Source organism: Empedobacter sp. UBA5528 (assembly GCF_002426075.1).
Taxonomy (GTDB): domain Bacteria; phylum Bacteroidota; class Bacteroidia; order Flavobacteriales; family Weeksellaceae; genus Empedobacter; species Empedobacter falsenii_B.
Map to the genome: position 1 here is coordinate 173,015 of NZ_DINY01000005.1, position 54,875 is coordinate 227,889.

Annotated in this window: 71 protein-coding genes, 1 other RNA gene, 1 pseudogene and 1 riboswitch (2 of these 74 running past the window's edge); of the genes and pseudogenes, 48 read left to right on the plus strand and 25 right to left on the minus strand. The window is 33.0% G+C overall.

The features are described from left to right. On the plus strand, window positions 1–264 hold the final stretch of the coding sequence (locus B4L98_RS01500) for a hypothetical protein (protein ID WP_221853960.1). 453 nt of this gene lie to the left of the window's left edge; 264 of the gene's 717 nt are visible here — the last part of the coding sequence; its start codon lies beyond the left edge, outside the window; it ends in the stop codon at window positions 262–264. Between the two features lie 193 nt (window positions 265–457). Next, on the plus strand, window positions 458–637 hold the full coding sequence (locus tag B4L98_RS01505; RefSeq protein WP_221853959.1) for a glycosyltransferase family 2 protein: 180 nt from the start codon (window positions 458–460) through the stop codon (window positions 635–637). Window positions 638–639: 2 nt separating this feature from the next. Here B4L98_RS01505 and B4L98_RS01510 read toward each other — a convergent pair whose 3' ends face one another. The 6 genes from B4L98_RS01510 to nusB form a co-directional block, all read right to left on the minus strand. Continuing rightward, the gene (locus tag B4L98_RS01510) at window positions 640–1,335 is read right to left on the minus strand and encodes a response regulator transcription factor (protein ID WP_019974263.1); all 696 of its coding nucleotides are present in this window, start codon (window positions 1,333–1,335) and stop codon (window positions 640–642) included. 4 nt (window positions 1,336–1,339) lie between these two features. Next, window positions 1,340–2,893 (minus strand): sensor histidine kinase, encoded by a 1,554-nt coding sequence (locus tag B4L98_RS01515; RefSeq protein WP_114998924.1) that lies wholly within the window; start codon window positions 2,891–2,893, stop codon window positions 1,340–1,342. A 73-nt stretch (window positions 2,894–2,966) separates the two neighbouring features. Continuing rightward, complete coding sequence (coaE, locus tag B4L98_RS01520; RefSeq protein WP_038331123.1) at window positions 2,967–3,569, minus strand: dephospho-CoA kinase; 603 nt, start codon at window positions 3,567–3,569, stop codon at window positions 2,967–2,969. Window positions 3,570–3,639: 70 nt separating this feature from the next. Beyond that, window positions 3,640–3,987 (minus strand): preprotein translocase subunit YajC, encoded by a 348-nt coding sequence (gene yajC / locus B4L98_RS01525; RefSeq protein ID WP_038331124.1) that lies wholly within the window; start codon window positions 3,985–3,987, stop codon window positions 3,640–3,642. A gap of 24 nt (window positions 3,988–4,011) precedes the next feature. After that, complete coding sequence (locus tag B4L98_RS01530) at window positions 4,012–4,503, minus strand: DUF1573 domain-containing protein (RefSeq protein WP_038331125.1); 492 nt, start codon at window positions 4,501–4,503, stop codon at window positions 4,012–4,014. Between the two features lie 44 nt (window positions 4,504–4,547). Next, a complete protein-coding gene (gene nusB, locus B4L98_RS01535; RefSeq protein WP_257468218.1) occupies window positions 4,548–5,570 on the minus strand; it encodes a transcription antitermination factor NusB in 1,023 nt (340 codons plus the stop codon). Between nusB and B4L98_RS01540 the strand changes: the two genes are divergently transcribed. Together B4L98_RS01540 and B4L98_RS01545 are read left to right on the plus strand one after the other, a co-directional pair. Beyond that, window positions 5,561–7,318 carry an ABC transporter ATP-binding protein gene (locus tag B4L98_RS01540; RefSeq protein WP_291077369.1) on the plus strand — a complete coding sequence of 586 codons (1,758 nt, stop codon included), beginning with the start codon at window positions 5,561–5,563 and terminating at the stop codon, window positions 7,316–7,318. The two genes, nusB and B4L98_RS01540, sit on opposite strands and share 10 nt — an antisense overlap. A 117-nt stretch (window positions 7,319–7,435) precedes the next feature. Then, window positions 7,436–7,816, plus strand: a complete 381-nt coding sequence (locus tag B4L98_RS01545; protein WP_280052022.1) for a PUR family DNA/RNA-binding protein — start codon at window positions 7,436–7,438, stop codon at window positions 7,814–7,816. A 56-nt stretch (window positions 7,817–7,872) separates the two neighbouring features. Here the strand turns inward: B4L98_RS01545 and B4L98_RS01550 are convergent, their stop codons facing one another. Together B4L98_RS01550 and sucC are read right to left on the minus strand one after the other, a co-directional pair. Then, window positions 7,873–8,583: a hypothetical protein gene (locus B4L98_RS01550; protein ID WP_286495049.1), complete on the minus strand. Its 711-nt coding sequence runs from the start codon at window positions 8,581–8,583 to the stop codon at window positions 7,873–7,875. A 203-nt stretch (window positions 8,584–8,786) separates the two neighbouring features. Then, the gene (gene sucC, locus B4L98_RS01555; RefSeq protein WP_291077371.1) at window positions 8,787–9,980 is read right to left on the minus strand and encodes an ADP-forming succinate--CoA ligase subunit beta; all 1,194 of its coding nucleotides are present in this window, start codon (window positions 9,978–9,980) and stop codon (window positions 8,787–8,789) included. A 286-nt stretch (window positions 9,981–10,266) separates the two neighbouring features. Here sucC and B4L98_RS01560 point away from each other — a divergent pair, with 286 nt between their 5' ends. The 3 genes from B4L98_RS01560 (at window position 10,267) to B4L98_RS01570 (ending at window position 12,518) form a co-directional block, all read left to right on the plus strand. Then, on the plus strand, window positions 10,267–10,941 hold the full coding sequence (locus B4L98_RS01560; protein ID WP_114998944.1) for an ABC transporter ATP-binding protein: 675 nt from the start codon (window positions 10,267–10,269) through the stop codon (window positions 10,939–10,941). Between the two features lie 106 nt (window positions 10,942–11,047). Next, entirely contained in the window at window positions 11,048–11,806 is a 759-nt protein-coding gene (locus B4L98_RS01565) for a TIGR02757 family protein (protein ID WP_291077373.1), read from the plus strand. A gap of 61 nt (window positions 11,807–11,867) precedes the next feature. Beyond that, on the plus strand, window positions 11,868–12,518 hold the full coding sequence (locus tag B4L98_RS01570; RefSeq protein WP_221853948.1) for an alpha/beta hydrolase: 651 nt from the start codon (window positions 11,868–11,870) through the stop codon (window positions 12,516–12,518). A 139-nt stretch (window positions 12,519–12,657) separates the two neighbouring features. On the opposite strand, the gene B4L98_RS01575 is transcribed toward B4L98_RS01570, so the two are convergent. Further along, window positions 12,658–13,173 (minus strand): hypothetical protein, encoded by a 516-nt coding sequence (locus tag B4L98_RS01575; RefSeq protein ID WP_221853947.1) that lies wholly within the window; start codon window positions 13,171–13,173, stop codon window positions 12,658–12,660. Window positions 13,174–13,278: 105 nt separating this feature from the next. Here B4L98_RS01575 and B4L98_RS01580 point away from each other — a divergent pair. From B4L98_RS01580 to B4L98_RS01590, 3 genes and pseudogenes are all read left to right on the plus strand, one after another. Next, window positions 13,279–13,446 (plus strand): annotated as a pseudogene (locus B4L98_RS01580) (glycosyltransferase); the annotation flags it as partial. A gap of 37 nt (window positions 13,447–13,483) precedes the next feature. Next, window positions 13,484–14,230, plus strand: coding sequence for a CpsD/CapB family tyrosine-protein kinase (locus B4L98_RS01585; protein ID WP_409558217.1), 747 nt, complete (start codon window positions 13,484–13,486; stop codon window positions 14,228–14,230). Between the two features lie 5 nt (window positions 14,231–14,235). Continuing rightward, window positions 14,236–14,811, plus strand: a complete 576-nt coding sequence (locus B4L98_RS01590; RefSeq protein ID WP_221853946.1) for a sugar transferase — start codon at window positions 14,236–14,238, stop codon at window positions 14,809–14,811. A gap of 53 nt (window positions 14,812–14,864) precedes the next feature. Here the strand turns inward: B4L98_RS01590 and B4L98_RS01595 are convergent, their stop codons facing one another. The 4 genes from B4L98_RS01595 to glmM all read right to left on the minus strand — a co-directional run bounded on the left by B4L98_RS01595 (window position 14,865) and on the right by glmM (window position 20,109). Continuing rightward, complete coding sequence (locus B4L98_RS01595) at window positions 14,865–16,493, minus strand: acyl-CoA carboxylase subunit beta (protein WP_221853945.1); 1,629 nt, start codon at window positions 16,491–16,493, stop codon at window positions 14,865–14,867. Between the two features lie 63 nt (window positions 16,494–16,556). Further along, the gene (locus B4L98_RS01600) at window positions 16,557–17,150 is read right to left on the minus strand and encodes an ACP phosphodiesterase (RefSeq protein WP_280045538.1); all 594 of its coding nucleotides are present in this window, start codon (window positions 17,148–17,150) and stop codon (window positions 16,557–16,559) included. A gap of 104 nt (window positions 17,151–17,254) precedes the next feature. Further along, a complete protein-coding gene (locus B4L98_RS01605) occupies window positions 17,255–18,634 on the minus strand; it encodes a tetratricopeptide repeat protein (protein WP_038335374.1) in 1,380 nt (459 codons plus the stop codon). A gap of 92 nt (window positions 18,635–18,726) precedes the next feature. Further along, the gene (glmM, locus tag B4L98_RS01610) at window positions 18,727–20,109 is read right to left on the minus strand and encodes a phosphoglucosamine mutase (RefSeq protein WP_286495351.1); all 1,383 of its coding nucleotides are present in this window, start codon (window positions 20,107–20,109) and stop codon (window positions 18,727–18,729) included. 122 nt (window positions 20,110–20,231) lie between these two features. Here glmM and B4L98_RS01615 point away from each other — a divergent pair, with 122 nt between their 5' ends. Then, window positions 20,232–20,543, plus strand: a complete 312-nt coding sequence (locus B4L98_RS01615; RefSeq protein WP_291049401.1) for a GlsB/YeaQ/YmgE family stress response membrane protein — start codon at window positions 20,232–20,234, stop codon at window positions 20,541–20,543. A gap of 66 nt (window positions 20,544–20,609) precedes the next feature. On the opposite strand, the gene B4L98_RS01620 is transcribed toward B4L98_RS01615, so the two are convergent. The 4 genes from B4L98_RS01620 to ffs form a co-directional block, all read right to left on the minus strand. Then, window positions 20,610–21,176, minus strand: coding sequence for an acetate uptake transporter (locus tag B4L98_RS01620; protein ID WP_286495352.1), 567 nt, complete (start codon window positions 21,174–21,176; stop codon window positions 20,610–20,612). Between the two features lie 213 nt (window positions 21,177–21,389). Continuing rightward, entirely contained in the window at window positions 21,390–23,234 is a 1,845-nt protein-coding gene (gene yidC / locus B4L98_RS01625) for a membrane protein insertase YidC (RefSeq protein ID WP_125349701.1), read from the minus strand. Beyond that, complete coding sequence (locus tag B4L98_RS01630) at window positions 23,212–24,864, minus strand: CTP synthase (RefSeq protein ID WP_291077377.1); 1,653 nt, start codon at window positions 24,862–24,864, stop codon at window positions 23,212–23,214. Before B4L98_RS01630 ends, yidC begins: the two co-directional genes overlap by 23 nt. 81 nt (window positions 24,865–24,945) lie before the next feature. Beyond that, window positions 24,946–25,044: signal recognition particle sRNA small type (ffs, locus tag B4L98_RS01635), an RNA gene on the minus strand. 229 nt (window positions 25,045–25,273) lie between these two features. On the opposite strand from ffs, the gene B4L98_RS01640 reads away from it, so the two are divergent. Genes B4L98_RS01640 through B4L98_RS01655 form a run of 4 tightly spaced genes read left to right on the plus strand, consistent with a single transcriptional unit; the run spans window position 25,274 to window position 29,253 of the window. Further along, window positions 25,274–25,843: a DUF4199 family protein gene (locus B4L98_RS01640; protein ID WP_291077379.1), complete on the plus strand. Its 570-nt coding sequence runs from the start codon at window positions 25,274–25,276 to the stop codon at window positions 25,841–25,843. 3 nt (window positions 25,844–25,846) lie between these two features. Then, entirely contained in the window at window positions 25,847–26,809 is a 963-nt protein-coding gene (locus tag B4L98_RS01645; protein WP_114998995.1) for a glycosyltransferase family 2 protein, read from the plus strand. A 17-nt stretch (window positions 26,810–26,826) separates the two neighbouring features. Next, the gene (locus B4L98_RS01650; RefSeq protein ID WP_125349699.1) at window positions 26,827–27,531 is read left to right on the plus strand and encodes a GIN domain-containing protein; all 705 of its coding nucleotides are present in this window, start codon (window positions 26,827–26,829) and stop codon (window positions 27,529–27,531) included. A gap of 9 nt (window positions 27,532–27,540) precedes the next feature. Next, window positions 27,541–29,253 (plus strand): phospho-sugar mutase, encoded by a 1,713-nt coding sequence (locus B4L98_RS01655; RefSeq protein WP_291077381.1) that lies wholly within the window; start codon window positions 27,541–27,543, stop codon window positions 29,251–29,253. Between the two features lie 72 nt (window positions 29,254–29,325). Here the strand turns inward: B4L98_RS01655 and B4L98_RS01660 are convergent, their stop codons facing one another. The 3 genes from B4L98_RS01660 to B4L98_RS01670 form a co-directional block, all read right to left on the minus strand. After that, a complete protein-coding gene (locus tag B4L98_RS01660) occupies window positions 29,326–30,426 on the minus strand; it encodes an inorganic phosphate transporter (protein ID WP_291077383.1) in 1,101 nt (366 codons plus the stop codon). Window positions 30,427–30,528: 102 nt separating this feature from the next. Then, window positions 30,529–31,635: an inorganic phosphate transporter gene (locus B4L98_RS01665; RefSeq protein ID WP_052217794.1), complete on the minus strand. Its 1,107-nt coding sequence runs from the start codon at window positions 31,633–31,635 to the stop codon at window positions 30,529–30,531. A gap of 22 nt (window positions 31,636–31,657) precedes the next feature. Continuing rightward, entirely contained in the window at window positions 31,658–32,302 is a 645-nt protein-coding gene (locus B4L98_RS01670; RefSeq protein WP_038335434.1) for a DUF47 domain-containing protein, read from the minus strand. A gap of 414 nt (window positions 32,303–32,716) precedes the next feature. On the opposite strand from B4L98_RS01670, the gene rpsL reads away from it, so the two are divergent. The 18 genes from rpsL to rpsN all read left to right on the plus strand — a co-directional run bounded on the left by rpsL (window position 32,717) and on the right by rpsN (window position 42,583). Further along, entirely contained in the window at window positions 32,717–33,100 is a 384-nt protein-coding gene (rpsL, locus tag B4L98_RS01675) for a 30S ribosomal protein S12 (RefSeq protein ID WP_019974211.1), read from the plus strand. A gap of 12 nt (window positions 33,101–33,112) precedes the next feature. Then, the gene (rpsG, locus tag B4L98_RS01680) at window positions 33,113–33,589 is read left to right on the plus strand and encodes a 30S ribosomal protein S7 (RefSeq protein ID WP_019974210.1); all 477 of its coding nucleotides are present in this window, start codon (window positions 33,113–33,115) and stop codon (window positions 33,587–33,589) included. 6 nt (window positions 33,590–33,595) lie between these two features. Continuing rightward, on the plus strand, window positions 33,596–35,719 hold the full coding sequence (gene fusA, locus B4L98_RS01685) for an elongation factor G (RefSeq protein WP_280051339.1): 2,124 nt from the start codon (window positions 33,596–33,598) through the stop codon (window positions 35,717–35,719). 10 nt (window positions 35,720–35,729) lie between these two features. Beyond that, complete coding sequence (gene rpsJ, locus B4L98_RS01690) at window positions 35,730–36,035, plus strand: 30S ribosomal protein S10 (RefSeq protein ID WP_019974208.1); 306 nt, start codon at window positions 35,730–35,732, stop codon at window positions 36,033–36,035. Window positions 36,036–36,283: 248 nt separating this feature from the next. Next, window positions 36,284–36,913, plus strand: a complete 630-nt coding sequence (gene rplC, locus B4L98_RS01695) for a 50S ribosomal protein L3 (protein WP_038335606.1) — start codon at window positions 36,284–36,286, stop codon at window positions 36,911–36,913. After that, a complete protein-coding gene (gene rplD / locus B4L98_RS01700; protein WP_038335460.1) occupies window positions 36,904–37,533 on the plus strand; it encodes a 50S ribosomal protein L4 in 630 nt (209 codons plus the stop codon). Before rplC ends, rplD begins: the two co-directional genes overlap by 10 nt. Window positions 37,534–37,543: 10 nt before the next feature. Next, a complete protein-coding gene (gene rplW, locus B4L98_RS01705) occupies window positions 37,544–37,828 on the plus strand; it encodes a 50S ribosomal protein L23 (RefSeq protein ID WP_038335466.1) in 285 nt (94 codons plus the stop codon). 15 nt (window positions 37,829–37,843) lie between these two features. Then, complete coding sequence (rplB, locus tag B4L98_RS01710; RefSeq protein WP_038335472.1) at window positions 37,844–38,668, plus strand: 50S ribosomal protein L2; 825 nt, start codon at window positions 37,844–37,846, stop codon at window positions 38,666–38,668. A gap of 3 nt (window positions 38,669–38,671) precedes the next feature. Then, entirely contained in the window at window positions 38,672–38,950 is a 279-nt protein-coding gene (gene rpsS / locus B4L98_RS01715; RefSeq protein ID WP_019974202.1) for a 30S ribosomal protein S19, read from the plus strand. A gap of 9 nt (window positions 38,951–38,959) precedes the next feature. Beyond that, the gene (rplV, locus tag B4L98_RS01720) at window positions 38,960–39,376 is read left to right on the plus strand and encodes a 50S ribosomal protein L22 (RefSeq protein ID WP_019974201.1); all 417 of its coding nucleotides are present in this window, start codon (window positions 38,960–38,962) and stop codon (window positions 39,374–39,376) included. 4 nt (window positions 39,377–39,380) lie between these two features. After that, window positions 39,381–40,103: a 30S ribosomal protein S3 gene (gene rpsC / locus B4L98_RS01725; protein ID WP_019974200.1), complete on the plus strand. Its 723-nt coding sequence runs from the start codon at window positions 39,381–39,383 to the stop codon at window positions 40,101–40,103. Window positions 40,104–40,139: 36 nt separating this feature from the next. Further along, the gene (gene rplP / locus B4L98_RS01730) at window positions 40,140–40,559 is read left to right on the plus strand and encodes a 50S ribosomal protein L16 (protein WP_038335490.1); all 420 of its coding nucleotides are present in this window, start codon (window positions 40,140–40,142) and stop codon (window positions 40,557–40,559) included. Between the two features lie 22 nt (window positions 40,560–40,581). Then, the gene (gene rpmC, locus B4L98_RS01735) at window positions 40,582–40,770 is read left to right on the plus strand and encodes a 50S ribosomal protein L29 (protein ID WP_291077385.1); all 189 of its coding nucleotides are present in this window, start codon (window positions 40,582–40,584) and stop codon (window positions 40,768–40,770) included. A gap of 16 nt (window positions 40,771–40,786) precedes the next feature. Further along, window positions 40,787–41,041: a 30S ribosomal protein S17 gene (gene rpsQ / locus B4L98_RS01740; protein WP_019974197.1), complete on the plus strand. Its 255-nt coding sequence runs from the start codon at window positions 40,787–40,789 to the stop codon at window positions 41,039–41,041. A gap of 8 nt (window positions 41,042–41,049) precedes the next feature. Further along, the gene (gene rplN / locus B4L98_RS01745; RefSeq protein WP_019974196.1) at window positions 41,050–41,418 is read left to right on the plus strand and encodes a 50S ribosomal protein L14; all 369 of its coding nucleotides are present in this window, start codon (window positions 41,050–41,052) and stop codon (window positions 41,416–41,418) included. Window positions 41,419–41,427: 9 nt separating this feature from the next. Further along, window positions 41,428–41,742 carry a 50S ribosomal protein L24 gene (gene rplX, locus B4L98_RS01750; RefSeq protein ID WP_038335509.1) on the plus strand — a complete coding sequence of 105 codons (315 nt, stop codon included), beginning with the start codon at window positions 41,428–41,430 and terminating at the stop codon, window positions 41,740–41,742. Between the two features lies 1 nt (window position 41,743). After that, on the plus strand, window positions 41,744–42,307 hold the full coding sequence (gene rplE, locus B4L98_RS01755) for a 50S ribosomal protein L5 (RefSeq protein WP_038335516.1): 564 nt from the start codon (window positions 41,744–41,746) through the stop codon (window positions 42,305–42,307). A gap of 6 nt (window positions 42,308–42,313) precedes the next feature. Further along, window positions 42,314–42,583 (plus strand): 30S ribosomal protein S14, encoded by a 270-nt coding sequence (gene rpsN / locus B4L98_RS01760; protein WP_019974193.1) that lies wholly within the window; start codon window positions 42,314–42,316, stop codon window positions 42,581–42,583. Window positions 42,584–42,654: 71 nt separating this feature from the next. Here rpsN and B4L98_RS01765 read toward each other — a convergent pair whose 3' ends face one another. From B4L98_RS01765 to thiM, 5 genes are read right to left on the minus strand one after another with little or no spacing between them, the layout of a single operon-like run. Continuing rightward, window positions 42,655–43,290 carry an HAD family hydrolase gene (locus B4L98_RS01765; protein ID WP_291077387.1) on the minus strand — a complete coding sequence of 212 codons (636 nt, stop codon included), beginning with the start codon at window positions 43,288–43,290 and terminating at the stop codon, window positions 42,655–42,657. Further along, window positions 43,275–43,937 carry a thiaminase II gene (tenA, locus tag B4L98_RS01770; RefSeq protein WP_038335522.1) on the minus strand — a complete coding sequence of 221 codons (663 nt, stop codon included), beginning with the start codon at window positions 43,935–43,937 and terminating at the stop codon, window positions 43,275–43,277. Before tenA ends, B4L98_RS01765 begins: the two co-directional genes overlap by 16 nt. After that, window positions 43,921–44,757 carry a bifunctional hydroxymethylpyrimidine kinase/phosphomethylpyrimidine kinase gene (gene thiD, locus B4L98_RS01775; protein WP_038335524.1) on the minus strand — a complete coding sequence of 279 codons (837 nt, stop codon included), beginning with the start codon at window positions 44,755–44,757 and terminating at the stop codon, window positions 43,921–43,923. The genes tenA and thiD overlap by 17 nt, the downstream gene beginning before the upstream one ends. Continuing rightward, window positions 44,732–45,391 carry a thiamine phosphate synthase gene (thiE, locus tag B4L98_RS01780; protein ID WP_038335526.1) on the minus strand — a complete coding sequence of 220 codons (660 nt, stop codon included), beginning with the start codon at window positions 45,389–45,391 and terminating at the stop codon, window positions 44,732–44,734. The genes thiD and thiE overlap by 26 nt, the downstream gene beginning before the upstream one ends. Then, complete coding sequence (thiM, locus tag B4L98_RS01785; RefSeq protein WP_038335529.1) at window positions 45,381–46,184, minus strand: hydroxyethylthiazole kinase; 804 nt, start codon at window positions 46,182–46,184, stop codon at window positions 45,381–45,383. The genes thiE and thiM overlap by 11 nt, the downstream gene beginning before the upstream one ends. An 82-nt stretch (window positions 46,185–46,266) precedes the next feature. Then, window positions 46,267–46,359, minus strand: a riboswitch (TPP riboswitch). 289 nt (window positions 46,360–46,648) lie between these two features. On the opposite strand from thiM, the gene rpsH reads away from it, so the two are divergent. From rpsH to B4L98_RS01860, 15 genes are all read left to right on the plus strand, one after another. After that, window positions 46,649–47,050 (plus strand): 30S ribosomal protein S8, encoded by a 402-nt coding sequence (rpsH, locus tag B4L98_RS01790; RefSeq protein WP_019974187.1) that lies wholly within the window; start codon window positions 46,649–46,651, stop codon window positions 47,048–47,050. 22 nt (window positions 47,051–47,072) lie between these two features. Next, complete coding sequence (gene rplF / locus B4L98_RS01795) at window positions 47,073–47,618, plus strand: 50S ribosomal protein L6 (protein ID WP_291069186.1); 546 nt, start codon at window positions 47,073–47,075, stop codon at window positions 47,616–47,618. 13 nt (window positions 47,619–47,631) lie between these two features. Continuing rightward, window positions 47,632–47,985, plus strand: a complete 354-nt coding sequence (rplR, locus tag B4L98_RS01800; protein ID WP_286474895.1) for a 50S ribosomal protein L18 — start codon at window positions 47,632–47,634, stop codon at window positions 47,983–47,985. Between the two features lie 16 nt (window positions 47,986–48,001). After that, window positions 48,002–48,523 carry a 30S ribosomal protein S5 gene (rpsE, locus tag B4L98_RS01805; protein ID WP_114999014.1) on the plus strand — a complete coding sequence of 174 codons (522 nt, stop codon included), beginning with the start codon at window positions 48,002–48,004 and terminating at the stop codon, window positions 48,521–48,523. Window positions 48,524–48,534: 11 nt separating this feature from the next. Beyond that, window positions 48,535–48,714 carry a 50S ribosomal protein L30 gene (rpmD, locus tag B4L98_RS01810; protein WP_038335538.1) on the plus strand — a complete coding sequence of 60 codons (180 nt, stop codon included), beginning with the start codon at window positions 48,535–48,537 and terminating at the stop codon, window positions 48,712–48,714. 30 nt (window positions 48,715–48,744) lie between these two features. Continuing rightward, window positions 48,745–49,200: a 50S ribosomal protein L15 gene (gene rplO, locus B4L98_RS01815; RefSeq protein WP_291069188.1), complete on the plus strand. Its 456-nt coding sequence runs from the start codon at window positions 48,745–48,747 to the stop codon at window positions 49,198–49,200. 15 nt (window positions 49,201–49,215) lie between these two features. Beyond that, complete coding sequence (gene secY, locus B4L98_RS01820; RefSeq protein ID WP_038335544.1) at window positions 49,216–50,586, plus strand: preprotein translocase subunit SecY; 1,371 nt, start codon at window positions 49,216–49,218, stop codon at window positions 50,584–50,586. Between the two features lie 22 nt (window positions 50,587–50,608). Next, on the plus strand, window positions 50,609–50,824 hold the full coding sequence (infA, locus tag B4L98_RS01825; protein ID WP_019974180.1) for a translation initiation factor IF-1: 216 nt from the start codon (window positions 50,609–50,611) through the stop codon (window positions 50,822–50,824). A 75-nt stretch (window positions 50,825–50,899) separates the two neighbouring features. Continuing rightward, on the plus strand, window positions 50,900–51,016 hold the full coding sequence (gene ykgO, locus B4L98_RS01830) for a type B 50S ribosomal protein L36 (RefSeq protein ID WP_013598490.1): 117 nt from the start codon (window positions 50,900–50,902) through the stop codon (window positions 51,014–51,016). A 12-nt stretch (window positions 51,017–51,028) separates the two neighbouring features. Next, window positions 51,029–51,406: a 30S ribosomal protein S13 gene (gene rpsM / locus B4L98_RS01835; protein ID WP_125349692.1), complete on the plus strand. Its 378-nt coding sequence runs from the start codon at window positions 51,029–51,031 to the stop codon at window positions 51,404–51,406. An 11-nt stretch (window positions 51,407–51,417) separates the two neighbouring features. Further along, entirely contained in the window at window positions 51,418–51,807 is a 390-nt protein-coding gene (gene rpsK / locus B4L98_RS01840; RefSeq protein ID WP_019974178.1) for a 30S ribosomal protein S11, read from the plus strand. 47 nt (window positions 51,808–51,854) lie between these two features. Next, the gene (gene rpsD, locus B4L98_RS01845) at window positions 51,855–52,457 is read left to right on the plus strand and encodes a 30S ribosomal protein S4 (RefSeq protein WP_114999018.1); all 603 of its coding nucleotides are present in this window, start codon (window positions 51,855–51,857) and stop codon (window positions 52,455–52,457) included. A 22-nt stretch (window positions 52,458–52,479) separates the two neighbouring features. Then, the gene (locus B4L98_RS01850) at window positions 52,480–53,472 is read left to right on the plus strand and encodes a DNA-directed RNA polymerase subunit alpha (RefSeq protein WP_038335552.1); all 993 of its coding nucleotides are present in this window, start codon (window positions 52,480–52,482) and stop codon (window positions 53,470–53,472) included. A 12-nt stretch (window positions 53,473–53,484) separates the two neighbouring features. Continuing rightward, complete coding sequence (gene rplQ / locus B4L98_RS01855; protein WP_038335555.1) at window positions 53,485–53,958, plus strand: 50S ribosomal protein L17; 474 nt, start codon at window positions 53,485–53,487, stop codon at window positions 53,956–53,958. Window positions 53,959–54,187: 229 nt separating this feature from the next. Further along, a protein-coding gene (locus B4L98_RS01860; protein ID WP_260509516.1) for a DUF6263 family protein crosses the window boundary here: on the plus strand, window positions 54,188–54,875 show its 5' portion. 383 nt of this gene lie beyond the right edge of the window; 688 of the gene's 1,071 nt are visible here — the first part of the coding sequence; it begins with the start codon at window positions 54,188–54,190; the stop codon falls past the right edge of the window.

The following is a 54,875-nucleotide window of genomic DNA, read 5'->3' on the forward strand; positions in this document are numbered from 1 at the left end:
CCAAACGCTTTTTTAGAAATCAGTATAGGATGGTTGGTTTGCACCGAAGAATTAGAGTTAAATCTTATCAATTTTCAAAATTTCTATGTTCCAATAGATAACCTTGCTACACCACTTGCAGAAATTAAATTATCACCACAAATACAAGAACAACAAAACTCATCAACAATTTTTCCTTTTGTCGGCATATCCATTGTGACACAAGACAACGAACAAGCTAAACTCTTTCATCCTTTTCACTATACACTCACCACATTCCTATAAATAAGAAAGCATAAGCTATAATTAGTAAATCTACTTTTCATTAAGAATATCTTAATTATCGTATAAAATAAATAATGATAAATAAATACGCTTAAAAAATAGAAGAGCAATGCCATCAAATAATAACTTGTATATTCTTACAAATGAAGTAACATTGTAAACAGCTAAATTAGAAACACTTAATATACACATCATGCAACAACCTCTTATTTCGGTTATTGTTCCTTGCTACAATCAGTCTATTTATATGGACGAATGTCTACAATCAGTCTTAGATCAAACCTATCAAAATTGGAAATGTATTATTGTAAATGACGGTACAATACCACAAAAAAACCTCAACTATGTTGAGGTTTTTTTCTATAAAGATTAATCTTATTCCTGAATTAAAAGTCGGAATCCTTCACCGTGAATATTCACGATTTCTACTGCTGGATCTTTCTTCAAATACTTACGTAATTTCGCAATATATACGTCCATAGAACGTGATGTAAAGTAATTATCATCGTGCCAAATACGTGTTAAGGCAATCTCACGAGGCATTAAATCATTTTTGTAAACTGCCAATAAACGTAATAATTCGTTTTCTTTTGGCGAAAGTTTCTGTGATTTACCATCGTAAATTAATTGTCTCAATTTTGCATTGAACGTAAACTTACCAATTTTGAAATCTTCTTGTTCAAATTTTTCTTCTTCGCCAGAATTACGTTGTAAAACAGCTTTTATTTTGTACAATAAAACTTCTGAATCAAATGGTTTTAAGACATAGTCGTCTGCTCCAATTTTGTAACCATTCAAAACATCCTCGCGCATGTTTTTCGCTGTTAAAAATATAATTGGTTGTTCACTTTTTAGTTCTTTGATCTCTTTTCCTAATGTAAAACCATCTTTTTTAGGCATCATTACATCAAGGATGCATAGATCATAATCACTTTCTTTAAATTTGGCAAGACCGTCTTCACCATCGATTGCGTGCGTTACGTCAAAATCGTTTATAACCAAATAATCCTTTAATACACTTCCGAAGCTTGGATCATCTTCTACTAAAAGTAATCGTTGTTTATCACTCATTGATCTATGATTTTAGAGGAATTTTAATGAAAAAAGTACTTCCTTTTCCTGCTGAACTTTCTGCCCAAACTTGTCCACCGTGAAGCTGAACGATTTTTTTGACATAAGCCAACCCAAGTCCATGACCTTTTACATTGTGTATATTTCCCGTTTCTTCTCTATAAAATTGTTCAAATATTTTTTTCAGAACGTTTTGCGGCATTCCCATTCCTTTATCAGAAATTTCAATTAAAAAATTGTTGTCTTTGTTGTATGTTTTTACTCTAATCTCCGGTGTGTTTGGAGAGTATTTTCGAGCATTATCCAATACATTAATAACGATATTCTCTAAATGGAACGGATCTCCTTTTACAAATGATTGTTCTGCGTTGTATTCTTCAAATATTGTACCATTTCTTTCTTCTACAATAAATCTTATCGGCTCAACACTTTTTTGTACAATCCCATTCAAATTTACTTCCTGAAAATTCATATCCATTTGATTGCGATCAAGCTTTGACATTCGTAAGACCATCTCAACGTGAGCATTCATACGTTTGTTCTCTTGTTTGATCAAATCTGCATAATATTTCACCTTTTCAGGATCAGTAAATATTTTTTCGTTACGCAATGCATCAGACGCAATATTAATGGTTGCAATAGGCGTTTTGAATTCGTGCGTCATATTATTGATAAAATCAGTCTTAATTTCCGAACTCTTGCGTTGCAATTGCATGTAATAAATTGACAATGAGAAAACCGTAATAATAATCATGGTTAAGATAAACGTCAATGAAATAACTGGAACTGTTGGCGCAACAATGGCTAAATTTCGGTTAACAAAATTTGCTGCCAAATAATATTCGATATGATCCTTTCTGTCCAAAAATAGCGGAACCATAAATTCGATTTTATTGCGATCAAAATCTTTTGATTTGACATTTGTTTCTGTCGAATCTTTTTTTAAAACTGCCAAAATTGGCATTGCTTGATGAATTCCTCTGTTGCGTAATTCGTTTTTTAAAATCGAATCTAACATGGCATAATTCACACGTTTGTCGATTGGCGTAGAGCCTGCATCCCAACGCGCAGCGCTTTCCAGCGTAAATGTTCCGTCTTGTAAAGCGTGCTCAAAATTCAGATTCAGATTCGGAATTCCTCTAGCAGAAGAATCTTTGTCTATCTTGAAAACGCGTTCTTGCGAATAAATATTCGCTTTCGTCAAACTATCATTGTATTTTCCAGATGACGGCAACATCGATTTTTCGACCACATAGCGCGTAACATAAGCATACGTTACACCAAGCGAATCTTTGATGACTTGATTGGTTACAACTTGCGGTTTATCTTTATTTGACTTTAAATCTGATTGTATATTATTGAATTTCTTATAATATCGCTCTAATTCGTTTTTATTTATTTTTTCAGTTGTATAATTCATCGCTTGGTACACGTTGTTGTTAAAACTGTCTGTACCGTTCTGAATTGTTAAGTTTAGCCAATAGAATTGAATGATTATCAATCCTATAAGCGCAACACTCATGATAACGATTAAGATTTTATAAAATCCTTTTTTCATTTATTTTTTTATTGAATGATTAAAAATAGTTTAATCTTTTCTAATTTCTATCTTTTTGTTAAAATTTGGACGATTAAATCATTTTTTTGATTTTGATAAACGTTTCTTCCACTTCATTTTTCAAGTGAGCTAAATCGCCATTATTATCAATGATAAAATCTGATTTAGCAATTCGTTCTTCGTCCGAAATCTGATTGTTTATTCTTGCAAGAATTTCTTCTCGTGATAAACCATCTCTTTCTATAGTTCGTGCAATTCGCGTTTCTATATCAACCACTACACTTATCACAACATCGCAATCTTTATAACTACCACTTTCTATTAAAATAGCAGCTTCTTTCATCACAATATCCGATTTTTGAGCTTTTTTCCAATTTTCAAAATCTTGGAAAACTGCTGGATGAACAATTGAATTTAATAGCTTCAATTTTTCATTATTCTGAAAAACTTGTTTTGATAGATATGGTTTATTCAAACCATTTTCATTGTAAGCTTCTTCACCAAAAGCTGCAATAATTTTAACTTTTACTTCAGAGTTTTCATTTTGAATCGTTTTGGCTCTTGTGTCAGAATTATATACCGGAATACCTAATTCTTCGAAGAATTTTGCTGCTGTACTTTTGCCAGAGCCTATTCCGCCAGTAATTCCTGCTACAAAAGGTTGGTTGTTTTTCATGGTTTGAAGTTAAAAAAATGCCGAAGAATAATTCCTCCGGCAATCAGTTAAATATATGTTAACCTTAAACTTAGTTTTTTTCTTCAACTGCTTTTTCTGATTTGTCAGTCGTTTTTGAATAACGTGCAGCAGTTAATTCGCGAGAAATTGCAGCTTTTTCGAATTTAATTTTTCCAGCTCCAGTTTCGATGATAACAGCGTCGTCATAAATTTCGTTGATTTTCCCGTGAATACCAGAAGTTGTTACAACTTGATCACCACGTTTGATATCCGTTTGAAATTGTTTTTCTTGTTTCGCTTTCTTTTGTTGAGGACGAATCATGAAAAAGTACATAATTACGAACATCCCTCCGAACATCAAAAGCATAGACATTCCTCCGCCTTGTGCACCAGCTTGTAAAAAGATTGTTTGAATCATTTTTATATTTTATCGATTTAATACTTATTGTCCAAATGCTTGTTGTGCATTTTGATCATTTGCAGTAGCTCCAACAACGTTTGCAGAAATGTCAAATTTCTCGTGACCATTTGTTGTGTTCGTTACTAAAGTTACTGTTTTTTGTTGTTTACCGTTCATGTTTCCAGCTGTGTACACAACTTTGATAGAATCTGTAGCTCCTACTGCAATTGGAGTAGAAGGAAATTCAGGAACTGTACAACCACAAGTTGCAGACGCATCGCGAATAACTAATGGAGATTTACCATCGTTTTTGAACTTGATATATGTTTCTACTTTATTGTTAGCTTGTACATCGCCAAAATCGTGATTTGCTTCTGCTAATGTTAAAACTGGAGCTGTAGCTGGATCTACAACATTTTCAGCTTGTTGAGCTGTTTCTTCTGCTGTAAAATTGTCGCTAGCTTTTTTTTCTCCACAAGAGCTGATTGCGAATGATAATGCAAATGCACCTAAAATAAATAATTTACTTTTCATTTTTATAATTATTTGTCTTAGTCAAAATTAAGAAAAAATAGTGATTATAATAAACCTCTACCGTATTTTGGTAAATTATTATTGTCTTTTAACTCTTTTAATGTTTTATCTAAGATTCCGTTAACAAAAACACGCGATTTTTCTGTTGAATAACTTTTCGCTAATTCCACATATTCGTTAATCGTAACTTTTGCAGGAATATTTGAGAAATATAAAAACTCTGTCAAAGCCATTTCCAAAATAATTAAATCGATTGTCGCAATACGATCTAATTCCCAGTTTTGAGCTTTTTCGTCAATGATTTTTCTAGTTTCTGCTTGGTAACGGATGGTTTTACGGAATAATTCTTCAGTAAATTTTTTGTCATCTAAGTCTTTGTAAACTTTGAATAATGAAATCAATGGTGAACTGTTTTGACGGAACGATTTTATCGTTGTATGCACCATTGCATTTGCAATATGTACATCGTCTGCCCACGTGATCTGAATTCCTTCTAAGTAATCGTGCAAATCTTCATATTCAGCAATAAATTCTACGAAAAAGTTCAAGATAAATTCTTTGTCTTCTTCAAAAGAATGTTTGTCGCTGCTCATGTACGTTTTGTACAATTCACTTTCTGTCAAATTTTTAAAGATATTGTTTGGATAAGAATCATAAATATCCCAAAGTAAAAATTTGTTGTCATTTGAATAACGAGATAATTCAAGATTTTGTTCAATAATTTTGAATACTTTATTCTGAACAAATTTTAAATTTGGATTTAAATCTTCTTGGGTTGGAAAGTTTTTTGATTTTGCAAGTTCAATTTTATGCTCTGCAATGTCCTTTTGAACTTTAATCAAATTTAGGAGATAAATGTACAAATCGTAGATTTGATCGATACTTTTCATCATATTTTTCTCGACCGCTCTTTCTTCGCCTTCAGTTCCTAAACTATTGTAAGCATAGATATTCTGCATTACTTTTTCGCGTAGTTGTCTTCTTCCCAACATAATTTCAATGATATAACGTCTAATAAATTGATGCAAAGGTAAAAAAAAGAATGTAATTTTGTTTTGTGAAATCATTACAAAAGTTAAATAAATTTTTATGGAAGTATAAATGGAGAATATTTTTGGGCTTCATTTTTACGATTTGTGCCAATTGGGTGCAGGTTTATTCCGTTACATATATTAGAGAAGCAATCAATACAGTTGAAGAATTGCTACGAAATTTTAAGAAAGAAGGAACAGATAACCTCGATCTTTTGAAAGATGGTTTGATGTACGCCAGTTTGGCTTTTTTCTTTTTTAAAGTTTTGGGAGGAGTTTTGACGGTTGGTACACGACAAATGATTATTGTGGCATCGCGTTATATTGAGTTCGATTTGAAAAATGTGATTTACGATAAGTATCAAAAATTATCGTTGTCCTTTTACAAAAAACACAAAACGGGCGATTTGATGAATCGTATTACCGAAGATGTCGGATTGGTGCGTATGTATCTTGGACCTGGAATTATGTATCCAATTGATTTGGTATCGCGAGTTGTGATCATTGCGTATTTTATGTTGCAAATTGATCAACAATTAACGCTTTATACATTAGCTCCATTACCGATTTTATCATTGTTAATTTATAATGTTGCACGAAATATTAACAAGAAAAGTAAGCGCGTACAAGAACAACAATCTACGATTTCGTCATCTGTACAAGATACTTTTGCTGGAATTCGTGTGATAAAATCATTCAATTCGGAAGAATTTATTAAATCTAAATACGAAGTAGAAGCAGACGAATATCAGAAACGTGCGCTTAATTTAGCTCAAATTCAGGCAGCTTTTGGACCATTGATGGTTGTTGTAGTTGGTGTGAGTAATTTGGTGATTTTGTATTTGGGAGGAGTAAAATATATAGAAGGAACAATGGATATTGGTTCTATTGCACAATTTTTCCTTTACCTAAATATGTTAATTTGGCCATTTACTTCGTTGGGTTGGATTACAATGGTTGTGCAGCGTGCGGAAGCATCAATGTTTCGTATCAACGAATTTTTGAATGCTGAAACTGATGTGAAAGAAAAACAATTAGTCAATCATGAAGTAGAAGGAACAATCGAATTTAAAAATGTGACGTATATCTACGAAAACACAGGAATTAAGGCGTTGGATAATGTTTCGTTCAAAATTAATAAAGGTGAAACTTTAGCGATTCTTGGAAAAACAGGTTCAGGAAAATCGACAATTGCTTTGTTAGTTGCGCGTTCGCTGGAACCGACTTCTGGTGAAATTTTGATTGATGGTAAAAATATTCATGATATTAATGTAGAATCTATTCGAGAAGAAATTGGTTATGTTCCGCAAGAAGCTTTCCTTTTCTCGGATTCGCTAACCAATAATATTTTGTTTGGTTCTGACGATACAGATGAGCAAACGGCTGAAATTTTTGCGAAGAAAGCTGTTGTTCATGATAATATTGATCGATTTAAAGAAAGTTACGAAACAGTTGTTGGTGAACGCGGCGTTACGCTTTCTGGAGGTCAAAAACAACGTGTTTCTATAGCTCGTGCATTGGTAAATGATCCGAAAATATTAATCTTTGATGATAGTTTGTCTGCTGTAGATACCGAAACCGAAGAACAAATCTTGAATAATTTATCTTCTGAGATTAATGGTAAAACAACCATCATTATTACGCATCGTGTGTCTTCTGCAAAGCGCGCTGATCAGATTTTGGTTTTAGAAGATGGTCATGTTTTAGAAAATGGTTCGAACAGCGAATTATTAAATAAGCATGGTTATTATTATGAATTGTACAATAAACAACTGCTAGATTAAGTTTATTTATATAGATTTAATAAAATAATAGAAAATAATTGTTTAAAACGTTGTTATTTTCTTAATTTTTTTTAGATTTGTTAGGAAACATTTAACAATTAAACTCTATTTAGACTTATGAATGATTTTGAAAACCAAGAAAAGGTGGATGCAGAAGGAGTCTTTTCAAAGGTATTAAGGGCTGGAAGAAGAACTTATTTTTTCGATGTCCGCGAAACAAGAGCAGGGGATTATTACTTGACGATTACTGAAAGTAAAAAAAATACGCAGGAAGATGGAAATGTGTATTACAAAAAACATAAAATCTACTTGTACAAAGAAGATTTTGAAAGTTTCAAAGATATGTTAGACGAAACGACCGATTTTGTTTTTGCTCAAAAAGGACAAGAGGTAATTTCGGAAAGACATCAGAAAGATTTTGATCCAAAAATTAAAGTTGTGGGTAAAGACGAAACGCAAGTTGAATCTTTTACCAATATCGATTTTGACGATATATAGACTTTACTAAATATGCGTAAAAAGAAACCTCCACTCAATAATTTGAGCGGAGGTTTTTATTTATGCTTGAATATTTTTATGTCTCCTATCAACAATCCTCCATCTTTTTCAAAATCTATATTATCCAAAATAGTTAGATATTTAGTTATATTCTTTTTCTTGAGAAATTTGTTTAATATTATTGAATATATTCTTTGAATCTCATAATCAAACTCACATAATAGAGATTCAAGATCATAAGATTCATCAATATCTTGATTTTTTATTAATAGAATTTTATCATTTTCTAAATCAACCCGTGAAATTTCGTAAACATCAAAATCTTTAGAGTCATTGCTTATGTAATTCGTAGAGTGAGCACCAATTTTATTTCTTAATTCAATTATTTTATACTTTTTTAAATCATTAACTATTTTGGATTTGTGTGGAATTTTATGAATCTCAATTAAGTTAATTATTGCTAATTGTTGTTGATAAACAGCATTTAAAATTCCGTAAAGCCTCAGGTATTGTTCTCCTATATCTAGTATTTTAGTAGGTCCAGATAATTTAAATTTTAAGTAATTTTTCTTGGCGTATTCTGTGTCATCAATTACGTATAGAGCATTTAATAATATATTCCAATCAAATTCTTTTTCAAAGTAAAAGAATTTAATAACATCTGATTTAAAATTTTTAGATTTTTCAGGATTCCATTTAATTGAAAAATCACTTAAAACTTCATTATGTAAATCTTTATATTTACTTATAATAGACCTATTGTCCATATTTATTTTTTCTAAAATTACAATATTTTAATTTATCAGCTTTATTTAGTAAAATCATTTAATTACAAAATGTCAAGTAGAATTTATTTCAGGTTCGCATCTCGTGAGATTCTGAAACAGGTTCAGAATGACAATAAATCATACAAAAAAACCTCTCAAAGAATTCTTTGAGAGGTTTGATATATTGTAAATAAGTTAAAATCCTAACCTACTAATTCTTCTACTTTGTCAGCAGCGTCTTTTAATGTGATAGCAGAGTGAACAGCGAAACCTGATTCATCAATCATTTTCTTAGCGATTTCTGCATTTGTTCCTTGTAAACGAACAATAATTGGCACATTAATTTCGTCACCCATATTGTTGTAAGCATCTAAAATACCTTGAGCAACACGATCACAACGTACAATACCACCAAAAATATTGATTAAGATAGCTTTTACGTTTTTATCTTTTAAGATAATACGGAAACCTTTTTCTACACGCTCAGCATCAGCAGTACCACCAACGTCTAAGAAGTTTGCAGGATTACCACCAGATAATTTGATGATATCCATAGTTGCCATTGCTAAACCAGCTCCGTTAACCATACATCCTACGTTTCCGTCTAATTTTACGAAGTTTAATCCAGCTTCACCAGCTTCAACTTCTGTTGGATCTTCTTCTCTTGTATCACGTAAAGCAGCGATATCTGGATGACGGAATAATGAGTTATCATCGATAGATACTTTAGCATCTACAGCGATAATTTGATCGTCAGATGTTTTAAGAACTGGGTTAATTTCGAACATAGAAGCGTCAATCGCAACGTATGCATTATATAAAGCAGTGATAAATTTAACACCATCTTTGAAAGCATTTCCTGATAAACCTAAGTTGAAAGCAACTTTACGCGCTTGGAAACCTTGGATTCCTACAGCTGGATCAATTTCTTCTGTAAAGATTTTGTCTGGCGTGTGCTCAGCAACTTCTTCGATATCCATTCCACCTTCAGTAGAATACATAATCATGTTTTTACCAGTAGCACGATCTAACAATACAGAAACATAGTACTCTTCAGTTTCAGATTCACCTGGATAATAAACATCCTCAGCGATTAAAACTTGATGAACTTTTTTACCTTCAGCCGAAGTCTGAGGCGTAACTAATTGCATTCCGATGATTTCGTTTGCTTTCTCTTTAACTTCGTCCAAGTTTTTAGCAAGCTTTACTCCACCACCTTTTCCACGACCACCTGCGTGTACTTGCGCTTTTACAACATGCCAACCTGTACCAGTTTGTTCAGTTAACTTTTTAGCAGCTTCTACAGCTTCTTCTGGTGTAGTAGCAACGATACCACGTTGTACTTTCACACCATATTTACTAAGAATTTCTTTTCCTTGATATTCGTGAAGATTCATTTTTTTTGATTTTTCAATTACAAAAATAAAAATATTGTTGATGTATTCTAAATTTTGCCATATTAATTTTATCAGCTTATGCTAAAAAAGTGGTTAATATTGTTTATTTAGAGGTTACAAGATACGAATATTAATGATTTAAAAAGTCAAAACAATTGTTATATAATTTTTAAATCGTAACAAGTACACTAAAAACTAGTTTAATTTGGATGTCTTTATTTTGAATTCAAGAAAAAACTTATCACTTATAATTTAAGACTTAGTACTTAATTTATATCTTTACCTCATGATAAAAGCAGAAAATATTGTTAAGAAATTTGGTGAATTAGAAGTGCTAAAAAATGTTTCTTTATCGATTGCAGAAAAAGAAATCGTTTCTATTGTTGGTGCTTCTGGAGCAGGAAAAACAACTTTGCTTCAAATTTTAGGAACATTAGAAAAAAGTTCTGAGCCAAAGAAATATAATACTTCTATTCAGATTGCGGGACAAGATATCACGAAATTAAACGATCGCGATTTATCTAAATTCCGTAATGAAAACATTGGATTCATTTTTCAGTTTCATCAATTGTTGCCAGAATTTAATGCAATAGAAAATATTTGTATTCCAGCTTTTATCAAAAAAACAAAAAAAGCTGATGCTGAAAAACGTGCAAAAGAGTTGATGTCCTATTTAGGACTTTCGCAACGATTAACACATAAACCGAATCAACTTTCTGGAGGAGAACAGCAACGTGTAGCAGTAGCTCGTGCGTTGATTAATCAACCTAAAGTCGTTTTTGCTGATGAACCTTCTGGTAATTTAGATTCTAAAAATGCTGAAGAATTACACGAATTATTTTTCAATCTTCGAAACGAATTTGGACAAACTTTTGTTATTGTGACGCATAATGAAGAATTAGCAAATATGACCGATCGAAAATTGGTGATGGCTGATGGTTTGTTTGTTGATAGTATGTAAAATTTTATCGATTAAAATGATTTATAAAGTTTTAGGAATGGATAATCGCTTAGGATTGAAATTCTAATTCTCTATAACATATAATACTTCTTAGTATATTTGCTAAATGACACAAATAAAGGATTTTTTAGACGAAAAAGTTCTTCAATATAATACATTAGACTTTATCGATTCTGATCCAGTACAGATTCCGCACAGATTTTCTGCGAAAGAAGATATTGAAATTGCTGGGTTTTTAGCGGCAACAATTGCGTGGGGAAATCGTAAAATGATTATCAATAATGCGAATAAAATGATGCAGTTGATGGGAAATTCGCCTTACGATTTTGTGATGAATTTCTCTGAGAATCATTTAAAGAATTTGGGTGGTTTTGTTCACAGAACATTCAATAGTGAAGATTTGAAATTTTTCATGCAATCGCTTCGTAACATTTATCAAAATCATGGCGGATTGGAACAAGTTTTTGCAAAACATCAAACTTCAGATTCGATGCAAGCATCAATCTCGAATTTCAAACAAACTTTTTTTGAAATAGAACATCCAACTCGAACAACTAAACATATTTCAGATCCATTGAATAATTCGGCTGCAAAGCGTATCAATATGTACTTGCGTTGGATGATTCGTGATGACAAACAAGGCGTAGATTTAGGAATTTGGAAATCCATTCCAACTTCTATTCTTTCCTGTCCTTTGGATGTACATTCGGGAAATGTTGCACGAAAATTAAATATTCTGACTCGAAAACAAAATGATGCAAAAGCATTGAAAGAACTTGATACAAAATTGCGAGAAATGGATGCAAATGATCCTGTGAAATATGATTTCGCTTTATTTGGTTTGGGTGTTTTCGAAGGGTTTTAACTGAACTGAAAATAATTTTATTTAGAAAAATTAGAATTAAATTCGCTAAAAATAAGTTTGTATGAAAGAATTGAATGGAATAAAATATATCGAACGTTTACCTGTTGTTTCGACTGAAAAAACGCCTCTTTTTGTGCTGATACATGGTTATGGAAGCAACGAAGAAGATTTGTTTTCATTTGCACAAGATTTACCGCAGAATGCGCATATTATAAGTGTACGAGCGTTGCATGATATTGTGTATGGCGGATATGCGTGGTATGATATTAATTTTGTGAACAATGAAAAATGGATGGATGAAACGCAAGCAATAGAATCGCGTAATAAATTGGTCGAATTTATTGATGCAATTGTTCAACAAGAGAATTTAGATGACGCAAATGTAACATTGATGGGCTTTAGCCAAGGTGCAATTTTGAGTTATGCGATTTCGCTAAATAATCCAGAAAAGATTAAAAACGTGGCTATTTTAAGTGGTTATCCAGAAGCTAAAATTATTGGAGATTTTGATCAATCGAAAGATTTTTCGAACTTAAATTTCTTTGTTTCGCACGGAACAGAAGATGTTGTATTGCCAATTGAATTAGGACGAATGGGTGACGAGTTTTTAAAATCGATGAATATTAATTTTGAATACCACGAATATAGAAGTGGACACGGAATTGTTCCTCAAAATTATTATGATTTGATGGATTGGATCAAAAGATTTTAATCCTAAAAATAATGAAATTCTGAAACAAATTCAGAATGACTTTCTTTGTTTATAGCCAATGACTAATAATAATGAAAATTGTCATATTGAGTGATTTTCGTTTCGATAGAATAAGAAAATTGTATCGAAATATCTCAATTTAAATAAATTTAACTTCTATGGCGTCGCCGTGATATTCCTTGAACGAGGCGTCATAGAATTCGATATTCGTGTAACGATATAACAATTCGGTAATTTCTTTTTTCAGAATTCCTTTTCCATAACCGTGAATTAAAATCAATCGAATTTGACTTTCGAACATAGCGCGCTCCACCTCATTTCGTGCAACATCTAATTGTGTTTGTATAATTTGCGCATTATCCAAATCACGCCAATTATCAACTAAATTTTCGATATGCAAATCAATTTCTCGCGTTAAATAAGGATGTCGATGAGATTTGCGAAAAGTCTTAAACTTTGGTTTCGAAAATTCTTTGATTTTCTCATCTCGATATTCTTCATAGTCAATTTCAATATCTTTGATGATTTCATCTTGGCGATACTCATATTCAAAACCAAACTCATCATTAAAGTAAACAAAATCACCTTTCAATTTGGAAATTGTTCCCGAAATATTATCATCTATCACTTTAACTTTTGTACCAATTTTGAACATTCGACTACTTTTTCTGCAAAATTAAGAATTATTTTATGAGTTTTTAAGTTGTTGTATTATTCAATTCAAACTCAATGTTGTATTTTTGTTTATTAAACTAACCAAATGTCAAATCAACATAGAAAAATAAAAGTACTTTTTAGGCTTCGTTCATTAGAAATGGGTGGAGTTCCAATAGTAGTTTTAGATTTGTTGCGAAACTTACCAAAAGATAAATTCGACTTTACTTTGATGCTTAACTTGTATCAAGGCGAATTGATTAAAGAAATTCCTATAACCTTTAGTTGTAATCAACAATCCAAAATCAGGAATTTCTGAATCGTTTAGATCAATTCGTTCTAATCTGAAATATTTATACAAGAATCCAGGACTTGAAGATGATAACAAAACGATTTTAATGACATCATTTATTGGAGGTGAAGGTAAAATTTTCAATGCGATGAATATTGCGAGTTCACTTGGTTCTATGGATAAGAAAACGGTTCTGATTGGATTAGATTTACGTCAACCAAAAATCTTTGATGATTTTAACATTAATAATAAAACAGGTGTAACAGACTATGTTGCGGATGATTTAGAGTTAAATCAAATTACACAACGTACAATTTTACCAAATTTAGATATTATTACAGCAGGTACAATTCCTCCAAATCCTTCAGAATTGATTTTGAGTAATCGAATGGATCAATTATTTGCTGAATTGAAAGAGAAATATGAATTCGTAATTATAGATTCACCGCCAATAGGATTAGTAACAGATTCGTACGATTTGATGCTTAACGCAGATTGCACATTGTATGTAACACGTTACAACTATTCGGAGAAAAACTTTATCCATGCAATTTCGAATAAATATGATGAAGGTGAGGTTTCGAATGTCGGAATTATATTCAACGATTTCCAAATTAAAACTGGCTACGGTTACGGATATGGTTACGGCTACGGCTACGGTTATAGTTACGGCTACGGATATTTTGCTGGAGATGAGAATTTTGATAATTCATCATTCGGAAAAATAAAATGTTTAGCTTCTCGAAATAAAAGTAAATTCTTTTAATTGAAATGATCTTAAAGAACATATTTGATTATATACTTGCATTAATCCTACTAATATTTTTAGTTGGGTTAATTGTTTTGTTAATTATCATAAGTTCTATAGATACCAATCAATTTGGCGTTTTTACACAAAAAAGAGTTGGGAAAGACGGAAGATTTTTCAATATTTATAAAATCAGAACGATTAAAGGGGTTTCTAAATCGACAATAACAACCGATCAACATCAAATTACCAAAATTGGAAAGATTCTTCGAGATTATAAATTAGATGAATTACCTCAATTATTCAATATTCTAATAGGGGAAATGAGTTTTGTTGGACCTCGTCCTGATGTCGCTGGTTATGCAGATAAATTGGTTGGAGAGGATAGATTGGTGTTGAAAGTTAAACCTGGAATTACTGGTCCTGCTCAATTGAAATATTGTAAAGAAGAAGAAATTTTATCCAATGTAAATGATCCAATCAAATATAATGATGAAATTCTTTGGCCAGATAAAGTTAAGATCAATGTAGAATATGTAAAGAATTGGAGTTTTCGACAAGATTTGATTTACATGTTTCAAACAATATTCAAAAAATAAAAAGAGAATCCTAAATTGGATTCTCTTCTATTTTTAAAAATATTTTCGTTTTTCTAAACTTGGATAACACCTAAATTAAATTGTTTTTCAATCGGAGCATGATTCGCAGCTTCAATTCCCATCGAAATCCATTTACGCGTATCCAAAGGATCAATAATTCCATCTGTCCACAAACGTGCCGCAGCATAATAAGGACTTGTTTCATCATTGTATTTTGCTGTAATTTCGTTCAAAAGTTCTTGCTTTTTCACTTCATCAACTTCTACACCTTGCGCTTTCAAAGTCGCTTCTTTTATTTGTAGCAAAACTTTCGCCGCTTGCTCACCTCCCATAACTGCCAATTGAGCCGAAGGCCAAGCCGCAATTAATCTAGGATCATAAGCTTTTCCACACATAGCATAGTTTCCTGCACCATAAGAATTACCAACTATAATCGTGAATTTTGGAACAACAGAATTCGAAACTGCATTTACCATTTTCGCACCATCTTTGATAATACCACCATGTTCAGATTTAGATCCAACCATAAAACCAGTCACATCTTGTAAGAAAACTAACGGAATTTTCTTTTGGTTACAATTCGCAATAAAACGAGTCGCTTTATCCGCAGAATCTGAATAAATCACACCACCGAACTGCATTCCGTCTTTTTTAGACTTCACGATTTTACGTTGATTAGCTACAATTCCAACTGCCCAACCATCAATTCGAGCATACGTACAGATGATTGATTTCCCATAATCAGGCTTATATTCGTCCAATTCCGAGTTATCAACAAGTCTGTTAATAATCTCATACATATCGTACTGCTCAGAACGTGATTCAGGTAAAATACCATAGATTTCTTTCTCATCTAAAGCAGGTTTTGCTGCTTCAATTCGATTAAATCCAGCTTTTTCATAATCACCAATTTTACCAACAATAGATTTTATTCTATCCAACGCATCTTTATCATCTTTTGCTTTATAATCAGTCACGCCAGAGATTTCGCAATGTGTTGTTGCTCCACCTAAAGTTTCGTTGTCAATATCTTCGCCAATTGCTGCTTTTACCAAATAACTTCCTGCCAAGAAAATAGAACCTGTTTTGTCTACAATCATTGCTTCGTCGCTCATAATTGGTAAATATGCTCCACCAGCAACACAACTTCCCATCACAGCAGAAATTTGAGTAATTCCCATTGATGACATGATTGCATTATTGCGGAAAATTCGACCAAACATTTCTTTATCAGGAAAAATCTCATCTTGCATTGGTAAATAAACACCTGCGCTGTCCACCAAATAAATAATTGGCAATTTATTTTCCATCGCAATTTCTTGAGCACGCAAATTCTTTTTACCTGTAATTGGGAACCAAGCACCAGCTTTTACTGTCGCATCATTTGCAACAACAATACACTGTTTACCAGAAATGTAACCAATTTTCACAACAACACCTCCCGAAGGACATCCGCCGTGTTCTTTGTACATTTCATCTCCTGTTAAAGCACCAATCTCTATGTTCGGTTTTTTTTCGTCCAAAAGATAATCAATACGTTCCCTTGCAGACATTTTTCCTTTGCTATGCAACGCATCAATTCTTTTTTGACCTCCGCCAAGGTAAACTTGTTTCAGTTTTTGGCGTAGTTTAGAAAGTAATAATTTGTTATGATCCTCTCTTTTATTAAAAGTTAAATCCATTGTGGTTTTCTGTTTGTTTACAGCCCTAAACTAATGAATTTTATCGAATTCTTAAAATGAAATTTAGACTTGAGAATCAATGAATACAAAGTTCTTGCAATGCGTTTGGATTTGAGGAAAAAATGATAGAAAATCAGTTTCTAGATTCGCATAATTTTTTTCAAATTCGGGAATGATTTGATGTAAATTATTCTCAAATTTTGCTCGACTTCCGATTCCTTTTAATGTTTTTTGAACGCCTTCTATGGTCGAATAATTTTCGAACCAATCATATTTCAACAAATAAAAAATGATTTCTTGTAGTTTTTTTGGAAGCGAATTGTATTCATCCTTAAATAATTGATAACAATCTGATTTGAATTTTTCGAAAGGAGTTTCAGAATAATTATTCCAATATTTAATCAAAAAATAATCATAAATCACATCAATAATAATTGGTGCAAATTTGTGTTGTGTTTCGTGAAAATAACTTGAACTTTGTTTGACAGTTTCGTGAGAATCTGTAAATGTATCAATTGAACGATGCAATAAAATGCCTTTCTGAATATCTTCTGGAAAATCTAAATATTGTTTTCCCTTTACAGTTTCACCAAGCAAATTTCCAATTTGAAGCGATTGATTTCCGAAAGATAAATATTGATGTGCGACAAAGTTCATAAGGCTTGTTTAGTATCATAAAGTTAAGTTTTTTTGAATAAACCTGTGTTATTTTACTGTGAAGAAAAAAGCCATCTAAAAAAGATGGCTTAAGAATTATATTTTTATTCGTTATTTCCAGAAATTTGATTGATTTTTTCTTCTAAAATCGGATAATATTCGATCATAGAATCTTTTAAATTTCGATCCAAACTTAATGCATTTTGCAACGCTTCATTTCCTAATTGATCTTGCTCTGTAATATAATAGACATTACTCAATTGATAGAAAAATTCGGCACGATTAAAATTCTTTAAAGCGCCTGTTAATAAGACTGCAATCGCTTCCTCGTATTCGCCAACAGCAATTAAAGTTTCGACGTAAGCAAACCAAGTATGGAAAACTAAAGGCTTTAATTGAACCAATTTCGAAAGGTTTTTTATAGCTTCTTCAAACTTCATTTGTTTCAGAAAATAGTAAGTTGAATCTGTATAATATTCGTAACTATCGCCATTCAATTCTATTGCACGCTGAATGTAATATTCGGCTTCCTCTATATTTCCTAATTTGTTGTAAAGCGAAGCTGTTTTTGCCCAAACTTTATCCAATTGCGGATCTTCTTTTATCGCAATATGATAAGCTTTCAATGCTTTTTGTGGTTTCTCTAACTTTTCGTACAATTCACCAATTTTCATATGCGTAACAGCGGGCGAATCATCAAATTCTAATGTTTCTTCTAGCGTTTCTATTGCTTTATTATATTCTCCTAATTCTTCCAATGAAAGCGCTTTGTTAGCATGACCAACAATAGAGTTAGGATTAATCGCGAGCACGTAATCCAATGCATTTATAGCTTCGTCATACATTTTTTTGTGATTGTACAACAGACCAAGTTGCAACCAAGAAACTTCCGAATATGGATTATCGTCAATAAAATCTTTTAAAAATTCGATGCATTCATCAGGATTATGAATTTCTTCGTAGCATTGAATAATAGAGTAGAAAGTATAATCGTTTTCTGGATTGAATTTCAATGCTTTTTTGAAAGCAATTAACGCAGAATGAACTTCATCTAAATTCAAATATTCATTTCCGATACAATTGCAAATAAAATCAGTTTCTTCTTCGTCTATTTGCAAAGCTTCTTCATAAAAATTTATCGCTTTTCGAGGCATATTTTTCAATCCCCAAAAACGTGCTTGTACAAGAAGGTAATCTAATTCGTTTGCAGCTAAATCTTTTAAATCTTTGATGAGTTTTGCAGCTTTTTTTAAATCCTCAGTTGTAAGAAAATATTCGATTCTCTTGATTTTGATATCTATATTCTCGGGATGCATTTTTTCTGCAAAATCCAACGAACGTTTTGCATATTCGCTATCATTTACTTCAAGATAGAACTCAATAATTTCGACCAAATCCTCCGAATCGTAATACTTATATTCACGATTATCAAGCATTTGCTCAAAACCTTCAATTAGCTCGTTATTAAAAAAATCTTCGTCCATAGTGATAGACTAATTTACAAAATAAAATGTGCAAAAATCATAACGAATTGTTAGAGTTTTGCACATTTGTTAAACAATTAAAATAGATTGTTTTAGATGATATTTTTTATGCTTTCGATCATTTTATCAGCTAATTTATTTGCATTTTCTTCTGAGGTACTTTCAGTATAAATACGAATAATTGGCTCTGTGTTTGATTTTCTTAAATGAACCCATTCTGTAGGGAAATCAATTTTAACTCCATCAACCGTATTGATTTCTTCGTTTTTGTAAACTTCCTGAATTTTAACTAACAATTCGTCAACATTGATTTCTGGTGTTAATTCGATTTTCTTTTTCGCCATAAAATATGCTGGATAAGAAGCTCTCAATTCTGAAACTGATTTATCTTGTTCAGCTAAATATGTCAAGAATAAAGCAATTCCTACTAAAGAATCGCGCCCGTAGTGTAATTCTGGATAAATAATACCACCGTTTCCTTCTCCACCAATTTTAGCATCAACGTTTTTCATTTCAACTACAACATTTACTTCTCCAACTGCTGATGGTGAATATTTTTGACCATATTTTTCAGAAATATCGCGTAATGCACGAGAAGAAGATAAGTTAGAAACTGTTGCTGAAGGCGTTTTTGACAATACATAATCTGCGACTGCAACTAATGTGTATTCTTCTCCAAACATTTCACCTTTCTCATCGATAATTGCTAAACGGTCAACATCTGGATCTACCACAATTCCGAAATCAGCTTGTTCGTCGATTACTTTTTTACAGATATCACCTAAATGTTCTTTTAAAGGCTCTGGATTATGAGGAAAATGTCCGTTTGGCTCGCAATACATATCGTAATGAATTACACCTAAACGTTGTAATAACTTAGGAATTGCAATTCCTCCAGTTGAATTTACTGCGTCAATCGCAACTTTGAAATTTTTCTCTTGAATCGCTTTTGCATTCACTAATGGCAAAGCCAAAATTTTCTCGATATGTAAATCAATTGCATCATCAAAAGTTTCATAAGAACCTAAATCATCAACTTTAGCAAATGTATAATCATCTTTATCTGCGAAAGCTAAAATTTGCGCACCATCTGTTGCAGAAACAAATTCTCCTTTTGCATTCAATAATTTCAACGCATTCCATTCTTTTGGATTGTGAGAAGCAGTTAAAATAATTCCTCCATCTGCATGTAAATGTGTCACCATAACTTCTACAGTTGGAGTAGTAGATAAACCTAAATCGACAACATTAATTCCTAATCCTTGTAAAGTTGAACAAACTAATTGAGAAACCATTTGTCCAGAAATACGAGCGTCACGACCTACAATTACTTTATATTCTGATTGATTTGATTGATTCTTAAGCCAAGTTCCGTAAGCAGCTGCGAATTTTACAGCGTCTATAGGAGTTAAATTATCTCCCGGTTTTCCTCCGATTGTTCCACGAAAACCTGAAATAGATTTGATTAGAGACATAAATTTTATTTTATAGTGTTACAAATTTACAAATTACAAAAACTTTTCTTATCTTTTTGGAACGATTTTAGTTAAGATTTACTTAACAATTTTTAAAACCATAAAAAATACTATTAATTATGATGACAACTTCATTTATTATGTTAGGTATTACCGGAGTTTGGAGCTTTTTGGTATACTTAGTGTTCGGTTTAATTTGTGCTGGAATTGCTAAAGCAATAATGCCAGGTAAAGATCCGGGAGGATTTTGGGTAACTGCACTTATAGGTATTGTTGGTGCATATTTAGGAGCTTATATGCGTACAATTTTAGGAATTTCTCATGATGGAGAAGTGAGTTTTTTCAGTCCGTTGGATTGGATTTTTTCAATTTTAGGATCATTAATTTTATTATTTATCTGGAAAAAATTATTAGCACCAATGTTTAATAAATAATTCATTTCAATTATAAAAAAAATCCTTTATCAGTCTCTGATAAAGGATTTTTTTTATTCATATTATTTATAAAGGAAGAATTGCTTTTTCGTATTTCTGATTAATCATAATTGCAGAAGCTTCGTAAAAAGCAATAAATCCGCAGATGATTCCTGTCCAACCAGCAAAATGTAAAATACTTTGACTTCCTGTAAAGTTACCTGCTGCTAATAACAAGAATAATAAGGTTAACGAACCAAATAATAATTTTCCGACCAAATTACCTTTTAATGTTTGTAAAAAGTTGATTAATGTAAATAATCCCCACATTCCTAAATAACATCCCATTGCATTTCCGTCCGGTTTTTCTACGCCAAACATCGGTGCTAACCATATAAATACAAGTGTTAACCAAAAAGCACCATAAGACATGAATGCAATACTACCAAAGTTGTTTCCTTTTTTCCATTCCATAACGCCAGCCACAAATTGTGCTCCACCTCCAAAGAAAACACCCATTCCCATAATCATACTATTAACAGGAAAAAAGCCTGCATTGTGTATGTTTAATAAAACAGTTGTCATTGCAAAACCAAATAATCCTAAAGGTCCAGGGTTTGCTGTTTGGTCTTTAATCGAGTAAATATTATTCATGTTATTTATTATTTTTAGACAATAATAATCTGAAAATAATAAATAAAAAAGAATTTATTCATAAAAAGTGTGTAACGTACACTACAAAAGTATTTTAAATGAATAAATTATTGATATTTAATAAATTGGTTACTAAAATTTTTATTGTCTTAAATAAATAAAAAAATCCGTTAATTATTATTAACGGATTTTTGAATTTGAAATATAATGTGATTATTTCTTTTTGTTCTTTTGTTGTTGCTCTTGCATTTCTTGAGCTTGTTTCATCATTTCTTGCATTTTCGAAGCAAACTTACCTGTTTTTTTAGGTTTCGTTTTATTTGTTTCGATGATTTGATGAATCTTCGCTTCGTGAATCATATATTTCTTAATATATAACACGATGAAAATATTAATCGCATTGGATACTAAATAATACCAAGATAAACCTGAAGCGTAATTGTTAAGGAATACAAAGAAGAAAACTGGCATTACATACATCATGTATTTCATGAATTGCATGTTTGGCATTCCTTCTTGTTGTGGCATTTGGAAGTTATCCATAGATCCAGAAACTTTAAAATAAATCATCATTGCAACAATGTATAATAAAGCGAATACACTTAAGTGACCATTAAGGAATGGAACCCATTCTGGTAATTTGATTAAATCATCGAATGCTGTTAAATCATCTACGAACCAGAAAGGAACACCTCTCAAGTCGATTAAGTTCGGGAAGAAACGGAATAACGCATAGAAAATAGGAATTTGTAATAATGCTGGTAAACATCCTGCTAATGGATTGATTCCTGCATTACGATAAATTGCCATTGTTTCTTGTTGCTTCTTCATCGCATCTTTTGGATCCTTGTATTTTTCGTTGATTTCATTCAACTCTGGACGAACAACTTTCATCAATGCAGATTGACGGTATTGTTTGTACATAATTGGAGATAAAATCAATTTTACAACGATTGTCATCAAAAAGATTACCCATCCGTAAGTGATTCCTACTGAAGCTAACCATTTGAAAACATTCAAGAAGAAATATTTATTCAACCAACCAAATAATCCCCAACCAAAGTCAATTAAGTTTTGGAATCCTTTGTCGTTGTAATCTTTCAACATTTTATAATCCAATGGAATAAAATCCCATGTGAATTTAGAATTGATTTCACTATTTTTCAACTCTAATTTAGAGTTTAAGTGATAGTGTTTACTATAAGTTAAATCCTCTTTATCAGAGTTTTTAGAACCACCTTTTGTTGTTTTAAACCCTTCATCATTTGATAAAACTGTTGCGAAGAATTGTTGTTTGTTGGCTACCCAAGAAATAGCTTCCTCTTCTTCCCATTCGTCAGAACCAAATAATTCGTATTCGATGTCTTTGTTTCCTTTGAACTGAAAATAAGTATGCGACCAATATTTTTCTTGATCTTTCCCTTTCTCAGTACTGAAACCGTCCATTGTCCACGCTAAATCTACATTTTTCTCAGAAGTGATGTTAGATAAACCTTGCGTTTTAATTTCGAAATCGATACCATAAGAATCTCCTAATGTATAGATGTATTGAATTTGACTATTTTGAGCATTCGCTGTAAACGTAACAATTGTATTGTTCGCATTTTTCTGTACTTGAGGCACAAAAACTAAATCCGAAACATTAAGAACAGCTCCTTGTTTTGTTTTGAATGATAAGTTGAACTTACTTGATCCATCTTTTATCAAATGTAAAAGATCTTTGTGTCCATCTTTTTTGTCATTGTAAGCTGTATATCCAACGATTTGTACGTCAGAAATTTGAGCTCCTTTTGGCGAAAAAGTAACTTTTAATTTATCATTACTAACTTCAATATCTTTTGCTAATGTAGGATCTACAGTTTGAAAAGCTTGTGTTGTAGCTGTTTTATTTAATTGTTCCTGTTTTTTTGCTTGCTCTTGCTTTTGAACTAATTCTTTTTTCTGAGCTTCGACCTCCGCTTCCGAAGGTTTGTTTAGAAAATAGAATACGCCAAAAAGAATTGCAATTAAAATAAAACCAATCGTTTGGTTAAAATCAAATTTTTTCTCTTGTTGCATTTAATAAATCATTTTGTTTATTCAATAAAGAAGCTTCGATAAAACTTATAAATAAAGGATGTGGCGAAGCAACTGTACTTTTATATTCCGGATGGAATTGTACACCTATATAATATGGGTGTTGATTATGTTCTAAAATTTCTACTAATTCTGTTTCAGGGTTTTTACCAACTGGAATAAAATTGTTTTCAATAAATTCATCGTAAAAATCATTGTTGAATTCATATCTATGACGATGACGTTCTAAGATTTCGGTTGTGTTGTAAATTTTCTCAATTTTTGAATTAGGAGTTAATTCACATTTCCAATTTCCTAAACGCATTGTTCCTCCTTTGTCCGAAACATCTTTTTGATCTTCCATCAAACTGATAACAGGATAAGGCGTTGTTAAATCCATTTCTGCTGAATCTGCTTTTTCGTAACCTAAAACATTACGCGCAAATTCGATTGCCATAATTTGCATTCCCAAACAAATTCCTAATGTTGGAATATTATTTCTTCGTGCATAATTTGCAGCAATTATTTTACCTAAAATACCACGATCTCCAAAACCTGGTGCAATCAAAATTCCCGAAACGCCTTTCAACTGCTCTCCAACATTGTCTTCTGTAATATCACCAGAATATACCCAACGAACTTTTACATTCGTTTCGCAAGTTGCAGCAGCATGTGTAAATGCCTCTGTAATTGATTTATAAGAATCGTGTAACGAAACGTATTTACCAACTAAAGCAATTTCGATTTCGTTTTTAGGATTTTTATGATTTGATAAGAATTTGTTCCAAACTGTAAAATCTGGTTCTTGATCAGTTGGCAAATCTAAGCCTTTTAAAACAACTTCGTCAAAATTTTGTTCATGTAATAAGAATGGAACCTCATAAATTGTGTCTGCATCCATACTTTCGATTACATTTTCTTTGCGAACATTACAGAATAAAGCCAATTTAGCTTTTACATCTTTTGGTAAATGACGCTCTGTACGTGTAACTAAAACATTGGCATGAATACCATTTTCCATTAATGTACGAACAGAATGTTGAGTAGGTTTTGTTTTTAATTCACCCGCAGCAGCTAAATAAGGGACTAATGTTAAGTGAATAACAGAAGAATTATGTTCTCCTAATTCCCAAGTTAACTGACGGATAGATTCGATATAAGGTAAAGACTCAATATCTCCAACCGTACCTCCAATTTCAGTAATGATGATATCATAATCACCTGTATTACCTAATAATTTGATACGACGTTTGATTTCGTTTGTGATATGAGGAACAACCTGAACTGTTTTTCCTAAATAATCTCCACGACGTTCTTTTTCTATAACTGTTTGATAAATACGACCTGTAGTAACTGAGTTAGCACGAGATGTTGCGCGGTTCAAGAAACGCTCATAATGTCCTAAATCTAAATCGGTCTCTGCACCGTCTTCCGTAACGTAACATTCTCCATGTTCGTAAGGATTAAGTGTTCCTGGGTCTACATTTATATAGGGATCCAATTTCTGAATTGTTACTCTATATCCTCTTGCTTCTAGTAGCATTCCTAATGATGATGCTACGATTCCTTTTCCTAACGACGATGTTACTCCTCCGGTAACGAAAATGTACTTTGGTGCTTTGTTTGTTTCCATTGAATCTTTAAATCAATGGTTGCAAATTTACGAATAAATAATGGGGTAAAAAAAAGTGGGAGTGAAATTTAGAGAAATAAAAATAGGCAAGCGATCTACATCACACCGCTACGACCGTATACCTTTGCTACGTTCCCGTCCTGGAGGATTCAACAGGAGCTGGTTGTGTAGGACTTGCCTGATGCAAAGGTAAGAAAGTTTTGTAAAAATAAAAGTGTTTATTGAAAAAACTTTCTTGTTGCTTAGGTCTGATTGAATTAATAGATTGATTTACAAATAAAAATTAGAACTAAAAAAGTAATTGATATTGTAAAAAATAATTGAAGAAAAGAATTTATGAAGATAAATTCCTTTTTAAATCATACAATTTAATAGAGAAAGAATTACGAGATATAATTATCTTTGCAGAATGATTAGTTTTAATAAAATTTTCAAAAACTCTTTGGTGCTTACGGCAATTACATTAGCATTGTTTTTCGCACTTTACTTTTATTTTTCGTTAAACGGAACAGTTTCTGTAAAAGATTATTACACTTACAGCTTTATGATTTGCTGTTTTATTGTATTACCTTTATATGCATTATATTGTTTCTTAACAATTTTCAATTTATCGAAAAATAAAGCAAAAAATCATCAAACTTCAGAAGAATTAATGACTTTCAAAGAAGGTTTCAAAGTTGGTTTCTACACGATTTTCTTTGCAGGAATCATGAGTTTGATTGTTATTTTTGTATTCTTCAATACTTATGGAGAATGGGCACAAGATAGTTTGAAACAAGGGTTATTAGATACTTTCACGTCTAATATGTCTGATCCAAAAGTCGCAAAAGATATCGAAACATTTAGAAATTCGGATGATTATAAAACACTTAATTTATTTACTGTGAAAAACTTCTTCGGATTATCCTCAATTTTCTTATCTTTCTACATCGCAATTGCAGCGATGTTTTCACAATTCTTAAAAAAACGTGTTTTTTAACATATGGATATTTCAGTTGTTGTTCCTTTACTGAACGAACAAGATTCCTTAGAGGAATTATTCTACAGAATCAAAAAAGTCTGTGAACAGAATGATTTTACATTCGAAGTTATTTTCGTTGATGACGGGAGTACAGATGATTCGTGGCAAATTATAGAGTATATTGCCAACTTCAATACAGAAGTGAAAGGAATTAAATTCCGTAAAAATTATGGTAAGTCTCCAGCACTTAGCGCGGCTTTTAAAGAAGTGAAAGGAGATGTTGTGATTACTATGGATGCAGATTTACAAGATTTTCCTGAGGAAATACCGTCGTTATACAAAATGCTGAAAAACCAAAAAGCAGATATTGTTTCGGGTTGGAAAGAAAATCGTCAAGATAATAAATTGACAAAAAATCTTCCTTCGAAATTATTCAATGGTGTAGCACGTAAAACCTCTGGTGTAAAATTGCACGATTTTAACTGTGGTTTGAAAGCTTATCGTTGGGAAGTAACGCAAAATATCGAATTGTATGGTGATATGCACCGTTATATTCCTGTTTTAGCGAAAAATGCGGGATATTCGAAAATTATTGAGAAAAAAGTAAAACATCAAGCGCGTAAATATGGTGTTTCAAAATTTGGAGCAAATCGTTTTGTAAATGGTTTCTTGGATTTGATTACACTTTTCTTTGCGTCAAGGTTTGGGAATAAACCAATGCATATTTTCGGTTTATTGGGTACATTGATGTTTATTTTAGGGTTTTTCGCTTCATTTTATTTAGGAATCGAGAAATTATATAAAGTTTATATTTCCCATACACCAGCCAGATTAATCACAGATAGTCCTTATTTTTATATTTCGTTAGTTTTTATGATTTTAGGAACGCAATTATTTTTGGCGGGATTTTTGGGCGAGTTAATTGTTCGCAATAATCGCGAAAAACAATTGTATTTAGTTCAAAAAGAATTGAATTTAAACTAATTAAATAACCAACTACTATGAAGAAAATATTTTTATTAGGATTTTTAGGTTTAGTTGCAACTTCGTGTTCATCATCAATTGATGGAGAAGGTGCTGCAACGGCTCAAAAAGAATATACAGCTGATAATATCAAAGATTTGAGCGTTTCGTGTAATTGTAATGTTATTTTAGTTCCAGGAAATAAATCTGGAGTTAAAGTAGAATCGCATCAAAATATTATTGATAATTTAGAAGTTGAAGCAAAAAATAATGCGGTTACAATCAAAGAAAAATCAAATGTAGACCATTATAGTGCCTATGATTTGTACGTTTATGTGACACGAGATTTAGAAAAGATTGATGCAAATAAACAAACTTCTTTGACTACTTCTGGAACATTGAATGTTGATGAATTGACTATCTCTGCGAAAGATCAAGCGAGAATTAATCAAACTTTTTTGATTACAAACAACTTTGATTTGAAAGCAGATGATCAATCTAATATTATGTTAGAAGGAACTGCTGGAACTATGAAAGTGAAAGCTTATGGCGAAGCACAATTGAATTTATTCAAATACGAGGTCAATGAAGCTAATTTCACAACAGATGATAACGCTTTATTAGACATCAATGCACGCCAAACCTTATATGGTTCTGCAAAAGGAAACTCAATTGTAAATTTTATGGGCGATCCTAATAAGGATACAAAAATTGCCGACCGCGCCCAAGTATTAAAAAAATAAAAGATAAGAATGACTTCAAGTTTAGATAATGCTAAATTATGGCTTTCTGACGCTTATGATGCGGAAACAAGAAAAGCTGTTCAAGATTTAATTGATAATAATCCAACCGAATTAGACGATTCTTTTTATAAAAACCTTGAGTTTGGAACAGGAGGAATGCGTGGTATAATGGGTGTTGGAACAAATCGTTTAAACAAATATACACTTGGTGCAGCAACGCAAGGTTTAGCAAATTATATTAATCAACAATTTCCGAATAAAGAGAAAAAAGTTGCGATTGCATACGATGTTCGTCACAATTCGGATACGTTTGCAAAAATGGTTGCCGATGTTTTGACTGCGAATGGAATCAACGTTTATTTGTTTGAATCTTTTCGCCCAACGCCAGAATTGTCTTTTACAGTTCGTCATTTAGGTTGTGATGCTGGAATTGTGTTGACAGCTTCCCACAATCCTCCGATTTACAATGGTTACAAAGTTTATTGGAATGATGGAGCGCAAATTGTTCCGCCACAAGATGGAGAAATTATTAATGAAGTAAATAATGTAAAAGTAGAAGAAATCAAATTTCAAGGTAACGATGCATTGTTAACGTATATAGGTAAAGAAATTGATGAAGCTTTTATTGATGCATGTGTAGCGAACGGAAGTTTTACACAAGATGGTAAGGAAGATATAAAAATTGTTTTTACTTCTATTCACGGAACTGCCGTTGCAATTACGCCAAAAGCTTTTGATAAAGCTGGTTTTACTCAAGTTCATCAAGTTGCTGAACAAGCAATTCCAAGTGGAGATTTCCCAACAGTAAAATCGCCAAATCCAGAAGAACCAGAGGCTTTGACTATGGCAGTTACTTTAGCGAATGAAATTGGTGCTGATGTTGTGATTGGAACAGATCCTGATGCGGATCGTGTAGGTGTTGCAACGCGTAACAATGAAGGTGAAATTGTTTTATTAAATGGTAACCAAATGAATACTGTTTTGGCTTATTATTTATTAGAAAAATGGCAAAAATCGGGGAAATTAGTTGGAAATGAATTTATCGGATCGACAATCGTAACGTCTGATATTTTCTATGATATTGCTGCGAAATTCAATGTTGATTGTAAAGTAGGATTAACAGGTTTCAAATGGATTGCTGATATGATTCGCAAATTCGAAGGCAAAGAAAGTTTTGTTGGAGGAGGAGAAGAATCATTCGGATTTATGGTTGGAGACTTTATCCGTGATAAAGATTCTGTGACTACGGCTTTATTGGTTTCTGAAATTGCTGCTGTACAAAAAGCAAAAGGAAGTTCTCTGTACAATAAATTAATGGAAATCTATCTTGAAATCGGAAAAGCATATCAAGAAGATTTAATTAGTATTGTAAAACCAGGAAAAGAAGGTGCAGAATTAATCGCTCAAATGATGGTTGATTTTAGAACGAATGCTCCAAAAGAGTTGGCAGGTTCTAAAGTTATTCGTGTAAAAGATTTTCAATCTTCAATTGATAAAGATTTAGTAACTGGAGAAGAAATAACGATTGATGTTCCAAAATCAAATGTGTTAATTTTCTATACTGAAGATGGAAGTAAGGTTGCTTGTCGTCCTTCTGGAACAGAACCTAAAATTAAATACTATTTCTCAGTAAATGCTCCAATTCAAAATGTAGGAGAATATAAAGAAATTCAAAAACAGTTATTAGATAAAGTTGATCAACTTAAAAACGATTTTAGTTAATAATTTATATTATATCATACAAAAAAAGACCTCTATTTAGAGGTCTTTTTTTTGTATGATATATTTGCTTCTTTAGTTGAAAAATAAATTAAAAAAGTAATAAAATCCAGTAGCAATTAAAGCTGAAACAGGAATAGTTAAGATCCAAGCCCAAAGTAAACTGATTGTAACTCCCCAACGAACGGCAGAAATACGTTTTACCATTCCAACACCAATAATAGAACCTGTAATAACGTGTGTAGTAGAAACAGGCATTTTAATGTGTTCTGTAAAAAATAAAGTTATTGCTGAAGCAGTTTGAGCTGTGAAACCTTCGATAGGTGTAATTTTAGTAATTTTATTACCCATTGTTTTTAAGATTTTCATTCCTCCTCCTAATGTACCAATTGCAATAGCAGAAAAACACATGATAGGAACCCAATCGTGAATATCAGTACTACTTGTTGTGATGAACCAATGCTTCCAATTGAAAACATCATTCAAAATCCAATCATTCATATCCGTATTAACAATTGCAGTTTGATTAGCAAGTAAAGCAAACGTGATCACTCCCATTACTTTTTGAGAATCATTCAAACCATGACCAATACTCAACATCGCAGAAGAAACTAATTGCAATTTCTTGAACCAAGCATCTGCTTTATGTGGTTTTGCATTTCGACAAAGATTCAGCGTGATGATGTAAATAACATTACCAGCGACTAAACCAATAATTGGTGCAACCAAAATAAAAGCGATAATCGTTAAGATAATCGTACTGTTAATAGCAGAAAAATCATAACCTGTTGCAGCTAATGCACCTCCAGCTAAACCACCAATCAAGGTGTGAGATGAAGAGGAAGGGATTCCTAATTTCCAAGTTAAAATATTCCAAGTGATTGCTGCAGAAAGCGCCGCCATAACAACGATAGATGGATTGGATCCAAATGCGACGACAACATCTTCTTTAATAATTTTTGCGATTGTGTCTGCAACTCCAAATTCTCCAATGATAAATTTGGCAATGAAGAAAGCAACAAAATTGAAGAATGCAGCCCATATAACGGCTTGAATAGGAGTTAAAACCTTTGTAGTAACAACCGTTGCAATAGAGTTTGCGGCATCGTGAAAACCATTTAAGAAATCAAATAAAATGGCTAAGCCGATAATGATAAATAATACAGTTAATTGCATGGCGCAAATTTAAAACTTTATTAAACTTATCATTTATCAATTTCGAAAATTATTTCAAAAATAAAAAAGGAGCTTAATTTAAGCTCCTTTAGAAATGATATTTTAAATAAATAACGTTACAACATAATAGATTAATGCAGCTAATAATGCTGAGACAGGAATAGTAAGTATCCACGCCCAAAGTAAACTAATTGTTACTCCCCAACGAACTGCAGAAACACGTTTCGTTAAACCTACACCAATAATAGAACCAGTAATTGTATGTGTTGTAGAAACTGGAATCCCGAAATGTTCAGAAATATAAAGCGTCATTGCTCCAGATGTTTCAGCAACTACACCTTCTAATGGCGTTACTTTTGTGATTTTAGAACCCATTGTTTTGATGATTTTCCATCCACCACCCATTGTACCTAATGCGATAACGATGAAAGATGTAATGGGAACCCATCCCCAATGTTCTACAAAATATTGAAATTTATCTTCAGCTTTTAAATATTCAGGATCAAAATCTACATTCATATGGTAAAAAATAACCGCAGCACCAATAATTCCCATTACTTTTTGCGCATCATTCATACCGTGTCCTAAAGAGAAAAGAGCAGAAGAAACTAATTGCAATTTCTTGAACCACCATTCTGCTTTTGCAGGTTTGGCTCTTTTGCAAATGTGAAGCGTGATTATGGTTAATATCGAGGCGATAATCATACCAATTAATGGTGCTAATACGATAAAGCAAATAATTGGAATTACTTTTTTGTAAACAATTACATCTTCTCCACCAGCAGAAAAACCACCGGCGTGAGCTAATGCAGCTCCAATGAAACCACCAATTAATGTATGAGAAGAAGAAGAAGGAATACCAAACTTCCATGTTAATAAGTTCCAAGAAATTGCAGCGATAATTCCAGCTAAAATAACTTCTAGTGTAATAAAATGCTCGTTAACCGACTTTGCAATAGTGTTACCAATCTTAAATTCTCCAATCCAATAAACTGAAATAAAGTAAGCAGCAAAGTTGAATGCGGCAGCCCAAAGTACAGCTTGAAAAGGCGTTAAAACCTTAGTTGCAACAATTGTAGCAATTGAGTTTGCGGCGTCGTGAAAACCATTAATATAATCAAAAACAAAAGCTAAGACGATAATAGTAATCAATAACATTCCTGGCGTAGACGATAACATGCTCGAAAACGCTGAAAAAAAATCTGTCATAATCTTTTAGATTAAGTTTTGGTTATGAATGTTTTACCGCTACAGCTTCCAATACGTTAGCAACACTTTTACACTTGTCTGTTGCAGATTCTAATGAAGATAAAACCTCCTTATACTTGATGATATTTTTAACATCAGTTTCGTTTTCGAAAATTTCCTGAACTGCTTTATCAAAAATACGATCCGATTTATTTTCTAATTTATTGATTCGTTCACATATTTCGTAAATACGATTTACGTTTCTCAAATCTTTCAATTGCTCAATTCCCTCTCCGATTAATTGACAAGCCTCTAAGTTAACAGCTGTAATTTTGCGGATAGATTTTGTAATTTTATCTACTTGATAAATATTGATACGATTCGCTGCTCCATTTAAATTATCTGCAACATAATCGATAGATTTTACTAATTGATAAATATCTTCTCTGTCAAAAGGTGTGATAAAGTTTTTGCTTAACTCTAAATTTGTTTTTTGAGTAAGATATTCAATTTTGCTTTCTATCTTAGAAATTTGCGCGATGTAATCTTCGCGTTCTTCAACTGGAGCGTTTACACATTCATGTAACAATTCAGCTAATTTGATTAAACTTTTTGAAGCTTCCTCGAACAAAGGATAGAATACTTTATCCTTCGGAGTAAATAATTTAAAAAATGAGTTTACCGACATTCAATAATGTTTTGAAGTGCAAAATTAATTTTTCTAATGTAAAATTAACATTAAATAAATATTATACGAACGTTTTTATTAAAATATATTGATAATTATATGATATTCAGATTAATTAAAAATACGAAAAGTTATTAGCTTAGAGAAAAATAATATAGGATAAAGTTTTAATAAATTTTGTTGTCAATAGATGTAGATAAGATACTATCACTTATCAAAAATTAGGTTTATTGATAATTTACTTGTTTTGTTATTCTTGAATTAAAATTCTGTAAAATATAGTTTATAATTCTTTAAAAAATTATAAATCAATGTAAAATAAATCCATTATTATTTGTTTTTGTATAAATTATTTGTAGTTTTGCATGCCCAAAAAATGGGTTTAATCCAAATTTAAAAGGAAATTTAATTAGTATGCCAACAATTCAACAATTAGTTAGAAAAGGTAGAAAAAAACTAACCAAGAAGAGTAAATCGGCTGCATTGGAATCATGTCCACAACGCCGCGGTGTTTGTACACGTGTTTACACTACAACTCCTAAGAAACCTAACTCAGCAATGCGTAAAGTTGCACGTGTTAGATTAACAAACGGGAAAGAAGTTAACGCGTACATCGGTGGTGAAGGTCATAATCTTCAAGAGCACTCGATAGTATTGGTTAGAGGAGGTAGAGTTAAAGATTTACCAGGTGTGCGTTACCACATTGTACGTGGAGCGTTAGATACTGCGGGAGTAAACGGACGTACTCAACGTAGAAGTAAGTATGGAGCGAAACGTCCTAAAGATGCTAAAAAATAAATTTAAGGTAAGATGAGAAAGACAAGAGCTAAAAAAAGACCTTTACTTCCAGATCCTAAATTTAATGATCAGTTAGTAACTCGTTTCGTAAACAACTTAATGTACGACGGAAAAAAATCTGTAGCATTCAAAATTTTCTATGATGCGTTAGAAATCGTAGATTCTCGTAAAGAAGATGCAGAAAAAACTTCATTAGACATTTGGAAAGAAGCATTATCTAATGTAATGCCTCACGTAGAAGTGCGCTCTCGCCGTGTTGGTGGAGCTACATTCCAAATTCCAATGGAAATTCGTCCAGATCGTAAAATTTCAACAGCAATGAAATGGTTAATCAAATATTCTCGTAATAGAAACGAGAAATCGATGGCTCAAAAATTAGCTGGAGAAATTATTGCAGCTGCTAAAGAGGAAGGATCTGCCGTTAAAAAACGTCAAGATACTCACAAAATGGCAGAAGCTAACAAAGCATTCTCTCACTTTAGATTCTAATACAAGATGGCAAGAGATTTAAAATACACAAGAAACATTGGTATTGCTGCTCACATCGATGCAGGAAAAACTACAACGACAGAGCGTATCTTATTCTATACAGGAAAGTCTCACAAAATTGGAGAAGTTCACGATGGTGCTTCTACAATGGACTGGATGGAGCAAGAGGCTGAACGTGGTATTACCATTACTTCTGCGGCTACAACTTGTACTTGGACTTTCCCAACAGAACAAGGTAAGCCATTAGCAGATGCAAAAGGATACCACTTCAATATTATTGATACTCCTGGTCACGTTGACTTTACTGTAGAGGTAAACCGTTCATTACGTGTATTAGATGGATTAGTATTCTTATTTTCAGCAGTTGATGGTGTTGAGCCTCAATCAGAAACTAACTGGCGTTTAGCTGACAACTACAAAGTTCCACGTATGGGATTTGTTAACAAAATGGACCGTCAAGGATCTAATTTCTTAAATGTATGTCGTCAGGTAAGAGAGATGTTAGGATCTAATGCTGTTCCTATTGTATTACCTATCGGTGAAGAAGCTGATTTCAAAGGTATCGTTGATTTAATCAAAAACCGTGCGATTGTATGGCATGATGAAAACAATGGTTCTACTTTTGATGTTGTAGAAATTCCTGCAGATTTAGTTGACGAAGTTAAACAATACAGAGCTCAATTAATCGAGGAAATCGCTGCTTATGACGAAAACTTATTAGAGAAATTCATGGAAGATGAAAACTCTATTACAGAAGACGAAATTCATGCAGCTTTACGTGCAGCAACATTAGACATGTCTATTATCCCAATGACTTGTGGATCTTCTTTCAAAAATAAAGGAGTTCAGTTCATGCTAGATGCTGTTTGTCGTTATTTACCTGCTCCAACAGATAAAGATGCTATTCACGGTACAGATCCAAAAACAGAAGAGCCTATAACAAGAAAACCTTCTGCAGATGAGCCATTTTCTGCATTAGCGTTTAAAATTGCTACTGATCCTTATGTGGGTCGTTTAGCATTCTTCCGTGCTTATTCTGGTCATTTAGATGCTGGATCTTACGTATTAAATACTCGTTCTGGTAATAAAGAACGTATCTCTCGTATCTTCCAAATGCATGCTGCAAAACAAGAGCCAATCGAATTTATCGAAGCTGGAGATATTGGAGCTGCTGTAGGTTTCAAAGATATCAAAACAGGAGATACTTTATGTGATGAAAAAGCACCTATCGTTTTAGAATCTATGGATTTCCCAGATCCAGTAATTGGTATCGCGGTTGAGCCTAAAACTAAAGCTGATGTTGATAAAATGGGTATGGCTTTAGCTAAATTAGCTGAAGAAGATCCAACATTTACAGTTAGAACTGATGAAGCTTCAGGGCAAACAGTTATTTCTGGAATGGGTGAGTTACACTTAGATATCATTGTTGATCGTTTAAAGCGTGAATTCAAAGTAGAAGTTAACCAAGGAGAGCCTCAAGTAGAGTACAAAGAGTCATTCTCAAGACCAGCTGAACACCGTGAAGTTTACAAAAAACAATCTGGTGGACGTGGTAAATTTGCTGATATCGTTTTCGAAATGGGACCAGCAGATGAAGGAAAAGTAGGTTTAGAATTCGTTTCAGAAATTAAAGGTGGAAACGTTCCTAAAGAATTTATCCCTTCTATTGAGAAAGGTTTCAAAGCTGCAATGAAGAATGGACCTTTAGCAGGATTCGAAATGGATTCGTTAAAAGTTACTTTAAAAGATGGATCTTTCCACCCTGTGGATTCTGACCAATTATCTTTCGAGTTAGCTGCTCAAATGGGTTACAAAGCTGCTGCAAAAGCTGCTGGTGCTCAAATCTTAGAGCCTATCATGAAGTTAGAGGTTTTAACTCCAGAAGAAAACATGGGTGATATTGTAGGTGACTTAAACCGTCGTCGTGGTCAAGTATCAGGAATGGATGATAGAAATAACGCTAAAGTTATTAAAGCTATGGTTCCATTAGCAGAAATGTTCGGATATGTAACTTCATTACGTACATTATCTTCTGGTCGTGCTACATCTACAATGGAATTCGATCACTACGCTCCAGCACCAACAAACGTGTCTGAAGCTGTAATCGCTAAAGCAAAAGGTAACGCTTAATTCAAGAAAAATGAGTCAAAAAATTAGAATAAAATTAAAATCTTACGATTATTCTTTAGTTGATAAATCAGCTGAAAAAATCGTAAAAACTGTAAAAGCTACAGGAGCTGTTGTTAATGGACCAATTCCATTACCAACTCACAAAAGAATCTTTACAGTTTTAAGATCTCCACACGTTAACAAAAAATCTCGCGAGCAATTTCAATTATCAGCTCACAAAAGATTATTAGACATTTATTCTTCTTCATCTAAAACAGTTGATGCTTTAATGAAGTTAGAATTACCTAGTGGTGTTGAAGTAGAAATTAAAGTATAGTTAGCTGTATTTTAAATAAATATAAACCCTGAGACGTGCACATCTCAGGGTTTTTTTATGAGTTGCTATTAAGAATGCTTTGATTGACATTTTTCGCTGTTTGTAAACTTTTGAAAAATAATCAATTGAAAGTTTGTTGTTTACAAATTAATTCATACATTTGCATGCTAATTTTAGAGAAGATCTCTAGTGGTCGAAAGTCCACATTCTCTGAAATATTAAACAAATTATTAACATATTTTAATCAAATGTCAGGTATCATTGGTAAAAAAATCGCGATGACTAGCTTATTTGATGAGAACGGGAAAAATATTCCTGTGACAATCGTAGAGGCTGGGCCATGTGTGGTTACTCAAGTCAGAACCGTAGAGAAAGATGGGTACGTTGCTGCTCAACTTGGTTTCGATGACGCAAAAGAAAAAAACACGACTAATGCTTTAAAAGGTCACTTTAAAAAAGCAGGAACTACTCCAAAGAGAAAGTTAGTTGAGTTTTACGGTGAAGAATTCGTGAACTCTTTAACTCTAGGAGGAGAAGTTAACGTTGAATTATTCAACGAAGGAGAATTTGTAAGTATTACAGGTACTTCAAAAGGAAAAGGTTTCCAAGGTGTTGTTAAACGTCATGGTTTCGGTGGGGTAGGTCAAGCTACACACGGTCAACATAACCGTTTAAGAGCTCCAGGTTCTATCGGTGCTGGTTCAGATCCATCTCGTGTATTCAAAGGAATGCGTATGGCTGGAAGAATGGGTGGTAAACAAGTTACTGTTCAGAACTTAAAAGTACTTAAAGTGGATACTGAGAAAAATCTTTTAATTGTTAAAGGTGCTATCCCAGGTCCTAAAAATTCATACGTAATCGTTAGAAGATGGAAGTAGTAGTATTAAACATCAAAGGTCAAGAAACTGGAAGAACAGTATCTTTAGACGAGGCAGTTTTCGGAATTGAGCCTTCTACACACACAGTGTACTTAGAAGTTAAACAATATTTAGCAGCTCAACGCCAAGGAACGCACAAAGCAAAAGAAAGAGCTGAGATTGCGGGATCAACTCGTAAAATCAAAAAGCAAAAAGGAACAGGTACAGCTCGTGCTGGTTCTATCAAATCTCCAGTGTTTAGAGGAGGAGGTAGAGTTTTCGGACCACGTCCAAGAAACTACTCTTTCAAATTAAACAAAGCACAAAAGAGATTAGCTAAAAAATCAGTTTTATCACAAAAGTTAGCTGAGAATGAAATCAAAGTTGTTGAAAACTTTTCTTTCGAAGCTCCAAGAACTAAAGAGTTCAAAACTGTTTTAACTGATTTAGGATTAGAGAACACAAAATCATTATTCGTATTAGGTGAATCTAATAGCAATGTATATTTATCTTCTCGTAACTTACAAAAAGTTAAAGTTGTTACAACTGAGGAATTAAATGTATTTGATTTAATCAATGCTTCTCAAATCGTATTTTTAGAAGGTTCTTTAGCAACAGTTCAAGAAAATTTAACAAAATAAGACGAAGAAAATGGGAATCATAATTAAACCAGTAATTTCAGAAAAAGCAACTAATAACAGTGAGTTGTTAGGGCAATATTCGTTTTATGTAGACACAAAAGCTAACAAAATTCAAATTAAAGAAGCTGTAGAAAAAACTTACGGTGTATCTGTAGTTTCTGTTAGTACTTTAGTATCTGCTCCAAAAGTAAAAACTCGTTACACAAAAACAGGTTTTCAAACTGGAAAAACAAATAAGTTGAAAAAAGCGATCGTTAGCTTAGCTGAAGGTCAAGAAATAGAGTTGTTCGGATAATTTAAGAATTAAAAAATGTCAGTAAGAAAATTAAAACCTATCACCCCGGGACAACGTTTTAGAGTGGTTAATGAATTTGCGGCAGTAGATAAAAATGCTAAGCCAGAAAAGACATTAGTTGAAGGAAAATCTAAATCGGGTGGACGTAACAACACTGGTAAAATGACAATGCGTTATATCGGTGGTGGACACAAACAAAAATATCGTATCATCGACTTCAAACGTGATAAAGAAGGTGCTGCAACTGTAGAATCTGTACAATACGATCCAAACAGAACTGCATTCATCGCTTTATTATCTTACGAAGATGGTGAAAAACGTTACATTATTGCTCAAAATGGTTTGAAAGCTGGACAAGTAATTGTTTCAGGTGAAAACGTAGAACCAGAAGTAGGTAATGCTATGAAGCTTAAAAATATGCCATTAGGTACAGTAATCTCTTGTATTGAATTACGTCCAGGGCAAGGAGCAGTTATGGCAAGAAGTGCAGGTACTTATGCTCAATTAGTTGCGCGTGATGGTAAATATGCTATCGTTAAGTTACCAAGTGGTGAATCAAGAATGATTTTAGTGGAGTGTAAAGCAACAGTAGGTGTTGTTTCTAACACAGACCATCAGTTAGAAGTTTCTGGTAAAGCTGGTCGTTCTAGATGGCAAGGTCGTCGTCCAAGAACTCGTCCAATGGTTATGAACCCTGTAGATCACCCAATGGGTGGTGGTGAAGGTCGTGCGACAGGAGGTATCCCTCGTTCTCGTAACGGTATTCCAGCGAAAGGTTACAAAACTCGTGACAAGAAGAAAGCGTCTAACAAATATATTGTTGAAAGAAGAAAAAAATAATTTATGGCACGTTCATTAAAAAAAGGACCATTCATCCACTATAAATTAGAAAAGAAAGTTCTTGCTAACGTAGAAAGCGGTAGCAAAAACGTGATCAAAACATGGTCAAGAGCATCAATGATTTCTCCTGATTTTGTTGGTCAAACAATCGCAGTACACAACGGAAAGCAATTTATTCCTGTTTATGTTACTGAGAATATGGTAGGTCATAAATTAGGTGAGTTCGCTCCTACACGTACTTTTAGAGGTCATGCCGGAGCTAAAAACAAAGGAAAAAAATAGTAAAGGGCCATGGGATCTAGAAAAAGATTAAGTAACGAAAGAATCAAAGAAGCTAACAAGCAGGTAGCTTTTGCGAAATTAAATAATGTTCCTACTTCTCCTCGTAAGATGAGATTAGTAGTAGATATTATCCGTGGAGTTGAAATTCAAAAAGCTTTAGGTATTTTAAAATATACTAAAAACCACGCTTCAATCCGTTTAGAGAAATTGTTATTAAGCGCTATCGCTAACTGGCAAATCAAAAATGAAGGAGCTGATGTTGAAGAAGCTGGATTATATGTTAAAGAAATCTCTGTTGATAGTGCACGTCAATTAAAAAGAATTCGTACTGCACCTCAAGGTAGAGCACATAGAATCAGAAAACGTTCAAACCATGTAACTTTGGTTTTAGGAACTAAAGAAGATAAACAAAAAGTACAAGATTAAGAATATGGGACAAAAAACTAATCCAATCGGAAATCGTTTAGGAATCATCAGAGGATGGGATTCTAACTGGTACGGTGGAAATGATTACGGTGATAAAATTGCAGAAGATGCAAAAATTCGTACTTATTTAAGAGCACGTTTGTCTAAAGCCGGAGTTTCTCGTATTTACATCGATCGTACTTTAAAATTAGTTACAGTAACTGTAACTACTGCTCGTCCAGGTATCATTATTGGTAAAGGTGGACAAGAAGTTGACAAATTAAAAGAAGAGTTAAAGAAAATCACTGGTAAAGAGGTTCAAATTAACATCTTCGAAATTAAGAGACCAGAATTAGATGCAATCTTAGTAGGGGATAGTATCGCTCGTCAAATTGAGAATCGTATTTCTTACCGTCGTGCTATTAAAATGGCAATTCAATCAGCAATGAGAATGAACGCAGAAGGAATCAAAGTTCAAATCTCTGGTCGTTTAAACGGTGCAGAGATGGCACGTTCTGAAACTTATAAAGATGGACGTATTCCTTTGTCTACATTCCGTGCAGACATTGATTACCACATTTCAGAAGCTCATACAACTTATGGTCGTTTAGGGATCAAAGTATGGATCATGAAAGGTGAGGTATATGGTAAGAGAGAATTATCTCCTTTAGTTGGATTACAGAAAAAACAAAAAAAATCTGACAACAACAGAAAGGGAGGTGAAAGATCTAATAATAGAAAGCGATAATTTAGTTTAACAACTAACATAAAGAATTAAGTAGATATGTTATCACCGAGAAGAGTAAAGTTTAGAAAAACCCAAAAAGGTAAGATGAAAGGTGTTTCTCACAGAGGAACTCAATTAGCTTACGGGACTTTCGGGATCAAATCTTTAGACGAAGCGTTTATTACAGCACGTCAAATCGAGGCAGCTCGTATTGCTGCAACTCGTTTCATGAAGAGAGAGGGTCAATTATGGATTAAAATATTTCCAGATAAACCAATTACTAAGAAACCAGCAGAGGTACGTATGGGTAAAGGTAAAGGTGCACCAGAATATTGGGTAGCTCCTGTACAACCAGGTCGTATCTTATTCGAAGTAGGAGGTGTGCCAGTAGAGGTTGCAACTGAAGCATTGCGTTTAGCAGCTCAGAAGTTACCTGTTAAGACTAAGTTTATCGTTGCACGTGATTTCCAAAATTAATAATTTCAAAAATTAAGAAAAAATGAAAGCAGCAGATATTAGAAATCTAAGTGTTGAGGAGTTACAAGCTAAAATAGCTGAAGAACAAGCGAACTACGATCAATTAAAATTGACAAACGCTGTTTCTCCTGTAGCAAATCCAATCGGTATTAGAGACTTACGCAGAACAATTGCTCGTTTGAATACCGTGTTAAACGAAAAAAAATCATAACAGTAATCTGTAACTGATGGAAAGAAAATTAAGAAAAGAAAGAGTAGGTTTAGTTACATCAAACAAAATGGAAAAAACCATTGTTGTAGCTGAAACTAAGAAGCAAAAGCACCCATTCTATGGGAAATTCGTTTTAAAAACGAAGAAATATACAGCGCACGACGAAAATAACGAGTGTAACGAAGGTGACACAGTGCGTATCATGGAGACTCGTCCTTTGTCTAAAAACAAAAGATGGAGATTAGTAGAAATCATTGAAAGAGCTAAATAAGATAAGTTATGTTACAACAAGAATCTAGATTAAAAGTTGCAGATAACACAGGAGCTCGTGAAGCATTAGTAATCCGCGTTTTAGGTGGTACTAAAAGAAGATACGCATCAGTAGGTGACAAAATCGTAGTTGCGATCAAAGAAGCTACACCTTCAGGAAACGTTAAAAAAGGTGCTGTATCAAAAGCTGTTGTAGTTAGAACTAAAAAAGAAGTTCGTAGAAAAGACGGTTCATATATCCGTTTCGACGATAATGCATGTGTATTATTGAACACTCAAGGAGAAATGCGTGGTACTCGTGTATTCGGTCCAGTTGCTCGTGAGTTACGTGATAAAGAATATATGAAAATTGTATCATTAGCCCCAGAGGTATTATAATAGAACAACATGGCAAAGTTAAAAATTAAAAAAGGAGACAAAGTAGTCGTATTATCAGGATCTAACAAAGGTCAAACTGGTACTGTGTTACGCGTATTCCCTGACAAAGCTAAAGCTATCGTTGAAGGGGTTAATATTGCAAAAAAACGTGTAAAGCCAAGCGCACAAAATCCACAAGGTGGAGTTGTTGAAAAAGAAGCTCAAATCTATTTATGTAAATTGGCTTTAGTAGATCCAGAAACTGGGAAAGCAACGAAAGTAGCGATCAAAGAAGAAGGAGGGAAAAAAGTAAGAATTGCTAAAAAATCAGGAAAAGCTATCTAAGATGAGTACAACAACATACACACCTCGTCCGCAGGTTAAATATAAAGAAGAGATTGTAGCTGCTCTTAAAGAAGAGTTCGGATACAAATCTATTATGCAAGTTCCTAAATTAGAGAAAATTGTTTTATCTCAAGGTTTAGGTGCTGCTACAGCTGACAAAAAAATCGTTGATTACGCTATCGAAGAGTTAGAATTAATCACTGGTCAAAAAGCAGTAGGAACAATTTCTAAGAAAGATGAAGCAGCTTTCAAATTACGTAAAGGAATGCCAATTGGGGCTAAAGTAACTTTACGTGGTGAGAAAATGTATGAATTCTTAGACCGTTTAGTATCTGCAGCTTTACCACGTGTACGTGATTTTAGCGGTATTTCTTCTACAGGTTTCGACGGTAGAGGTAACTATAACTTAGGTATCAAAGAACAAATTATCTTCCCAGAAATTAATATTGATAAAATCAAGAAAATTCAAGGTTTAGATATTACCTTTGTAACTTCAGCGAACACAGATAAAGAAGCTAAAGCTTTATTATCTAAATTCGGATTACCATTTACTAAAGAAAAATAAGAAGTCATGGCTAAAGAATCAATGAAAGCGCGTGAGCGCAAAAGAGAAGCATTAGTTGCTAAATATGCTGCGAAACGTCAAGCTTTATTAGAAGCTGGTGACTACGAAGCATTACAAAAATTACCTAAAAACGCTTCTCCTGTACGTTTACACAACCGTTGTAAATTAACAGGTCGTCCAAGAGGATACATGAGAACTTTCGGGATCTCTCGTGTAACTTTCCGCGAAATGGCGAACGAAGGGTTAATCCCAGGTGTTAAAAAAGCGTCTTGGTAATTTACCAATAGCTTTAGAAATATTAAATCCTTACTCTTTATTGAGTAAGGATTTTTTTGTTTTTGTAAGGTTTATATTTCTTTGATCAATTCCCTAAAATCAGCTATGTAATTTGGCTGAAGACAAAAATCTGAATTGTTGTAAATTTTATAATTTAAACCAGCATGTTTTGCTGAATTAATTCCGGTGAGTGAATCTTCGATAACTAAAACTTCTTCCTTTTGCTTTTCGGATAATGATAAAGCTTTTAAATAAGGTTCTGCATTTGGTTTGCCTTTTGAAACATCATCTGCTGAAACAGTGTGATCAAAATAGGAATGAAGTTTTAATTGTTGAAAAGCATACTTAATTTGTCTTCTAGAGGAATTGGAAACAAGAACAATTTGAATTTGATTGGCTTTTAAATGTTCCAACATCTCAGCAACGTGGTCATTTAATTGTACAAACTGATGAAAGTTTTCGACATAAAATTTTTCTGTCCAATCGATTATTTCCTCGTACAAATGATTTGTAAAGCGTTGCTGATTTTCTAACATCAATTGGATTGCTTCATTTGTTGTGAAATTCATTCCGTCATTTTCTACCAGACATATCGTATCCAACTGATATATTTTAACGACTTCATCAAACATCAGCTCCCATAATTGTTGACTATTTACGATTACCCCATCAAAATCAAAAAAGATGGCATTTATTTTCTTTCCCATGTGATATTTTCATAAGATGCATTCCAAAACTGAAATTCTAATTCGCTTGCTTTGACAAAAGCTTCTAGCATTTGTTCTTTTATTTTTTCAGTTGCTCCTTCTGCAATCTTATCAACATAACTTTTCGCTTTTTTTACACCTTCACCAAATTCATCTCCACTATAGGTCTCAATCCATTTTTGATATGGATTATTTTCTTTTGTTTGATTTTTGATGATTTCATCACCAACTTCTTTATAAATCCAAAAGCAAGGCAAAACAGCAGCTAATGCAATTTCAATAGGTTCGAATGCAGCTGTACTTTTTAAGAAATGTGAATAATGGTGACAAACAGGTTGTGTTTCGATGATGATGTTTTGCGATAATCCAAAATCCTCAAAATAGGATTCGTGTAAAGCACGTTCAACAATTAATGCATTTTTTCCGAATTCGAAAAAGTCAATGGCTTGTTGATTGTCTTCAGATTTTGATCCAATGGCAGCTAATACTCGCCCAAAATGTTCCAAATATTTTGCATCTTGTAACATGTAAAACTGAAATTTCTCTATTGGTAATGACCCATTTTGCAATTCAATTATAAAAGGCATATTTAGAATATCATTGTAAATAGGCGCGATGGTTTCCCAAGCTTTAGTTGTGAATGTCATAGGTTTTTAATTTTTGTGGATTAAATAAATGATTAAGAGGTCCATTTCCTTTTCCAATTGTTAGGTCTTTACTTCCTAATATTGCTTGTTCAACATATTCTTGTGCTAGTTGTACACTTTGTGTGAGTGAAACCCCCAAAGCTAAATTACACGCAATTGCAGAAGATAGTGTGCAGCCTGAACCATGCGTATTTTTTGTCTCTATTTTTTGAGAGGTATAACTTTGTACAGGTTGTTCTTTTTGAAATAAATAACTGATAATTTTTTCTTGCTGAAGATGTCCGCCTTTTAATAAAAGATTCTGACAACCTAAATTTAAAATCGTTTCTCCATAAGAAAGCATCAATTCAGCAGAATCAATTTTATGATTTACCAAAATACTTGCTTCATCAAGATTTGGCGTGATAAGCGTGGCCAAAGGAAAAAGCTTTTCTATGCAAGCTTCAAGTGTTTCTTCTTTGATTAACCGATGTCCACTTGTCGCAACCATGACAGGGTCATAAACAATCGGTCTATTGTAATTTTTTAATTCCTCTGAAATGATATGAACCAATTCAACACTATGAACCATTCCAATTTTTATTGCATCAGGATAAATATCCTCTAATATGGATTGAATTTGTTCACGAATTGCTTGTGCAGGAATTTCGTAAATATTTTGTACGCCTTGTGTATTTTGAACAGGCAAGGCTGTCAATACATTTGTTGCATAACAGCCATGAGCGGAAATTGTTTTGGTATCAGCTTGTATGCCAGCGCCACCGCTTCCGTCAAATCCGGCAATTGTTAAGACACTATATGCTTTTTGGATGGTATTCATTTTCGTTAATAATTTGTTTTAAAATTTGGGCAGATTTTTTTGGATTTTTGCTTCCGCAAATTGCAGAAACAATTGCAACACTATCTGCACCGGCTTGTATGATTTTAGCAATATTACTTTCATTAATTCCGCCAATTGCAATCAATGGTTTTGATGTTTTAGTTTTCAAAAATTTTAATCCTTCAAAACCCCATTCAGTAATCGTATTGGTTTTTGTTGGAGTCGAAAATATTGGACTTACCCCTAAATGATGTACATATTTCATTTCATCATCATTCAACTGTTTGATAATTTCTAAAGACCAACCAATATTTTTTAGAGCTTGTGCATTTTTGTGAATTTCAGAAGGTAATATATCTGACTGCCCGACATGTATTCCCCAAGGGTTAACAGCGGTTGCGACTTCTAATGAATCGTTAATAATCAAAGGGATATTGTAGTGGTCCGTAATTTTTTTTAATATTGTAGCTTTTGAAATATACTCGCTGACAGTGCAATTTTTTTCCCGAAGCTGAATGATATCAACCCCACCTATAATTGCTTGCTCTGCAACATCTAACCAATGAAGATGCGTACAATCTTTTTCAGAAATAACTAAATACAAAGGATAAGGAAAAGTTGGATTAATCTTCATAAACTGAGATTTTCAAATTTGTTTGAATTTCTTCTGCAGATATATGGTATAACGTGTCATACAAATTCATTTGTAAGGTTCCTGGGCCATTACTTTTTTTCTGTGCCAATTCACCTGCTAAACTAAATATGGCCATGCCGCTAACCGTTTCGAGGAAAGGATTTTTATTAAGGCCAATAAAAGCACCGATGCTAGCTGTTGCTGAACAACCTAAACCAGTAACTTTAGTCATCAATTCATGACCATTTTTAATTTCAATTATCGGATTGTTGGATACAATAAAATCTGAAGCACCTGAAATGCAAACAACAGATCCAATTTTCTGGTTTAAATTGTGTGCTGCTTTTATCGCTTGATTACTTTGATGTGTACTGTCGACTCCTTTTCCCTGAACAGCTTCGAAGGTATCTAAAGTTAAAATTTCTGAAGCATTTCCTCTTATGACAGTAGGATGATAGCGAAGCAGTTCTTTTATAAGTTCATTTCTGAAAGTTGAAATTCCAGCTCCAACAGGGTCTAATACCCAAGGTTTATTCAGTTGATCTGCTTTTTTTGCTGCAATTAGCATGCTTTCTGCCCAATAATCATCAAGAGTTCCGATATTGATGACTAATGCATTTGAGATTTTGACGATATTTTCCACTTCTTTGTGTGCATGTATCATAACAGGCGATGCTCCAATTGCCAAAAGAGCATTTGCAGTATTGTTCATCACCACAAAATTGGTGATGTTGTGAACAAGCGGATTTTTTGTCCGGACAGCATGTAAATTTTGAATAATTAGATTTTCCATTAATTGATAATTTTTTAGATGAAACAATTAATGGCTAAAGAGGATTTTCTTTGAAAATAAAGCGTTGCAAATATTAAATAATTGCATAGATATTGCTTTTCCCTACGTCGGTGTTAACCGTATCAGGTTCAAAGGGACTCTCTCAATTCTTTTCAGAATACCCCTAAAGCCAAATCAAATTTATATAAATTGTTTTGACTTTCAGCTATTTTTTAAGAATAAAAATAGAAGATTACATCAAGAATTAATTGTTGAGATCGATTAAAATGATAAATAAATATAAAGATTGAGTTTCATGTTTTATCTTAATCCCTAGTTATAAAACGATTAAAAATAAATTATTTAGATTAATAGTTTGTAATTAAAAAATATGCAATATATTTGCAACCCAAATGCATAGTGCATTTTGGTCAAAGTTTAATTTTAAAAGTAGGGCCTCGCGCTCTATACTATAGAATTATTTTATGTATACAGATCCAATTTCAGATTTTCTAACTCGCGTTAGAAATGCAATGATGGCGGGACACAAAGTTGTTGAAATCCCAGCATCAAAAATTAAAAAAGAGATCACTAAGATCTTATTTGAACAAGGTTACATCTTAAACTACAAATTCGAAGGACAAGATCAACCTCAAGGAACAATCAAAATCGCTTTAAAGTACGACAAAGTTACTAAAGAGCCAGCTATCCGTAAAATCAAAAGAGCTTCAACTCCAGGTTTACGTCAATACGCAGGATCTAAAGAATTACCTCGTGTATTAAACGGTTTAGGTGTTGCTATCATCTCAACTTCTAAAGGTGTGATGACAGATAAACAAGCTCGTCAAGAGAATGTAGGTGGTGAAGTTTTATGTTTTGTTTATTAATCTTTTAAAAAATTAAGAAATTATGTCAAGAATAGGACACGCACATATCAACATCCCTGCTGCAGCAACTGTTGAATTTAAAGATAACGTAGTTACTGTAAAAGGTAACAACATTACAATGACAAGAGAGTTAAAAGAAGGATTTGATTTAAAAATCGAAGACGGAGTTTTAACTGTAGTTCGTCCAAACGATTCTAAAGATAACAAAGCTTTACATGGTTTATACCGTTCATTAATCAATAACATGATTACTGGTGTAACAGAAGGTTTCAAAAAACAATTAGAATTAGTTGGTGTTGGTTATAGAGCATCTAACAACGGACAAAAATTAGATTTGTCATTAGGTTTCTCTCACAATATCGTTATTGAATTACCTGTTGAAATTAAAGTTGAAACTTTAACAGAAAAAGGTAAAAACCCTATTATTACATTATCATCTCATGATAATCAATTATTAGGAATGATCGTAGCGAAAATTCGTTCTTACCGTAAGCCAGAGCCTTACAAAGGAAAAGGAATTAAATACGTAGGAGAAATTATTAGAAGAAAAGCAGGTAAATCTGCATAAAAATCATTGAAAAATGGCATTATCTAAAGTAGAAAAAAGACAAAAAATAAAAAGACGCGTGCGTCGAAATATTTTTGGAACAGAAACTAAACCTCGTTTATCAGTTTACCGTTCTAACAAAGAAATTTACGCTCAAATTATTGACGATAACAATGGAGTAACTTTAGCTTCTGCATCATCTCGTGAAAAAGGTGTTGCTGTAGAAGGTACAAAATCTGAAGTTTCTGCATCAGTTGGTAAAGCATTAGCTGCTAAAGCTGTTGCAAAAGGAATTGAAACTGTAGTTTTTGATCGTAACGGTTTCGTGTATCATGGTAGAATCAAAGCTTTAGCTGATGGAGCTAGAGAAGGTGGATTAAAATTCTAAAAAAGAGAAAGAAATTATGTTAGGATTTAAAAACGTAGAAAGAGTAAAACCAACAGGTTTAGATTTAAAAGATCGTTTAGTTGGAGTACAACGTGTTACTAAAGTAACAAAAGGAGGTAGAGCATTTGGTTTCTCTGCAATCGTAGTAGTAGGTGACGGAAACGGAGTAGTAGGTTACGGATTAGGGAAATCTAAAGATGTAGCTTCTGCAATCGCTAAAGCTATCGAAGACGCTAAGAAAAACTTAGTACGTATCCCATTATTTAACAACACAATTCCTCACGAACAAGAAGCTCGTTTCGGTGGTGCGCAAGTATTCATCCGTCCAGCATCTAAAGGTACAGGGGTAATTGCAGGTGGTACAGTACGTGCGGTATTAGAATCAGTTGGTGTACATGATGTATTATCAAAATCAAAAGGTTCTTCTAACCCTCATAACGCAGTAAAAGCTACATTCCGCGCTTTATTAAGCTTACGTTCTGTAGAGACTATTGCTCGTCAAAGAGGTATTTCTGTAACTAAAGTATTCAACGGTTAAAAAAAAGTAAAATGAGCAAAGTAAGAGTAAAACAAACACGTAGTGCAATCAACCGTGATAAATCTCAAAAAGCTACATTAGTTGCTTTAGGTTTAAAAAAGTTGAATCAAGTTGTTGAGCACGAATCAACTCCTCAAATTGAAGGAATGATCCGTAAAATCTCACACTTAGTAGTAGTAGAAAGAGCTTAATCGCTTTTAACCTTTTAAAAATTATTAAAAATGAATTTAAGTAATTTAAAACCAGCTGCTGGTTCAGTACAAAATAAATTCCGTAAAGGTAGAGGTGAAGGTAGTGGAAACGGTTTGACAGCAGGTCGTGGACACAAAGGTGCTAAATCTCGTTCTGGTTATTCAAGAAAAATCGGTTTCGAAGGTGGACAAATGCCTTTACAAAGACGTTTACCTAAATTTGGTTTCAAAAACATCAACAGAGTTGAGTACACAGGAATCAATTTAGATACAATTCAACAATTAGTTGATAACAACAAAATTACAGATACTTTAAATAAAGAAACATTAGTTCAGTTAGGATTAGCTCACAAAAATGACTTAGTGAAAATTTTAGGTCGCGGAGAGTTAAAAGCTGCTGTTAATGTAACTGCTGATAAATTCTCTCAATCAGCTCAAGAAGCTATTGTGAATGCAGGAGGTAAAGTAGAATTAGTTAACGCTTAAGAATATATTTTATAGATGAAAGGGTTTATACAGACCATAAAAAATATCTGGAGCATAAAAGAATTGAAGGATAAGTTACTTGTAACTATCCTTCTATTGTTGGTTTATAGATTCGGTTCTCATATTCCACTTCCAGGTGTCGATATTAACGAGGTTAATCGTTTTGTTGCAGACCAAGAAAATGCAAATTCAGGAATTTTAGGATTATTAAACTCTTTTACCGGAGGTTCTTTTAAGAGAGCTTCCGTATTTGCGTTAGGAATTATGCCTTATATCTCTGCTTCGATTGTTATACAATTGATGGGATTAGCAGTACCTTACATCCAAAAACTACAAAAAGAAGGAGAAAGCGGACGTAACAAAGTAAACCAAATTACGAGATGGTTAACAATCGGGATTTGTTTGGTGCAAGCACCAGCATACCTTACATTAGTAACTTCTCAAATTTTACCTTACGATCCAACTTCATCATATGCTATCTATGTAATTCCTCCAACCAACTTTTGGTTCTGGTTCCCTTCAACAATCATTTTGATTACAGGGACAATCTTTGCCATGTGGATGGGAGAAAAAATTACTGACAAAGGTATAGGTAACGGTATTTCAATCTTAATTATGGTTGGTATCCTAGCCGACTTACCAAAAGCAATATTTAATGCATTTGAAGTTGACCCTTCAAACGGTATTTTCTTCTTGATAGAAATGTTAGGGTTAATCCTAGTTATTGCAATGTGTATTATGATTGTTGCAGCGGTGCGTAAAGTACCAGTACAATATGTAAGAAGAGCGCAAACTTCAAGTAGTTCATATATGAGATCAGTTACAGACTCTGTACGTTCATATATTCCACTTAAAGTAAATGCAGCAGGTGTAATGCCTATTATCTTCGCACAAGCAATTATGTTTTTACCAGGAACATTGGCAAACTATTTCTTAGACGAAGGAAGTCCAGTAAAAGCATTCTTCGCGAAAATGGCAGATCCATTTACGTGGGAATACAATTTGATCTTCGGATTACTAATTATTATCTTCACATATTTCTATACTGCAATCACAATCCCAGTAAACCAAATGGCAGAAGATCTTAAACGTAACGGAGGAATCATCCCTGGAATCCGTCCTGGAAAAGAAACTGCAAATTTTTTAGACGAAATTTTATCAAAAATTACGTTACCTGGAGCAATTTTACTAACTTTGCTTGCTGTTTTGCCAGCGATTGTAAAATTATTAGGTGTAGAACAGAGCTTAGCAATGTTCTTTGGAGGTACATCAATGTTAATTATGGTGGGAGTTATCTTAGATACTGTACAACAAATTAATACATATTTATTAAATCACCGTTACGATGGTTTAATGTCTTCAGGTAGAACTTCAAGAGATATCTAATAAGATTTTATTAAAAAGATTTATGGCTAAACAAAAACATATTGAACAAGACGGTACGATTACAGAAGCATTATCAAATGCAATGTTCCGTGTCGAATTAGAAAATGGACATGTTGTAACATGTAACATATCTGGTAAAATGCGTATGCACTATATCAAATTATTACCAGGTGATAGAGTTAAAATAGAGATGTCTCCTTACGATTTAACGAAAGGTAGAATATCTTACAGATACTAAAAGAAATAATAACGACTGGTGGTAGAGTTAATGTAGATACGTTAACTCTATCGGATTATAAATAAATTTACAAAGATGAAAATTAGAGCATCCATTAAAAAGAGAAGTGCTGACTGTAAAATTGTGCGTCGTAAAGGACGTTTGTATGTGATCAACAAAAAGAATCCTAAGTTTAAACAAAGACAAGGTTAATTATTTAGAATTATGGCAAGAATTTCAGGTGTAGATTTACCTAAAAACAAAAGAGGGGTAATCGGACTTACATACATTTACGGGATCGGAAGAAGCAGTGCTTCTAAAATCTTATCTGAAAATAACATTTCAGAAGATACAAAAGTTAGCGAATGGACTGATGAAGAAATCAACGCAATCCGTGCATCGATCAATGAAACTTTCAAAGTAGAAGGTGAATTAAGATCAGAAATCCAATTAAACATCAAACGTTTAATGGATATCGGATGTCAAAGAGGTATTCGTCACAGATTAGGTTTACCATTACGTGGTCAAAGAACAAAAAATAACTCACGTACAAGAAAAGGTAAAAAGAAAACAGTTGCTAACAAGAAAAAAGCCACTAAATAATAAATAGGATCATGGCAAAAAATCAGAAAGTAGTAAAGAAAAGAAAAGTAGTTATTGAAGCTACTGGACAAGCTCATATTCAAGCATCGTTTAACAACGTTATCGTTACTTTAACAAACAAAAACGGTGAAGTTATCTCTTGGTCTTCAGCAGGTAAAATGGGATTCCGTGGATCTAAAAAGAACACTCCTTACGCTGCTCAAGTAGCTGCTCAAGATGCAACAACAGTTGCATACGAAGCAGGATTAAGAAGAGTAAAAGTATTCGTGAAAGGACCAGGTCAAGGTCGTGAATCTGCTATTAGAACAATTCATAACGGTGGTATCGAGGTTTCTGAAATCGTTGATGTTACTCCATTACCACACAATGGATGTCGTCCACCTAAAAAGAGAAGAGTATAATCATTTTTCTCAATTTAATTATTTAATATATTTAATAGTAACAAATCATGGCAAGATATACAGGACCAAAAACTAAAATTGCAAGAAAATTTGGACAACCAATTTTCGGTGACGATAAATCTTTTGAGAAAAAGAAATATCCTCCAGGGCAACACGGACCTAACAAAAGAAGAGCTAAAAAATCAGAATACGCTATTCAGTTAACTGAAAAACAAAAAGCAAAATATACTTACGGTATTTTAGAGCGTCAATTTGCTAACTTATACAAAAAAGCAAATGCTTCTAAAGGAATTACAGGTGAAGTATTATTACAATTATGTGAATCTCGTTTAGATAACGTAGTTTACCGTTTAGGTATCGCAAACTCACGTAGTGCTGCACGTCAATTAGTATCTCACAAACACGTAACTGTAAACGGAGAAATCGTGAACATCCCTTCTTACCAATTAAAAGCTGGTGATGTAATCGCTGTTAGAGAAAAATCTAAATCTTTAACTGCAATCACAAACTCTTTACACGCACGTAGCGAGTACGATTGGTTAATTTGGAACGACGAACAAAAATCAGGAACTTTCACAAAAGCTCCAGAAAGAGTTCAAATTCCAGAAGATATTAAAGAGCAATTAATCGTCGAGTTATATTCTAAATAAACCTTAAAATCAGACTAATAAAATGACTATTTTAAATTTCATCAAACCTGACAAAGTAATCTTAGTAGAGTCTGACTCTAAATTCGGACAATTCGAGTTCCGTCCATTAGAGCCAGGATACGGGATTACAGTTGGAAATGCTCTACGTAGAGTGTTACTTTCTTCATTAGAAGGATATGCGATCACTTCAATCAAAATTGAAGGAGTTGAGCACGAATTTTCAACTATTCCAGGAGTAGTGGAAGATGTTACAGAGATCATTTTAAATCTGAAAAAGGTTCGTTTTAAGAAACAAATTGATGAATCAGATGCTGAAACTGTAACTGCTACTATCTCAGGGCAAGATCAATTAACAGCAGGTGATTTAGGGAAATTTATTTCTGGATTCCAAGTTTTAAACCCTGAATTAGTTATCGCTAACTTAGACGCTAAAGTAAACGTAACAATTACATTTACAATCGAAAAAGGTAGAGGATACGTACCAGCTGATGAGAATAAAAAGGCTTCTGCGCCAATCGGTACTATAGCAATTGACTCAATTTACACTCCAATTAAGAATGTAAAATACGCAATTGAAAACTATCGTGTAGAACAAAAAACTGACTACGAAAAATTAGTTTTTGAAATTACAACAGATGGTTCTATAACACCTCAAGATGCTTTAACTGAAGCAGCTAAAATCTTAATTCACCACTTTATGTTATTCTCAGATGAGAGAATTACATTAGAAGCGGAAGAAGTTGCATCTGGTGAAACTTATGATGAAGAAGCATTACATATGCGCCAATTATTGAAAACAAAATTGGTAGATATGGATTTATCAGTAAGAGCATTAAATTGTTTAAAAGCAGCTGAAGTTGAAACATTAGGCGAATTAGTTTCTTTCGCTAAGTCTGACTTAATGAAATTCAGAAACTTTGGTAAGAAATCTCTTACAGAGTTAGAAGAATTGGTGGACAGCAAAGGTCTTAACTTTGGAATGGACATCGTAAAATATAAGTTAGACGTAGAATAATTTTATTAAAAAATGAGACACGGAAAAAAATTTAACCATTTAGGTAGAACTGCCTCTCATAGAAGAGCTTTATTATCTAATTTAGCTATAGCGTTGATTACTCACAAGAGAATTAACACAACAGTAGCAAAGGCTAAAGCATTACAAACATATGTTGAGCCTTTATTGACAAAGTCTAAAACAGACGATACTAACAACCGTCGCGTTGTATTTTCATACTTACAAGATAAAGAAGCTGTAACTGAATTATTCAGAACTGTAGCTCCTAAAATTGCAAATCGCCCAGGAGGATACACTCGTATCATCAAAACTGGATTCCGTTTAGGTGACGGTGCTGATACTGCAATGATCGAGTTAGTAGATTTCAATGATATCTACACTAACGCGAAAGTAGAGAAAAAAGCAACTACACGTCGTAGTAAAAAAAGTACTAAAACAGAAGAAGCTGCACCAGCTGCTGAAACTGAAAGTACAGAAGAAGCATAATCTATTCGATTATATAGTAAAAGCCTCCCAATTTGGGAGGCTTTTTTTGTATTTATTAATTATGACAATTTGTAATACTTTATAATTTTCTAGATTGACAATAAATTCTTTTCAATCATCTAATTTTCTAGATATGATTGTTTTAAAATCTTAATGTTAAAAAATCAACTAAAATCCTTATTTTTGGATTGATTTTGGCAATAAACCAACTATCAAACATAAAATTGATATGAAAAAATTACTATTCATGATGGCTGTCGCAATGGCAGTTGTTTCATGTAAAAAAGATGATAAAGTCGTAGGAAAAGATAAAGACGGAAAAGAATTAATTGTGAATGAAAAAGGTGATACAGTTGCCAAAACGGAAACAACAGATTCTTTGAATGTTGCTGAAACGCTTGCTGAACCAGAAGTTGTAGCAATAACAAAAGGTGCAGATGACAAATATGCTTACAAATACAATTTGGAGATAGGAAAGACTTATCCAATGACGTTGGGAATCAAAACAACTCACACGGCTTCGGATGGGAAACAATCTCAAAAAATGTCAAGCGAAAGTAAAAAACAAATTGATTATACGGTAAAAGATTTCAAAGATGGTGTGTATACATTAGAAGTGAAATCTAAACAATATAGCGAGAAAATGACAGATCCTTCGGGAAAATCAATTTCGTATGACACAAATGCTGCGAAACCAGCGAACAAAGATATTGCGGTTTCTTGGTCGATTTACAAAGCGATGACAGGAAAAACGTATACAATGAAAGTTGATCAGAAAGGAAAAGTTGTAAGCGTTGATGGATTAGATGAAATTAAAAAATCAATTTTAAATTCTGTAAAAACTCAAGTAAGTGCAGAAGAATTTAAATTCTTTACACAGATTATCGATAATTCATTAAACAAACAAGCAATTTCTT

Coding starts and splice junctions, on each gene's coding strand:
- B4L98_RS01505 (WP_221853959.1), top strand. CDS start 458: ATGCAACAACCTCTTATTTCGGTTATTGTTCCTTGCTACAATCAGTCT.
- B4L98_RS01510 (WP_019974263.1), bottom strand. CDS start 1,335: ATGAGTGATAAACAACGATTACTTTTAGTAGAAGATGATCCAAGCTTC.
- B4L98_RS01515 (WP_114998924.1), bottom strand. CDS start 2,893: ATGAAAAAAGGATTTTATAAAATCTTAATCGTTATCATGAGTGTTGCG.
- coaE (WP_038331123.1), bottom strand. CDS start 3,569: ATGAAAAACAACCAACCTTTTGTAGCAGGAATTACTGGCGGAATAGGC.
- yajC (WP_038331124.1), bottom strand. CDS start 3,987: ATGATTCAAACAATCTTTTTACAAGCTGGTGCACAAGGCGGAGGAATG.
- B4L98_RS01530 (WP_038331125.1), bottom strand. CDS start 4,503: ATGAAAAGTAAATTATTTATTTTAGGTGCATTTGCATTATCATTCGCA.
- nusB (WP_257468218.1), bottom strand. CDS start 5,570: ATGATTTCACAAAACAAAATTACATTCTTTTTTTTACCTTTGCATCAA.
- B4L98_RS01545 (WP_280052022.1), top strand. CDS start 7,436: ATGAATGATTTTGAAAACCAAGAAAAGGTGGATGCAGAAGGAGTCTTT.
- B4L98_RS01550 (WP_286495049.1), bottom strand. CDS start 8,583: ATGGACAATAGGTCTATTATAAGTAAATATAAAGATTTACATAATGAA.
- sucC (WP_291077371.1), bottom strand. CDS start 9,980: ATGAATCTTCACGAATATCAAGGAAAAGAAATTCTTAGTAAATATGGT.
- B4L98_RS01560 (WP_114998944.1), top strand. CDS start 10,267: ATGATAAAAGCAGAAAATATTGTTAAGAAATTTGGTGAATTAGAAGTG.
- B4L98_RS01565 (WP_291077373.1), top strand. CDS start 11,048: ATGACACAAATAAAGGATTTTTTAGACGAAAAAGTTCTTCAATATAAT.
- B4L98_RS01570 (WP_221853948.1), top strand. CDS start 11,868: ATGAAAGAATTGAATGGAATAAAATATATCGAACGTTTACCTGTTGTT.
- B4L98_RS01575 (WP_221853947.1), bottom strand. CDS start 13,173: ATGTTCAAAATTGGTACAAAAGTTAAAGTGATAGATGATAATATTTCG.
- B4L98_RS01590 (WP_221853946.1), top strand. CDS start 14,236: ATGATCTTAAAGAACATATTTGATTATATACTTGCATTAATCCTACTA.
- B4L98_RS01595 (WP_221853945.1), bottom strand. CDS start 16,493: ATGGATTTAACTTTTAATAAAAGAGAGGATCATAACAAATTATTACTT.
- B4L98_RS01600 (WP_280045538.1), bottom strand. CDS start 17,150: ATGAACTTTGTCGCACATCAATATTTATCTTTCGGAAATCAATCGCTT.
- B4L98_RS01605 (WP_038335374.1), bottom strand. CDS start 18,634: ATGGACGAAGATTTTTTTAATAACGAGCTAATTGAAGGTTTTGAGCAA.
- glmM (WP_286495351.1), bottom strand. CDS start 20,109: ATGTCTCTAATCAAATCTATTTCAGGTTTTCGTGGAACAATCGGAGGA.
- B4L98_RS01615 (WP_291049401.1), top strand. CDS start 20,232: ATGACAACTTCATTTATTATGTTAGGTATTACCGGAGTTTGGAGCTTT.
- B4L98_RS01620 (WP_286495352.1), bottom strand. CDS start 21,176: ATGAATAATATTTACTCGATTAAAGACCAAACAGCAAACCCTGGACCT.
- yidC (WP_125349701.1), bottom strand. CDS start 23,234: ATGCAACAAGAGAAAAAATTTGATTTTAACCAAACGATTGGTTTTATT.
- B4L98_RS01630 (WP_291077377.1), bottom strand. CDS start 24,864: ATGGAAACAAACAAAGCACCAAAGTACATTTTCGTTACCGGAGGAGTA.
- B4L98_RS01640 (WP_291077379.1), top strand. CDS start 25,274: ATGATTAGTTTTAATAAAATTTTCAAAAACTCTTTGGTGCTTACGGCA.
- B4L98_RS01645 (WP_114998995.1), top strand. CDS start 25,847: ATGGATATTTCAGTTGTTGTTCCTTTACTGAACGAACAAGATTCCTTA.
- B4L98_RS01650 (WP_125349699.1), top strand. CDS start 26,827: ATGAAGAAAATATTTTTATTAGGATTTTTAGGTTTAGTTGCAACTTCG.
- B4L98_RS01655 (WP_291077381.1), top strand. CDS start 27,541: ATGACTTCAAGTTTAGATAATGCTAAATTATGGCTTTCTGACGCTTAT.
- B4L98_RS01660 (WP_291077383.1), bottom strand. CDS start 30,426: ATGCAATTAACTGTATTATTTATCATTATCGGCTTAGCCATTTTATTT.
- B4L98_RS01665 (WP_052217794.1), bottom strand. CDS start 31,635: ATGACAGATTTTTTTTCAGCGTTTTCGAGCATGTTATCGTCTACGCCA.
- B4L98_RS01670 (WP_038335434.1), bottom strand. CDS start 32,302: ATGTCGGTAAACTCATTTTTTAAATTATTTACTCCGAAGGATAAAGTA.
- rpsL (WP_019974211.1), top strand. CDS start 32,717: ATGCCAACAATTCAACAATTAGTTAGAAAAGGTAGAAAAAAACTAACC.
- rpsG (WP_019974210.1), top strand. CDS start 33,113: ATGAGAAAGACAAGAGCTAAAAAAAGACCTTTACTTCCAGATCCTAAA.
- fusA (WP_280051339.1), top strand. CDS start 33,596: ATGGCAAGAGATTTAAAATACACAAGAAACATTGGTATTGCTGCTCAC.
- rpsJ (WP_019974208.1), top strand. CDS start 35,730: ATGAGTCAAAAAATTAGAATAAAATTAAAATCTTACGATTATTCTTTA.
- rplC (WP_038335606.1), top strand. CDS start 36,284: ATGTCAGGTATCATTGGTAAAAAAATCGCGATGACTAGCTTATTTGAT.
- rplD (WP_038335460.1), top strand. CDS start 36,904: ATGGAAGTAGTAGTATTAAACATCAAAGGTCAAGAAACTGGAAGAACA.
- rplW (WP_038335466.1), top strand. CDS start 37,544: ATGGGAATCATAATTAAACCAGTAATTTCAGAAAAAGCAACTAATAAC.
- rplB (WP_038335472.1), top strand. CDS start 37,844: ATGTCAGTAAGAAAATTAAAACCTATCACCCCGGGACAACGTTTTAGA.
- rpsS (WP_019974202.1), top strand. CDS start 38,672: ATGGCACGTTCATTAAAAAAAGGACCATTCATCCACTATAAATTAGAA.
- rplV (WP_019974201.1), top strand. CDS start 38,960: ATGGGATCTAGAAAAAGATTAAGTAACGAAAGAATCAAAGAAGCTAAC.
- rpsC (WP_019974200.1), top strand. CDS start 39,381: ATGGGACAAAAAACTAATCCAATCGGAAATCGTTTAGGAATCATCAGA.
- rplP (WP_038335490.1), top strand. CDS start 40,140: ATGTTATCACCGAGAAGAGTAAAGTTTAGAAAAACCCAAAAAGGTAAG.
- rpmC (WP_291077385.1), top strand. CDS start 40,582: ATGAAAGCAGCAGATATTAGAAATCTAAGTGTTGAGGAGTTACAAGCT.
- rpsQ (WP_019974197.1), top strand. CDS start 40,787: ATGGAAAGAAAATTAAGAAAAGAAAGAGTAGGTTTAGTTACATCAAAC.
- rplN (WP_019974196.1), top strand. CDS start 41,050: ATGTTACAACAAGAATCTAGATTAAAAGTTGCAGATAACACAGGAGCT.
- rplX (WP_038335509.1), top strand. CDS start 41,428: ATGGCAAAGTTAAAAATTAAAAAAGGAGACAAAGTAGTCGTATTATCA.
- rplE (WP_038335516.1), top strand. CDS start 41,744: ATGAGTACAACAACATACACACCTCGTCCGCAGGTTAAATATAAAGAA.
- rpsN (WP_019974193.1), top strand. CDS start 42,314: ATGGCTAAAGAATCAATGAAAGCGCGTGAGCGCAAAAGAGAAGCATTA.
- B4L98_RS01765 (WP_291077387.1), bottom strand. CDS start 43,290: ATGGGAAAGAAAATAAATGCCATCTTTTTTGATTTTGATGGGGTAATC.
- tenA (WP_038335522.1), bottom strand. CDS start 43,937: ATGACATTCACAACTAAAGCTTGGGAAACCATCGCGCCTATTTACAAT.
- thiD (WP_038335524.1), bottom strand. CDS start 44,757: ATGAATACCATCCAAAAAGCATATAGTGTCTTAACAATTGCCGGATTT.
- thiE (WP_038335526.1), bottom strand. CDS start 45,391: ATGAAGATTAATCCAACTTTTCCTTATCCTTTGTATTTAGTTATTTCT.
- thiM (WP_038335529.1), bottom strand. CDS start 46,184: ATGGAAAATCTAATTATTCAAAATTTACATGCTGTCCGGACAAAAAAT.
- rpsH (WP_019974187.1), top strand. CDS start 46,649: ATGTATACAGATCCAATTTCAGATTTTCTAACTCGCGTTAGAAATGCA.
- rplF (WP_291069186.1), top strand. CDS start 47,073: ATGTCAAGAATAGGACACGCACATATCAACATCCCTGCTGCAGCAACT.
- rplR (WP_286474895.1), top strand. CDS start 47,632: ATGGCATTATCTAAAGTAGAAAAAAGACAAAAAATAAAAAGACGCGTG.
- rpsE (WP_114999014.1), top strand. CDS start 48,002: ATGTTAGGATTTAAAAACGTAGAAAGAGTAAAACCAACAGGTTTAGAT.
- rpmD (WP_038335538.1), top strand. CDS start 48,535: ATGAGCAAAGTAAGAGTAAAACAAACACGTAGTGCAATCAACCGTGAT.
- rplO (WP_291069188.1), top strand. CDS start 48,745: ATGAATTTAAGTAATTTAAAACCAGCTGCTGGTTCAGTACAAAATAAA.
- secY (WP_038335544.1), top strand. CDS start 49,216: ATGAAAGGGTTTATACAGACCATAAAAAATATCTGGAGCATAAAAGAA.
- infA (WP_019974180.1), top strand. CDS start 50,609: ATGGCTAAACAAAAACATATTGAACAAGACGGTACGATTACAGAAGCA.
- ykgO (WP_013598490.1), top strand. CDS start 50,900: ATGAAAATTAGAGCATCCATTAAAAAGAGAAGTGCTGACTGTAAAATT.
- rpsM (WP_125349692.1), top strand. CDS start 51,029: ATGGCAAGAATTTCAGGTGTAGATTTACCTAAAAACAAAAGAGGGGTA.
- rpsK (WP_019974178.1), top strand. CDS start 51,418: ATGGCAAAAAATCAGAAAGTAGTAAAGAAAAGAAAAGTAGTTATTGAA.
- rpsD (WP_114999018.1), top strand. CDS start 51,855: ATGGCAAGATATACAGGACCAAAAACTAAAATTGCAAGAAAATTTGGA.
- B4L98_RS01850 (WP_038335552.1), top strand. CDS start 52,480: ATGACTATTTTAAATTTCATCAAACCTGACAAAGTAATCTTAGTAGAG.
- rplQ (WP_038335555.1), top strand. CDS start 53,485: ATGAGACACGGAAAAAAATTTAACCATTTAGGTAGAACTGCCTCTCAT.